General features: G+C 74.6%; 47 protein-coding genes, 1 tRNA gene and 2 pseudogenes (2 of these 50 cut by a window edge). 8 read left to right on the top strand and 42 right to left on the bottom strand.

All coding sequences use genetic code 11. The features are described from left to right. Together ACFY7E_RS11210 and ACFY7E_RS11205 are read right to left on the bottom strand one after the other, a co-directional pair. Window positions 1-1252, bottom strand: the 5' portion of a protein-coding gene (locus tag ACFY7E_RS11210) for an aldehyde dehydrogenase family protein (protein ID WP_389483181.1). The gene continues 206 nt to the left of window position 1, outside the view; 1252 of the gene's 1458 nt are visible here — the first part of the coding sequence; it begins with the start codon at window positions 1250-1252; the stop codon falls past the left edge of the window. An 86-nt stretch (window positions 1253-1338) separates the two neighbouring features. Then, a complete protein-coding gene (locus ACFY7E_RS11205) occupies window positions 1339-2211 on the bottom strand; it encodes a helix-turn-helix domain-containing protein (protein WP_389483179.1) in 873 nt (290 codons plus the stop codon). A gap of 361 nt (window positions 2212-2572) precedes the next feature. Between ACFY7E_RS11205 and ACFY7E_RS11200 the strand changes: the two genes are divergently transcribed. Beyond that, on the top strand, window positions 2573-3070 hold the full coding sequence (locus ACFY7E_RS11200; RefSeq protein ID WP_389483176.1) for an ATP-binding protein: 498 nt from the start codon (window positions 2573-2575) through the stop codon (window positions 3068-3070). A 65-nt stretch (window positions 3071-3135) separates the two neighbouring features. On the opposite strand, the gene ACFY7E_RS11195 is transcribed toward ACFY7E_RS11200, so the two are convergent. From ACFY7E_RS11195 to ACFY7E_RS11180, 4 genes are all read right to left on the bottom strand, one after another. Next, window positions 3136-3348, bottom strand: a complete 213-nt coding sequence (locus tag ACFY7E_RS11195) for a DUF397 domain-containing protein (protein ID WP_030219358.1) — start codon at window positions 3346-3348, stop codon at window positions 3136-3138. Window positions 3349-3486: 138 nt separating this feature from the next. Beyond that, the gene (locus tag ACFY7E_RS11190; RefSeq protein ID WP_389483173.1) at window positions 3487-3933 is read right to left on the bottom strand and encodes a hypothetical protein; all 447 of its coding nucleotides are present in this window, start codon (window positions 3931-3933) and stop codon (window positions 3487-3489) included. Window positions 3934-4049: 116 nt separating this feature from the next. After that, window positions 4050-6113 carry an FUSC family protein gene (locus ACFY7E_RS11185; protein ID WP_389483171.1) on the bottom strand — a complete coding sequence of 688 codons (2064 nt, stop codon included), beginning with the start codon at window positions 6111-6113 and terminating at the stop codon, window positions 4050-4052. Window positions 6114-6196: 83 nt separating this feature from the next. Further along, window positions 6197-7351 carry a DUF2786 domain-containing protein gene (locus ACFY7E_RS11180; protein ID WP_389483168.1) on the bottom strand — a complete coding sequence of 385 codons (1155 nt, stop codon included), beginning with the start codon at window positions 7349-7351 and terminating at the stop codon, window positions 6197-6199. A gap of 167 nt (window positions 7352-7518) precedes the next feature. Between ACFY7E_RS11180 and ACFY7E_RS11175 the strand changes: the two genes are divergently transcribed. Both ACFY7E_RS11175 and ACFY7E_RS11170 read left to right on the top strand, forming a co-directional pair. After that, window positions 7519-8289, top strand: a complete 771-nt coding sequence (locus ACFY7E_RS11175; protein WP_389483166.1) for an ABC transporter ATP-binding protein — start codon at window positions 7519-7521, stop codon at window positions 8287-8289. After that, entirely contained in the window at window positions 8283-10460 is a 2178-nt protein-coding gene (locus ACFY7E_RS11170; protein ID WP_389483164.1) for an FtsX-like permease family protein, read from the top strand. The genes ACFY7E_RS11175 and ACFY7E_RS11170 overlap by 7 nt, the downstream gene beginning before the upstream one ends. Window positions 10461-10649: 189 nt before the next feature. On the opposite strand, the gene ACFY7E_RS11165 is transcribed toward ACFY7E_RS11170, so the two are convergent. Then, a complete protein-coding gene (locus tag ACFY7E_RS11165; protein ID WP_389483162.1) occupies window positions 10650-11228 on the bottom strand; it encodes a GNAT family N-acetyltransferase in 579 nt (192 codons plus the stop codon). An 88-nt stretch (window positions 11229-11316) separates the two neighbouring features. Between ACFY7E_RS11165 and ACFY7E_RS11160 the strand changes: the two genes are divergently transcribed. Then, window positions 11317-13011, top strand: a complete 1695-nt coding sequence (locus tag ACFY7E_RS11160; protein WP_389483160.1) for a bifunctional 3'-5' exonuclease/DNA polymerase — start codon at window positions 11317-11319, stop codon at window positions 13009-13011. 46 nt (window positions 13012-13057) lie between these two features. Here ACFY7E_RS11160 and ACFY7E_RS11155 read toward each other — a convergent pair whose 3' ends face one another. Further along, on the bottom strand, window positions 13058-14350 hold the full coding sequence (locus ACFY7E_RS11155) for a hypothetical protein (protein WP_389483158.1): 1293 nt from the start codon (window positions 14348-14350) through the stop codon (window positions 13058-13060). A 68-nt stretch (window positions 14351-14418) separates the two neighbouring features. Next, window positions 14419-14928 (bottom strand): SigE family RNA polymerase sigma factor, encoded by a 510-nt coding sequence (locus ACFY7E_RS11150; protein ID WP_389483156.1) that lies wholly within the window; start codon window positions 14926-14928, stop codon window positions 14419-14421. 152 nt (window positions 14929-15080) lie between these two features. On the opposite strand from ACFY7E_RS11150, the gene ACFY7E_RS11145 reads away from it, so the two are divergent. Then, window positions 15081-15464 (top strand): DUF6479 family protein, encoded by a 384-nt coding sequence (locus ACFY7E_RS11145; RefSeq protein WP_389483154.1) that lies wholly within the window; start codon window positions 15081-15083, stop codon window positions 15462-15464. Between the two features lie 154 nt (window positions 15465-15618). Further along, window positions 15619-15765 carry a hypothetical protein gene (locus ACFY7E_RS11140; protein WP_389483151.1) on the top strand — a complete coding sequence of 49 codons (147 nt, stop codon included), beginning with the start codon at window positions 15619-15621 and terminating at the stop codon, window positions 15763-15765. Here the strand turns inward: ACFY7E_RS11140 and ACFY7E_RS11135 are convergent. The 15 genes from ACFY7E_RS11135 to ACFY7E_RS11065 form a co-directional block, all read right to left on the bottom strand. Next, the gene (locus ACFY7E_RS11135; protein WP_389483149.1) at window positions 15743-16369 is read right to left on the bottom strand and encodes a 4'-phosphopantetheinyl transferase family protein; all 627 of its coding nucleotides are present in this window, start codon (window positions 16367-16369) and stop codon (window positions 15743-15745) included. The two genes, ACFY7E_RS11140 and ACFY7E_RS11135, sit on opposite strands and share 23 nt — an antisense overlap. A gap of 70 nt (window positions 16370-16439) precedes the next feature. Beyond that, window positions 16440-17783, bottom strand: coding sequence for an MFS transporter (locus ACFY7E_RS11130; protein ID WP_389483146.1), 1344 nt, complete (start codon window positions 17781-17783; stop codon window positions 16440-16442). A 46-nt stretch (window positions 17784-17829) separates the two neighbouring features. Continuing rightward, window positions 17830-18894 (bottom strand): polysaccharide deacetylase family protein, encoded by a 1065-nt coding sequence (locus tag ACFY7E_RS11125; RefSeq protein ID WP_389483144.1) that lies wholly within the window; start codon window positions 18892-18894, stop codon window positions 17830-17832. Beyond that, window positions 18894-20264, bottom strand: coding sequence for a condensation domain-containing protein (locus ACFY7E_RS11120; protein ID WP_389483141.1), 1371 nt, complete (start codon window positions 20262-20264; stop codon window positions 18894-18896). The genes ACFY7E_RS11125 and ACFY7E_RS11120 overlap by 1 nt, the downstream gene beginning before the upstream one ends. A 159-nt stretch (window positions 20265-20423) precedes the next feature. Further along, window positions 20424-21236, bottom strand: a complete 813-nt coding sequence (locus ACFY7E_RS11115) for a hypothetical protein (protein WP_389483139.1) — start codon at window positions 21234-21236, stop codon at window positions 20424-20426. Continuing rightward, complete coding sequence (locus ACFY7E_RS11110; protein ID WP_389483136.1) at window positions 21233-21499, bottom strand: acyl carrier protein; 267 nt, start codon at window positions 21497-21499, stop codon at window positions 21233-21235. The genes ACFY7E_RS11115 and ACFY7E_RS11110 overlap by 4 nt, the downstream gene beginning before the upstream one ends. Continuing rightward, entirely contained in the window at window positions 21496-22473 is a 978-nt protein-coding gene (locus ACFY7E_RS11105; protein ID WP_389483134.1) for a 3-oxoacyl-[acyl-carrier-protein] synthase III C-terminal domain-containing protein, read from the bottom strand. Before ACFY7E_RS11105 ends, ACFY7E_RS11110 begins: the two co-directional genes overlap by 4 nt. Continuing rightward, window positions 22473-23297: a class I SAM-dependent methyltransferase gene (locus ACFY7E_RS11100; protein WP_389483132.1), complete on the bottom strand. Its 825-nt coding sequence runs from the start codon at window positions 23295-23297 to the stop codon at window positions 22473-22475. The genes ACFY7E_RS11105 and ACFY7E_RS11100 overlap by 1 nt, the downstream gene beginning before the upstream one ends. Window positions 23298-23318: 21 nt before the next feature. After that, on the bottom strand, window positions 23319-23552 hold the full coding sequence (locus tag ACFY7E_RS11095; RefSeq protein WP_030219305.1) for a phosphopantetheine-binding protein: 234 nt from the start codon (window positions 23550-23552) through the stop codon (window positions 23319-23321). Between the two features lie 16 nt (window positions 23553-23568). Further along, a complete protein-coding gene (locus ACFY7E_RS11090; RefSeq protein WP_389483129.1) occupies window positions 23569-24018 on the bottom strand; it encodes a holo-ACP synthase in 450 nt (149 codons plus the stop codon). Between the two features lie 17 nt (window positions 24019-24035). Continuing rightward, entirely contained in the window at window positions 24036-24911 is an 876-nt protein-coding gene (locus ACFY7E_RS11085; RefSeq protein WP_389483126.1) for a hypothetical protein, read from the bottom strand. Then, a complete protein-coding gene (locus tag ACFY7E_RS11080; RefSeq protein ID WP_383437402.1) occupies window positions 24908-25780 on the bottom strand; it encodes a diiron oxygenase in 873 nt (290 codons plus the stop codon). Before ACFY7E_RS11080 ends, ACFY7E_RS11085 begins: the two co-directional genes overlap by 4 nt. A gap of 137 nt (window positions 25781-25917) precedes the next feature. Further along, entirely contained in the window at window positions 25918-26568 is a 651-nt protein-coding gene (locus ACFY7E_RS11075) for a pyridoxamine 5'-phosphate oxidase family protein (protein ID WP_389483123.1), read from the bottom strand. A 72-nt stretch (window positions 26569-26640) separates the two neighbouring features. Next, window positions 26641-27669 (bottom strand): LuxR C-terminal-related transcriptional regulator, encoded by a 1029-nt coding sequence (locus ACFY7E_RS11070; RefSeq protein ID WP_389483121.1) that lies wholly within the window; start codon window positions 27667-27669, stop codon window positions 26641-26643. 416 nt (window positions 27670-28085) lie between these two features. Beyond that, window positions 28086-30698: a BTAD domain-containing putative transcriptional regulator gene (locus ACFY7E_RS11065; protein ID WP_389483118.1), complete on the bottom strand. Its 2613-nt coding sequence runs from the start codon at window positions 30696-30698 to the stop codon at window positions 28086-28088. 429 nt (window positions 30699-31127) lie between these two features. On the opposite strand from ACFY7E_RS11065, the gene ACFY7E_RS11060 reads away from it, so the two are divergent. Beyond that, on the top strand, window positions 31128-31370 hold the full coding sequence (locus ACFY7E_RS11060) for a hypothetical protein (protein ID WP_389483115.1): 243 nt from the start codon (window positions 31128-31130) through the stop codon (window positions 31368-31370). 214 nt (window positions 31371-31584) lie between these two features. Here the strand turns inward: ACFY7E_RS11060 and ACFY7E_RS11055 are convergent. From ACFY7E_RS11055 to ACFY7E_RS11005, 11 genes are all read right to left on the bottom strand, one after another. Next, window positions 31585-31658: transfer RNA gene (locus ACFY7E_RS11055), tRNA-Thr, on the bottom strand. A gap of 85 nt (window positions 31659-31743) precedes the next feature. Further along, a complete protein-coding gene (locus tag ACFY7E_RS11050) occupies window positions 31744-33291 on the bottom strand; it encodes an alpha/beta hydrolase (RefSeq protein ID WP_389483112.1) in 1548 nt (515 codons plus the stop codon). Between the two features lie 87 nt (window positions 33292-33378). Beyond that, window positions 33379-34578 carry a DNA polymerase III subunit delta' gene (locus tag ACFY7E_RS11045; RefSeq protein WP_389483110.1) on the bottom strand — a complete coding sequence of 400 codons (1200 nt, stop codon included), beginning with the start codon at window positions 34576-34578 and terminating at the stop codon, window positions 33379-33381. A 163-nt stretch (window positions 34579-34741) separates the two neighbouring features. Beyond that, window positions 34742-38410: a dTMP kinase gene (gene tmk / locus ACFY7E_RS11040; RefSeq protein ID WP_389483108.1), complete on the bottom strand. Its 3669-nt coding sequence runs from the start codon at window positions 38408-38410 to the stop codon at window positions 34742-34744. Between the two features lie 166 nt (window positions 38411-38576). Next, window positions 38577-41435, bottom strand: a complete 2859-nt coding sequence (gene topA / locus ACFY7E_RS11035; protein ID WP_389483105.1) for a type I DNA topoisomerase — start codon at window positions 41433-41435, stop codon at window positions 38577-38579. A 283-nt stretch (window positions 41436-41718) separates the two neighbouring features. Then, window positions 41719-41916, bottom strand: a complete 198-nt coding sequence (locus ACFY7E_RS11030) for a hypothetical protein (protein WP_389483102.1) — start codon at window positions 41914-41916, stop codon at window positions 41719-41721. 199 nt (window positions 41917-42115) lie between these two features. Then, on the bottom strand, window positions 42116-43666 hold the full coding sequence (locus tag ACFY7E_RS11025) for a methyltransferase (protein ID WP_389483100.1): 1551 nt from the start codon (window positions 43664-43666) through the stop codon (window positions 42116-42118). 160 nt (window positions 43667-43826) lie between these two features. After that, window positions 43827-44531, bottom strand: coding sequence for a small secreted protein (locus tag ACFY7E_RS11020; protein ID WP_389483097.1), 705 nt, complete (start codon window positions 44529-44531; stop codon window positions 43827-43829). A 161-nt stretch (window positions 44532-44692) separates the two neighbouring features. Continuing rightward, on the bottom strand, window positions 44693-47029 hold the full coding sequence (locus ACFY7E_RS11015; protein WP_389483095.1) for a sodium-translocating pyrophosphatase: 2337 nt from the start codon (window positions 47027-47029) through the stop codon (window positions 44693-44695). Window positions 47030-47280: 251 nt separating this feature from the next. Next, window positions 47281-47739 carry an ATP-binding protein gene (locus tag ACFY7E_RS11010; protein ID WP_389483092.1) on the bottom strand — a complete coding sequence of 153 codons (459 nt, stop codon included), beginning with the start codon at window positions 47737-47739 and terminating at the stop codon, window positions 47281-47283. A gap of 15 nt (window positions 47740-47754) precedes the next feature. Further along, the gene (locus ACFY7E_RS11005; protein WP_030205962.1) at window positions 47755-48108 is read right to left on the bottom strand and encodes an STAS domain-containing protein; all 354 of its coding nucleotides are present in this window, start codon (window positions 48106-48108) and stop codon (window positions 47755-47757) included. A gap of 80 nt (window positions 48109-48188) precedes the next feature. On the opposite strand from ACFY7E_RS11005, the gene ACFY7E_RS11000 reads away from it, so the two are divergent. After that, complete coding sequence (locus ACFY7E_RS11000; protein WP_389483089.1) at window positions 48189-50990, top strand: DEAD/DEAH box helicase; 2802 nt, start codon at window positions 48189-48191, stop codon at window positions 50988-50990. A gap of 40 nt (window positions 50991-51030) precedes the next feature. Here ACFY7E_RS11000 and ACFY7E_RS10995 read toward each other — a convergent pair. From ACFY7E_RS10995 to ssd, 7 genes and pseudogenes are all read right to left on the bottom strand, one after another. After that, window positions 51031-51264, bottom strand: a pseudogene (locus ACFY7E_RS10995) (Rv3654c family TadE-like protein); the annotation flags it as partial. 290 nt (window positions 51265-51554) lie between these two features. Then, window positions 51555-51995, bottom strand: a pseudogene (locus ACFY7E_RS10990) (TadE family type IV pilus minor pilin); the annotation flags it as partial. Then, entirely contained in the window at window positions 51982-52236 is a 255-nt protein-coding gene (locus ACFY7E_RS10985) for a DUF4244 domain-containing protein (RefSeq protein ID WP_389483087.1), read from the bottom strand. The pseudogene ACFY7E_RS10990 and the gene ACFY7E_RS10985, both read right to left, overlap by 14 nt. Window positions 52237-52299: 63 nt before the next feature. Then, window positions 52300-53073: a type II secretion system F family protein gene (locus ACFY7E_RS10980; RefSeq protein ID WP_389483084.1), complete on the bottom strand. Its 774-nt coding sequence runs from the start codon at window positions 53071-53073 to the stop codon at window positions 52300-52302. Beyond that, window positions 53073-53951 carry a type II secretion system F family protein gene (locus tag ACFY7E_RS10975; RefSeq protein ID WP_389483082.1) on the bottom strand — a complete coding sequence of 293 codons (879 nt, stop codon included), beginning with the start codon at window positions 53949-53951 and terminating at the stop codon, window positions 53073-53075. Before ACFY7E_RS10975 ends, ACFY7E_RS10980 begins: the two co-directional genes overlap by 1 nt. Next, the gene (locus ACFY7E_RS10970; protein WP_389483080.1) at window positions 53948-55123 is read right to left on the bottom strand and encodes a TadA family conjugal transfer-associated ATPase; all 1176 of its coding nucleotides are present in this window, start codon (window positions 55121-55123) and stop codon (window positions 53948-53950) included. Before ACFY7E_RS10970 ends, ACFY7E_RS10975 begins: the two co-directional genes overlap by 4 nt. Next, window positions 55120-55655, bottom strand: partial view of a septum site-determining protein Ssd gene (gene ssd / locus ACFY7E_RS10965; RefSeq protein WP_389483077.1) — the 3' end only. It continues 685 nt past the right edge of the window; 536 of the gene's 1221 nt are visible here — the last part of the coding sequence; the start codon falls outside the window, past its right edge — the gene reads right to left on this strand; the stop codon is at window positions 55120-55122. The genes ACFY7E_RS10970 and ssd overlap by 4 nt, the downstream gene beginning before the upstream one ends.

The raw sequence follows: 55655 nt of genomic DNA, 5'->3' as shown, positions 1-55655 counted from the left end.
CGTCGCCGGTGTGGACGGCGCCGCTGAGCCCGTACGGGGTGTCGTTGGCGATCCGGACGGCCTCCTCCTCGCCGTCGAAGGGGACGATCAGGGCGACCGGGCCGAAGATCTCCTGGCCCAGGACCGGGGAGTCGGCGGCGAGGCCGGTGAGGACGGACGGGGAGACGAGGTTGCCGTCGACCGCGCCGTGCAGCAGGGCGGTGGCGCCGGCGGCGACCGTCTGGTCGACCAGGGAGGAGACGGACTCGGCCTGCTGGGAGTTGATGAGCGGGCCGATGTGGGTGGCCGGGTCGGCCGGGTCGCCGACGCGCAGGGTCTTCACCTTGGCCACGAACTTCTCGGTGAACTCCGCCTCCAGGGAGCGGTCCACCAGGATGCGGTTGGCGGCCATGCAGACCTGGCCCTGGTGCACGAAGCGGCTGAAGACGGCCGCGTCGACCGCGTAGTCGACGTCGGCGTCGTCGAGGACGATCAGGGCGCTGTTGCCGCCGAGTTCGAGGACGGCGTGCTTGAAGTGCTCCGCGCAGACCGTGGCGACGTGCCGGCCGACCTTGTCGGAGCCGGTGAAGGAGATGACCTTCGGGACCGGGTGGGTCAGGAGCACGTCGCCGATCTCGGCGATGTCGGTGACGACGACGTTCAGCAGGCCGGCCGGGAGCCCGGCCTCCTCCAGGACCTTGGCGACGAGGGTGCCGCCGCAGATCGGGGTGTTCTGGTGGGGCTTGAGGACGACGGCGTTGCCGAGCGCGAGGGCGGGCGCGACCGACTTGAGCGAGAGGAGGAAGGGGAAGTTGAAGGGGGAGATGACGCCGACGACGCCGACCGGGACGCGGTAGACGCGGTTCTCCTTGCCGTCGACCGGGGAGGGCAGGATGCGGCCCTCGGGGCGCAGCGCCAGCTGGATCGCCTCGCGCAGGAACTCCTTGGCGAGGTGGAGCTCGAAGGCCGCCTTGAGGCGGGTGCCGCCCAGCTCCGCGACGATCGTCTCCGCTATCTCGTCCTCGCGGTCCTCGACGATCCGCAGCGCGCGCTCGAAGACGAGCCGGCGGGTGTACGGGTTGGTCTCGGCCCACGCGGTCTGGGCGCGCTCGGCGGCGCGGTAGGCGCGGTCCACCTCCCCGACGGTGGCGACGGTGATCGAGGCGAGCTTCTCCCCGGTGTACGGGTTGAAGTCGATGATGTCCCACGAGCCACTGCCCGGCTTCCACTCGCCGTCGATGTACTGGTGGGCCAGGTCGGTGAAGTGCGACATGGTGGAGACCCCTCTACCCGCTACCCGCGCGATGCGACTGATGTACGAATCCCGTACTCCTGATGTGGCGTCATCGTACTGACGCGTCAGGAGAGTTGGAGGAGCCCCCGGAGGATGTCCCGGCTTTCGGCCGGATCCGGTCCGTCCTGCTGGAGCCTCTCCATCACCCGCCGGTACTGGGCGACCTCCTCGCGCTTGTCGAGGTAGAGGGCGCTGGTGAGCTGCTCCAGGTACACGACGTCGGAGAGGTCGGACTCGGGGAAGCTCAGCATCGTGAAGGCGCCGCTCTCGCCGGCGTGCCCGCCGAAGCTGAAGGGCATGACCTGGAGCGTGACGCCGGGATGCTCGGAGACCTCGATCAGGTGCTTCAACTGGCCGCGCATGACGGCCCGGTCGCCGTACGGGCGGCGCAGCGCGGCCTCGTCGAGGACGGCGTGGAGCTGCGGGGCGCGCTCGGAGACGAGGACCTTCTGACGTTCGAGCCGCAGGGCGACCCGGCGGTCGATCTCGGCGCGCGGGGCGTCGGGCATGCCGCGCGTGACGACCGCCTGGGCGTACTCCTCGGTCTGCAACAGGCCGTGGACGAACTGCACTTCGTAGACCCGGATGTGGGAGGCGGCGCCTTCGAGCCCGATGTACGTCTGGAACCAGCCCGGCAGGACGTCGCCGAAGCTGTGCCACCAGCCGGCGACGTTGGCCTCGCGGGCGAGCCCGAGGAGGGCGCCGCGCTCGGCCTCGTCCCCGACCCCGTAGAGCGTGAGCAGATCCTCGACGTCCCTGGCCTTGAAGCTCACCCGTCCCAACTCCATGCGGCTGATCTTGGATTCGGACGCGCGGATCGAGTAACCGGCCGCCTCCCGGGTGATTCCGCGCGACTCGCGCAACCGCCTCAGCTGGGAGCCCAGCAGGATGCGCCGCACCACGCTTCCGCTCGCTCCGCCCGATTCGCCTGCGGTCACGGCCCCAGCCTCCCCTTTACGGTGTCGACCCCCGTCGAATCCCCCGTCGCATCCCCGTCGAGCCCCGGATTCTGCCACCAAACGCTTCAGCGCGTACACATTCGATTACGGAAAGGCGGCGACTTCCGGGCATCCGCGGGCACAGTGCGTGCAGATCCGGGGAAGTTCCCTTCCAGTAACGGTCTTCGCGCCGACGACTTATGCACAGATTAGGCACAGGGAAGGACAGGTCCGGCGCGTGCACGTGCATCTGCCCTTGCATCCGGGGGTCGCATTCGGAACCATGGGGCCCGCGCAGCCGCGTACTCGTTCGTGTTGTCGTGTTGTCGCACCACAGTCGCGATTCCCGGGAGTGCCTCGTATGGGGACCAATGGATCGACCGTGCTCGAGCCGTTACGGCAGGGCCTTCCGCCGATCGATCCCGGAGCCGTCTCCACCTCCGCCTCCTGTGCGCTCCCCGCACGGTACGAAGCCGTGGGCGGGGCCCGGAGGTTCACCAGCGCGACGCTCGACCGCTGGGAGCTCTCGGAGCGCTTCGACGACGTGGCCCTGGTCGTCTCCGAACTCGTCACCAACGCGCTGCGCCACGCGGTGCCCTCGGACGCGTGTCAGGACGACGTCCAGAGCCCGCCGGTCCGCCTGCACCTGATGCGCTGGGCCTCGCGCCTGGTGTGCGCCGTGCGCGACCCCAGTACGGAGAGCCCGGAGGCGCGCGGCGGCGAGGAGGACTTCTCCGCCGAGTCGGGGCGCGGCCTGTTCCTGGTGGACTCGTTCAGCGACAGCTGGGGCTGGCACCCGCTGGCGGGGACGCTCCAGGGCAAGGTGGTGTGGGCGCTGTTCCGGATCGGGCGGGAGTAGACGGCACGCATGCGTGGGGAAGGGCCCGGCGGTCACCGCCGGGCCCTTCCCGTCGCCGTGCGTGCTCACACCAGGTGGTCGAACTCCCCGTCCTTCACGCCGAGCAGGAGCGCCTCTATCTCGGCGGGCGTGTAGACGAGCGCGGGCCCGTCGGGATGACGGGAATTGCGGACGGCAACGTTTCCCCCCGGAAGTTTTGCGAACTCCACGCACGAACCCTGGGAGTTGCTGTGCCTGCTCTTCTGCCACACGACACCGCGCAGCTCGGTGGCCGCCATGCCGTTGTACGCGTGATGCGCAGGATGCACTGGTAGCTCCCGAGTTGCTTGGTGCAGGTGTCAACTTCCTCGGATCATAGCTGTGTTCACTCGGCCACTGCATGAGCAGATGCACGTGCACGGGGGGTCGCGTAGCGGCTACGCGACAGAGCGTGCCACCTGCCGGTATGTGCTTTCCGGGCCCCTCAGCCCGGGAGGGCGGAGAGCCTGTTCCCCGCCCGGTCGTAAGTAGAGCCCCGAGTAGAAGGTGCCCGCCGGGCCGCCCTCGCTCTGGTGGCTGACGCCGGGCTCGGAGCGGTCGATGTTGCCGTCGACGACGCTGCGGAAGTTCTCGAAGCCGTCCGGGTCCGCCCAGTGCCTGCCCTCCTCCGTCAGCCAGACGGTGTAGCCCCGTCCGGCGTCCACGCGCTCGCCGGAACGGACTGTACGGATCCGGGCGGGGGCGGTGGCGGTGGCCCCGGCGGGGGCGGCGGCCGTGGTCGCGGCCGAGGGCCCGGTGGCCGCCCCCACGGCGGTCGGCGCCGCCAGTGCCAGGACGGCCACGGCGGCCACGACGCCGGCCGCGACCGGCAGGTGCTTCTTCATCCGAGTGCTCCCGGGGTCCCGGGGCCGCGACCGTCCGCGACCCTCACCCCTCTCAACTCCGTACGCCCGGGGTACGGGTGACACGGCGACGGAATTCCGTCGGAATCCCGTCGGAATCAGCGGCCCGTCGTGGTCTCCGAGAGGGCCGTGGCGAGTTCGTCCAGGCTCTCCAGGAGCAGGGCGGCGCCCTTGTGGAGCAGGAAGTGGTCCGGCGGTTCGCCGGACCACGTGTCGACCGTCTCCCGCAGGTCGCCCCAGCCCGGCTCCTCGCGCTCCCGGATCTCCTTCGCGCCCCGCTCGGTCGACCGGCGCAGGGACTCGGCGAGGACGGCGGCGTACGGGAGGGGTTCGGCGCCCCGGTCGGGCAGGTGGGCCTCCATGAGCATCGCCACCCGGCCGAACTCCCCGAGCGCGTGCTCGGCCTGCTCCACCGCCGCGTGCGAGAGGCCCCGGTGGCGTACCGGCTCGTGCGCCGCGCGGACCAGCGCCTCCTGCCAGGCGACCCGGGCGGCGCGGGTCCGCAGGAGCGCCTCGCGGACGACGGGGTCGGCCGGACCGGCGGGGTCGGCGTACCCGGCGGCGGCGACGGCCGCGTACCGTCCGACGGCCTCCAGCCAGTCCGCGAGCAGGCCGCGCAGCCTGGGCGTCTCCCAGGCCGGGTAGACGGCGTACGCGAGCATCGCGAGGAGCCCGCCGAGCAGGGTGAGCAGCACCCTCTCCCGTACGGTCTGGCCGACCCCCTCGCCGGCCGTGCCGAGCAGGAAGACGACGTACGCGGAGACGCAGACCTGGCTCGCCGCGTACCCCGTCCGCATCAGCAGGTACATCCCGAAGGCGCACAGCACCGCGAGGCCGGCCGAGAGGTACGCGCCCGGGTGCGCCGAGCGGACGACCGCCGTCGCGAGGCCCACGCCGACCAGGGTGCCGCCGAAACGCGCCACCGAGCGGGCGTACGTCTGCGAGAAGTCCGGGCGCATCACCATGACCGAGGCCATCGGGGCCCAGTAGCCGTGGCCGAGGGGGAGGACCGTGCCGAGGAGGTAGCCGGCGGCGGTGACCACCGAGACGCGGATCGCGTGGCGCAGGACCGGGGACTCGTGGCGCAGCTCGGCGCGGACCTGGGCGAGGACGAGGGGGGCGAGCCGGAGGAGGGTCGGCCGGGAGCGGGACACGCCCGTGCGGATCGGCGTCTCGCCGTGCGGATCGGCGGTCTCCAGGACGTCGCCGAGGAGGGCGGCGAGGCGGACGGCGGCGCGGCGCGGCGGGCCGGTGAGGACGGGGCCGGTGCCGGGGGCGCGGAGGGCGGCGAGGGCGGGGGCGGGCAGGGCGACCGGGTCGCCGTGGCGGATGGCGTGCGCGGCGGCGTCGAGGACGGCGGCGGCGGCGTCGAGCAGCTCGCGCACCCGGTCCCGCTGCGGCCCCTCCCCCGGGACGCCGGCGGCCGGGTCCGCGAGCGAGGCCAGGACGGGGCGGATGCGCTCGGCGAGGCCCCGGGAGCCGTGCAGTTCGGCCGGGCGGCGGCGGGCCTGGCGGGGGGTGACGGCGGCGGCGTTGCGGGCGGTCATGAGCGGGACGGGGTCGAAGGGGGCGACCGGGTCGTGGCGCAGGCGGCGGGCGTAGTCGGCCTCGGCGGCGAGCGCGTCCGCGAGGGCGTCGCGCTGGGCGCCCCAGCGGCGGGCCGGGAGGAGGGCCGCCAGGGCGGCCTGGACGATGCCGCCCGCGAAGATCACGGCGGCATGGCCGGCGGCGGTGGCGACGGAGGTGGGGAGGGTGACCGTGACCAGCATCATCGCCACGTTGGAGGAGGCGATGAGGCCGGCGATGGGGCCGGCGGCCCAGGCGAGCCCCGCCAGGAACGTCCAGAGGAGGAGCAGGGCGAGGAAGAGCCCGTCGTGGGCGCCGACGAGGTAGCCGACGAAGGTCGAGACGGCGAGGCTGGCGCCGGAGGCGAGGGCGAGGGTGGGGCGGGGGCGCCAGGAGCGCTGGAAGGTGGCGATGGCGGCCTGGAAGGCGCCGAAGGCGGAGGAGACGGCGACGGCGGGGCCGAAGAGGGCGAGCGAGAACCCGACGACGAGCGCGAGCCCCAGCGCGCCCCGCGCCGCCCCCCGGGGTTCGAGCCGCCGCCGCTCGACGGCGAACCCGGAGCGGGCGGTTCCTTTCAGCGCCCGGAGCCAGCTCATGCGGGAAGCGTATCCCCGTGATCCGCCACGAAACGGGCATTGACCCCCGCCCCGCCCCTTCCCGAAACCCTGCCGGGGGCGGGTCATGGACCTGCTGGGGTCCCCGGGGGGCGGTCGTCGTTCTTCACCGCTCGGCGGTTCGGGTGGAGGGTCGCCCGGTCGGCGGCCGTCGCGCCGTGGGTCCAGCCCGCTTCGTCCCAGGCGGCGCGGACGCGGGTGGTGCGGGTCTCCGGGAAGAGTTCGTCCGTGCGGGTGGTGACCGCCGCCTCGCGGGAGGCGAGGGCCGGGAGGAGGGTCGGGGCCTCGGCGGTCACCCGGCGGGAGGTGGCCGAGAGCCGGGCGCCCAGCCGGTTCGCGTACGCCAGCAGGAAGGACTGCCGGAAGGACTTCGTGCGCTTGCGCCCGCCCGCCCGCTGCTCCGCCTCCGCCCGCGTCATCGCCGCCGTCCCCTGTACGAGGAGCGAGGTGTAAAGGAGCTCCACCGGGTCCAGGTCCGACTCGAAGCCGACCACCGTCGAGAAGCCGTGCGCCTCGTTCCACACCGCCCGGCAGTGGTTCGCCGTCGCCACCGCGTCCAGCAGGATCGCCTTCGCCTGTTCGTACGGCGGGTCCACCCCGATCCGGATCGCACCCGGCGCCTCCGGGGACGGCGCCCCCGCCGCGAGGCCCGCCTCGTCCAGGCTGTGCCGGGCCATCAGCTCCTGCGCCTTGGCCGTCAGCGCCTCCGCCTCCTCCGGGTACCCGGTCGCCTCCGCCTTCGCCAGCAGCGCCCTGATCCGGCCCAGCATCCGGGGCTCCCCCGCGACCGGCGGCGGCAGCGCCTCCCCCGGCGCCGGACCGACCGCGTCCAGGCGCGGCAGCCGGACGAGCAGCCGGTACAGCTCCAGGACGGCGGTCGCGTACGAGAAGCGGTCCGCCGGGCGGCCGGGCCCCTCGGGCAGCCCGTCCAGCTGCGCCTCCCAGCGGTGCGGCAACCGCCCGTACCCCGCCGTCTCCGTCCTGATCAGGCCCGCGAGGAGCCGTACGTGCTCCTCCCCCAGGTCCCGGCGGGCCGTCCGGACCAGGTCCGCCGGCTGCCAGCCGCGCCCCCACAGCGTCCGTACGAACTCCTCGCCGCGCCGGGCCAGTTCCGCGTCCGCGCCCCGGTCGGCGGCGAGCAGCGACGCCGCCGTGTCGAGCGACCCGTCGTCGCTCGCGTACAGCGCCTCGAAGGCCTTGTCGATGCTGGTGCCGCCCACGCCGTCCTCGCGTCCCGTTCCTCGTCCGTACCGTCCGGACGTCCGTACCCGTCTCCCTCCGATGGTCTCAGTCCGTGCCGCGCGCCCCGCGAGGTAGGCCTGGCCCCACCCTCCGGACGCCCGCCAGTGGTCGTGATCGGCGGCGGCGGAAACGGTTCGCTGGGTCCATGACCGCAACCGACACCCGCGCCACCGTCGCCGTACGGATCCGGGGCCTCGCCCGTCACCACCGGGACGTCCGCGCCCTCGACGGCGTCGACCTCGACTTCCGGACCGGGACCTTCACCGCCGTCATGGGCCCCTCGGGCTCCGGCAAGTCCACGCTCCTCCAGTGCGCCGCCGGGCTCGACCGGCCGACCGCCGGGACCGTGGAGGTCGGCGGGACCCCCCTGGCGGGGCTGAGCGAGCGGCGGCTCACCCTGCTGCGGCGGGACCGGATCGGCTTCGTCTTCCAGTCCTTCAACCTGCTGCCCTCCCTGACCGCCGCGCAGAACACGGCCCTGCCGCTCCGCCTCGCCGGGCGCCGCCCCTCCCGCGCGGAGGTCCGGGAGGCCCTGGCCCGGGTCGGGCTCGCCGGGCGCGAACGGCACCGGCCCGGCGAGCTGTCCGGCGGGCAGCAGCAGCGGGTCGCGCTCGCCCGGGCGCTGATCACCCGTCCCGCCGTCCTCTTCGGCGACGAGCCGACCGGCGCGCTCGACTCGGCGACGGGCCGCGAGGTCCTCGACCTGCTGCGGGAGCTGGTCGACCGGGACGGCCTGACCGTCGTCATGGTCACCCACGACCCGGTGGCGGCGGCCCGCGCCGACCGCGTGGTCTTCCTGGTCGACGGCCGGGTCGCGGACGAGCTGTCCGACCCCGCGGCGGGAACGGTCGCGGCCCGGACGGCCTCCCTGGAGAGCCCGGATCCGGCGGTCCTCACCGGAGGCGCCCCGTGCTGACCGTCGTCCTCGCCGGGCTCCGGGCCCGGCCCGCCGCCCTCCTCGGCGGTTTCGCCGCCCTCGCCCTCGGCGTCGGGCTGCTCGTCACCACGGGCCTCGGCCTCTCCGCCACCTTTCACGCGCCCGAGCGTTCTCCTCAGCGGTTCGCCTCCTCGCCCGTGGTCGTCATGGGCCACGACCGGCTGGTCCTCGACGTGCGGCGCGGGCCCGGCACCGCGTCCGTGGAGCAGCGGCTCGACCGTCCACGGCCTGTGGACGCGGGCCTGCTCCGCGAACTGCGCGCCCGCTGGGCCGTCACCGTCACGGGCGGTTCCGACGCGACCGCTCCCGACGCGGCCGGTCCCGACGCGAGCGGCCGCGTGGCGAGCGGTCCCGACGCCGTCGGGGTCGACGCCCCCGCCGGCCCGGTCCGGGACCTCGTCGGCGACCGTGCCCGGGTCCTCACCGGGGCCGACCGGGTGCGCGCCGACCCCGACCCCGAGCGGGACGCCCGCGCGCTCACCACCCTGAACGCCCTCCTCGGCACCTCCGGCGGCGTCACCGCCTTCGTCTCCGTCTTCGTCGTCGCGTCGACGTTCGCCTTCGCCGTCGCGCTGCGGCGCCGCGAGTTCGGGCTCCTCAGGACCGCCGGGGCCACCCCCGGACAGATCCGGCGCCTCCTCCTCGCCGAGGCCGCCGTGCTCGGCGTGCTCGCCTCCGCCACCGGGTGCGTCCTCGGCGCCACGGGTGCGCCCCTGCTCGCCCGGATCCTCGTGGACGGCGGCCTCGCGCCCGCGTGGTTCACGACCGGCGAGGCCGCCTGGCCCTACCACGCCGCCTTCTGGACGGGCCTGACCGTGGCCCTCGCCGGGGCCTTCGCCGCCTCCCGCCGCGCCGGCGGGACCGGCCCGACGGCCGTCCTCCGCGACGCGGACGTCGACGCCGACGTCCTGCCCCCGGGCCGCGCCCTGGCCGGGGCGGCGCTGCTCCTGACCGGTCTGGGGCTGCTCGTCTGGACCTGCGCGACCGAGCCGTCCGAGCTCCTGAAGCGGAAGACGTACACGACGCTCCCCATGCTCCTGATCGGCGGCACCGCCCTGCTCGCGCCGCTCCTCGTCCGGCCCGCGGCCCGGCTGCTGCGGCTGCCGGGGGCCGTCGGGACGCTCGTACGGGAGAACGCCGCGGCCTCCGTCCGCCGCACCGCCGCCGTCGCCGCGCCCGTCCTGGTGACCGTGGCGCTCGCCGGGAGCCTCCTCGGCTCGGCGTCGGGCGTCACGCGCGCGAAGGGCGTCGAGACGCGGGAGCACACGGCCGCCGCGTACGTCGCGAGCGGGGCGGACCTGCGGCCGGTGACGGCGGTTCCGGCCGGGGCCGTCGTCTCCGCCACCGGCCCGACCTCCGTCTTCGTACGGGACGGAGCGGAGGCCGTCGTGAAGTACGGGGCGCGGGCGGTCGCCGACCCGGCGGCCTTCGCGGAGCTGTCCCGCCTCCCGGTGGTCGCCGGGGACGTGCGGGACCTGGACGACCGGTCGATCGTCGTCAACGAGGAGTTCGAGCGGCGCCGGGTCGGCGGCACGGTGGAGGTGTGGCGGGCGGACGGAAGCGGTCCGGTACGGCTCCGGGTGGCGGCCGTCCTCGCCCTCGGGACCGGCGACAACGGGCCGTACGTCACCCGGGCGAACGCGCCGGGCGCCGCCCTCGACCGGATCGAGGCGCGCGGCGGCGGCCCGGCGACGCTCCAGGCCCTGGAGGCGAGCGGCGGGACCGTCGCGACCGCCGGGGCGTGGGCGGCGGCCGAGCGCCCGGCGAGCGGTCCGCAGACCCGGCTCGGCCTGCTCCTCGTCCTCGGCGTCGCCCTCTTCTACACGGTGATCGGCCTCGTCAACACCCTGCTCATGGCCACCTCCGCGCGGGGTGCGGAACTGGCCTCGCTGCGGTTCGCCGGGGCCACCCGGTTCCAGGTCCTGCGGGTGGTGACGGGCGAGGCGGCGCTCGCCGTCGCGATCGGCACGCTCCTGGGCCTCGTGGTGACGGCCGTCGTCCTCGGCGCCCTGGGCACGGCCCTGGCCGCCCTCTCGGCCCCGGTCGTCCTGGCCCCGCCCTGGGCCGCGATCGGCACGGCGGCGGGCGTGTGCGCGGCGGTCGCGGTCGCCGCCCCGGCCCTTCCCGCGTGGCGCCTGACGCGCGCCTGATCCGTGCCTGATCCGTGCCTGGCCCGTGTATGACCTGCGCCTGGCCCGTGCCTGAAGCGCGCCTGTTCCGTGCCCCCCGCCGGGCTCCTCGCGTGGCGCGCGGCCCGTCGACCGGCCATGGTGGGACGACGGGGCGGTGACCGGGGTCGGAGCCGGGTCACCGCCCCGGTCCCGTCTCCCGTCCCGTCCTCAGCCGGCCGGCCCCGCCGACTCCGCCGACTTCGCCGCCCGCCACTCCGGTGCCAGGACCGACCAGACCTCCTCGTCGTGGCGGCGGCCCCGGTGGGCGTGGCTCTCGCGCAGGACCGCGTCCCTGGTCATGCCGAGGCGGCGGGCCACGGCGATGCTCGGCGCGTTGTCGGAGGAGACGACCCACTCCACCCGGTGGATCCCGCGCACCTCGATCGCCCAGTCGACCAGCGCCCGCGCCGCCCGGGTCACCAGGCCCCGGCCCGTCGCGGCCGGCTCCAGCCAGCAGCCCGCCTCCGCCGTGCCGTGCGCGGTGTCGAACGTCCGGAGGATCACGGCGCCGACCAGGGTCCCGTCGAGCCGGATGCCGTGGATGCGGCCCGTGTCGGCCGCCGCCTTCTCCGCGTACCCTCGGAGGAAGGCCCGGCCGGACTCCAGGTCGGTGACCACGTCCGGGAGACCGTTGCGCGCGCCGATGAACTCCCGCCCCCGGTCCATGTGCGCCAGGAACTCGTCCGCCTGCCACGGTTCGAGCGGCCGCAGCTCCGCCCCGTCGTCCCCCAGGGACATCGCGTACATCGTCCTCCCCCTCCACGTCCGGATCCGGTGTCCGCGCCACAGCGTAGGAGAACCGGTCCTGTCAGTGGCGGCTGCCAGACTCGCCCCCATGAACGAGAGGTGGGCGCTGGCCGCCGAGGAGGAGGGGGACGGAGCGCTGCTCGCGCCCCTCGGCCCGGACGGGGCGCCCGCCGGGCCGGTGCGGCGCGAGCCGGACCTGGTGGCGGCCGTGCGGGACCGGCCGGAGGTGACCCGGTGGGTGTGGCGGTCGACGGCCGGGGTGTATCCGAGGCTGCTCGCCGCCGGGGTCCGGGTCGAGCGGTGCTACGACGTGGAGGGTGCCGAGCAGTTGCTCCTCGGGCACGAGGGGCGGCTCGGCGAGCCCCGTTCGGCGGCGGCGGCCTGGGCGCGCCTGCGGAACGCGCCCGTGCCCCCCGATCCGCCGCCCCGCGCCGCCGAACCCGGCTCGCAGGACTCGCTCTTCGAGCCGCGCCGGGTGGCCCCCGTGCCCTTCGATGGGCTCCTCGCGGTCTACGCGGAGCAGCTGCGCCGTCACGACCGGGCCGGGCACCCGGGCAGGATGCGGCTGCTCACGGCCGCCGAGTCGGCGGGGATGCTGGTGGCCGCCGAGATGCACCGGGCCGGACTGCCGTGGCGGGCCGACGTGCACCGGGAGCTGCTGGACGAACTGCTCGGCGAGCGGTACGCGGGCGGGGGCGAGCCGCGCCGCCTGGCCGCGCTCGCGGACGAGGTGTCGGCCGCCCTCGGCCGCCGCGTCCGGCCCGACCTGCCCGCCGACGTGGTGAAGGCCTTCGGGCAGGCGGGCGTCCGGCTGCGGTCCACGCGCCGCTGGGAGCTGGCGCAGGTCGACCACCCGGCGGTGGAGCCGCTGATCGCGTACAAGAAGCTGTACCGGATCTGGACGGCGCACGGCTGGTCCTGGCTGGCCGACTGGGTGCGGGACGGCCGCTTCCGGCCGGAGTACCTGCCCGGGGGCACGGTCAGCGGGCGTTGGACGACCAACGGCGGCGGGGCCCTCCAGATCCCGAAGGTGATCCGGCGGGCCGTGGTCGCCGACGCGGGCTGGCGGCTCGTCGTGGCCGACGCCGACCAGATGGAGCCGCGCGTCCTCGCCGCGATCTCCCGCGACCCCGGTCTGATGGAGGTCGCCGGCCACCCCGACGACCTGTACACCCGGCTCTCGGCCCGCGCCTTCTCCGGCGACCGCGAGCACGCCAAGCTCGCGCTCCTGGGCGCGATCTACGGACAGACCAGCGGCGACGGCCTGAAGAACCTGGCGGCGCTGCGCCGCCGCTTCCCGCTCGCCGTCGCGTACGTCGACGACGCGGCGAAGGCGGGCGAGGAGGGCCGGCTCGTGCGCACCTGGCTCGGCAGGACCAGCCCGCCCGCGGCCGGCGCGGGCGACGCCGACGAGGCGGGCCTGCCCCAGGAGGGAGGGGACGAACCGGCCGCGGAGGAGGGCGAGTTCACGCCCGGGTACGCCTCGGGGAACACGCGGGCGCGGGGCCGCTTCACCCGCAACTTCGTCGTCCAGGGCAGCGCCGCCGACTGGGCGCTCCTGATGCTGGCGGCCCTGCGGCGCTCCCTCGCCGGGATGCGGGCGGAACTGGTCTTCTTCCAGCACGACGAGGTGATCGTGCACTGTCCGGCGGAGGAGGCGGAGGCGGTCGTGGAGGCGATCCGGGCGGCCGGGGACGAGGCGGGGAGGATCACGTTCGGGGAGACGCCGGTGCGGTTCCCGTTCACGACGGCGGTGGTGGAGCGGTACGCGGACACGAAGTAGGGCGTACAGAGGCGGAGTTCCCTCCGTACGCCTTCCCCCCACAGCCTTACCTGATCAGCTTCCCCCACTTCGGGCTCAGCGCGATCGTCTTCAACTGCTCCACGGTCAGCGCGGGTTCGGCGCGCGTGGCGGGGGCCCGGTGGCCGTCGGAGTTGAGGGTGGTGATCACGACCCGGAAGCCCTCGGGCGTGAGGGTGTCGACGGTCCACGCGACGACGCCTTCGCCGCCCTTCTCCGCGGCCTCCTGGGTGACCCCGACCAGGCGGCCGTCGGGCAGGGTGGTGGCCCCGATGCCGTGGAGGTGGTCGGCGACGTCGTCCATGCCGGTCTGGACGTTGATCTCGACGAAGCTCCGGCCCTTGCCGTCGTCGACGAGGAGGTTGACGTATCCGTAGTCGTCCCGGCCGCCCTTGCCCTCCACCTTCAGGCCCTTGGGGAGGAGGGAGCGCAGGGTGGAGCGGACGGCCTTGCCGGAGGGCGCGTCGGGCACGCCCGGCGGCGCGCTCGGCTGCGACGGCTCGGGCAGCTTCGCGAGCAGCGGCCTCCAGGCGTCGGCCGTGACGAGGGTCTTGAGCTGGGCGAGGGTGAAGGGCGGGTCCTCCCTGCTGATCGGGGCGCCCTTCTCGGCGGCGGCGTTGTACTCGCTCACGTCGACGACGAAGCCGTCCTCGGTGAGCAGGGTCGACCGCCAGCTCTTGGTCTCCTCGCGCCGGTCGGGGTACTCGTACCCCTGGAGGAGCATCAGCCGGCCGACGCCGGGGAGCTTCTCGGTGGTGCACTCGACGTCGGGGGCGTGGGCCTTGTCGGGGCAGGTGACCAGGCCCTCGCCCGCCTCGCCGGGGCCGAAGGAGCGGGAGAGGAAGACGCCGACGGCGGCCTCGCCCTTCCCGTCGTCGTACACGCCGAGGACGCCCTGGCCCAGCCCGTTCTCGTCGTCGATCCGCCACTGCCCGGCCGGGGTGTGGGCCTTGAGGACGGCCGCGATGTCCTTGACGGGGATCCGTGCCATGTCCGGCAGCGGGCCGGCCGGATCGGTGGCGGAGGTGGGCTTCGGCGGCGCCGCCGCCACGGACGCGGTGTCCGCCGGCCCGCCGGGGGTGAAGAGCAGGCCGCCGTACACCCCGCCGACGCACATGGCGGCGAGCGCGAGGGCGCTGCCGGTCACGGCGAGCCTCCGGCGCACCAGGCGGCGCCGGCCGCGCCGGAGGCCGCCCTCGACGAGCTCGCGCCGGTCGTCGGCGGCGAAGCCGTCGCCGGTGCGGCGCAGGACCGCGCCGAGCTCCTCCTCGAAGCCGTCGTGCGGGGGGTTCTCGTGCCGGGGGCCTTCGTTTCGGGGCATGCGGGATCACCGTCTCGGGTTCGTGGCGGAAGGGGTGGGGAGCGGGGGTCGGGGTCGGGCGGGGCGGGTCAGCGGACGGCGAACTCCGCGAGGCTGCCGCCGAGCCGTTCCCGCAGCTTGGCGAGGGCCCGTACGGACCGGGTGCGGACCGCCGCGGAGCTGACGTGCAGGGCCTCGGCGGTCTCCTCGACGCTGCGGTCCTCCCAGTAGCGCAGCACCACGACCGCCCGGTCCTTGGGCGCGAGCCCGGCGAGGGCGTCGAGGAGCGCGATCCGGAGCGCCGGGTCCCCGTCGGTCCCGGAGACGCGGTCCGGCAGCTCGCCGAGCGGGCGCTCGGTGGCCGAGCGGCGCCGCTGGTGGCTGAGGAAGGTGCGGACGAGCACGGTCTGGGCGTACGCGGCGGGGTTGCCGATCCGCGTCACGCGGCCCCACAGGGCGTACATCCGGCCCAGCGTCTCCTGGGTGAGGTCCTCGGCCAGATGGGTGTCCCCGCTGGTCAGCAGGCATGCCGAGCGGAACAGGGGGCCCGTGCGCGCGGAGGCGAACTCCAGGAACTCGGTCGCCCGGGACTTTCTCATGCCCCTCCTCGTCTCGGTCGCGCCGTCTCGGTCACGGCGTGCGGTCGCCGTACACCTCATTGACGCGACGGGAGCCGCCCTGTGTTTCAGATAAATCCGAAGAGATGTCCTCCCGGCGCATCCAAAGAAGCGGAATCGGGTAATCCGTAGACATGAACACTCTCAGCGCAGCAGAGAACCTGGCGGCTGGGGTTTGGCAGTCAGGCCTGGCACAGGTTCTCGGCGGACTGGTCGTCGTCGCCGTACTCCTCAGCGCCTTCTGGTTCGGCTTCCGGGTCCGCAACCGCGAATCGGCTCCGCCGAAGCCCGAGGAGCAGCCGCACCGGCCGGACGACGGCGCCCTGCCCGGCGAGTCGTCGGAGTACCGCCGGGCGGCCGAGATGCCGCAGACCGACGCCGAGCACCGGCTCATGCCGTACCAGCTCAACAACTCCGGCACGGAGACCTCGCCCGAGCCCCCGGACGAGGAGAAGCGCAAGTGGGGCGGCATCTCCAGCGGCGGCTTCGGCAGCGGAGGCACCGGCCACGGCGACTGACCGGACGCGCGGGAACGGAATCCGGCGGCGGGGCACGGCCCCGCCGCCGCTTCCGCCCGTTCGCGTGCGGGGCCTCGGAACGAGCCGCCGTACGGACCGCGTCCGGCCGCTGTCGTACGGGCTCCGGGCGCCGGCCAGCGCCCATGCCCAAGGCGTGACGCGCGCGGGCCCCTCTCCCGGAAACGGGACGGCCTGTGCGTTCCGGATCGTCAGGAACCCCATCGCCTACCGGATCGGGGCCGACGCCGACCGCGTCTTCCTCCTGGACGGCACCGCCCTCACGGCCCTCCCGGTCTTCTGACCCGCTCCGGCACCGGTGCCGGCGGTACGGTCCAGGCGCAGGCGACCGGCACGCGGTCGTCGTCGCGGGGCGCGGACCAGCGGACGCGGTTCCAGGCGCCCGTCCGCGCGCCGAGGGGGACGGGGACGGTCCAGGGGCGGCCGGAGAGGCCCTTCCCCACGGCCTTCACGCAGGCCTCCTGGACGGCGAAGACCCGGGCGAACCCGAGCCGGCGCGCGTCCCCGGGCAGGGCGGCCAGGGCGTCGGCGTCCCCGGGAAGGCAGCAGAGCCGCAGCAGGCGGTCGCCGACGGCGGCCGGGACCTGCACGTCGACGCCGACGTCCCGGCCCCGGCCGACGGCCGCCGCGACCCAGCCCGGGGAGTGCGAGAGGCTCACCCCCAGACCGGGCCGGCCGGGCAGGTACGGGCGCCCGCCCGGGAGCGCGGCGACCGGCCCGCCCCCGGCGTCCTCGCCGACCTCCCGCAGCAGGAACCGCAGCAGGGTCCGCGAGGCGAGGTGCTCCGCGGCCCGCCACGGCGGCAGCCCCGCCGCGACCGTCCGGTCCGCGGCGGCGACGGGCAACGCGCCGAGCACCTCCTCGCTCCGGGCGGCCAGGTGGTGCACGCCGTCGACGGGCGTGCGGATCCGGCGACCGGGCAGGGGCGTACGGGCCCGGCCCGGCGCACCCGTCCCCTCAGGCCCGGTCCGGGACACGGCGCAGGGTGCGGATCGGGCGGGTCGCCAGGAGGGCGGTGGCGGTGAGGAAGGAGACCACCACGCCGACCACGAGGACCGTGTCGGTGCCGAACGCGCCGACGGCGGGCCCGGCCAGCGCGCTGCCGATCGGGTACATGCCGACGGACCCGGCGACCTCGTAGGCGTGGACCCGGTTGAGGACCTCGCCCGGCACCTGGGTCTGCACGCTGGTGGCCCACATGACGCCCCAGACGCCGATGCCGGCGCCGACCAGGACCTGGGCGGCGATGAGCAGCCAGACCGGCCAGCCGAGCACGATGCCGAGCGGGTAGAGCGGGTACGCCATCATCGCCACGGCCCCGGCGGCGAGCGGCCGTTGGGGCTTGTAGCGGATCGCGAGGAGCCCGCCGGCCACGGTGCCGGCGCCGAGCGCGGCGTTGATCAGGCCGAAGGCGCTCGCGCCGTGCTCGGGCACGATGACGCCGGCGGCCACCGAGAGCTGCGGCCCCCAGGACAGCACCGCGTAGAACATCCAGATCAGGATGACGCCCCAGAGCCAGCTGCGGGAGCGGAACTCGTGCCAGCCGACGGCCAGGTTGCGCCACAGGCTCTCGCCGGCCGGCGGGGCGGGCACCACGCCGAGCCGGAGGACGAACAGGCAGATCGCGCTGGTGCCGTAGGCGACGGCGGAGATCACCATGACCCAGCCGGTGGACCCGAAGCCGACCAGGGCGCCGGCCAGGGCCGGGCCGCCGAGGCCGGTGATCGCCTCGGAGGTGCGGAGCACGCCGTTGGCGCCCTGGACGTCGCGGGAGACCAGGGGGACGGTCGAGGAGGCGCCCGGCTGGAACAGGGCGTTGGCGGTGCCGGCGACGACGAGCAGCGCGTACAGCTGCCAGAGGTGGTCGATGCCGTGGAGGAAGAGGAGGGCGAGCAGGATGTGGGCGGTGAGGTTGGCCAGGTCCGCGATGATCATCATCCGGCGGGCGGTGAACCGGTCGGCCAGCACCCCGCCGAACAGCACCAGGCCGGCGAACGGGGCGACCAGGAAGGCCATCGAGTACCCGGCGGTGTCCAGGCCGTACCCGCCGCTGAGCAGGCCGGCCGCGACCGCGACCGGCAGCATGGCCCAGCTGAGCAGGCCGGCGCTGCGGGCGGTGAAGTAGTACCGGAAGTTCCGGGACCAGATCGCCGGCTCGTCGGGGGACGGCCCCGACGCGCGCGCGCCGGGTCCGCCCGGCGGCGGCCCGTCGTCCTTCGCGGGCGGGGGCGTCTCCGGCCTCCCCGGCTCTCCCGGCGGGGGCGCCGCCGTGCGGGCGGGCTCTGCCAAGCGTTCTTCCATGACCCTTCAGTCCTCCGGTCGTCGGTCGGGTTTCGCGGGGGGGGGCTCAGGCGCCTTCGGGGCCCGTGCGGGGCGGCGGGGCGAGTTCGTCCAGGGCGACCGGTTCCAGGCCGCGTGCGAGCAGGCCCTCGACGATCGCCGGGAGGGCCGCCACGGTCTGGCTCCGGTCCCCGGCGCCCTCGTGCATCAGGACCACCGAGCCGGGGCCGACCCCCTCCAGGACGGTCTCGGCGATCCGCTCGGGCCCCGGCCGCGACCAGTCGCGGGCGTCCACGTCCCACATCGTCAGGACGGCCGGGTGCTCGGCCAGGGCGTCGAGCACCTCGGGGCTCAGCGCCCCGTACGGCGGCCGGAACCAGGCCGGGGCCCCGCCGGTCACCCGGTCCAGCTCCTCCGTCGTCCGGTCGATCTGCTCGTGCAGCTGCTCCGGCGTCAGGTCGAACAGGAAGGGGTGCGACCAGGAGTGGTTGCCGAGGCCGTGGCCGCCCGCGACGATCCGGCGCACCTCGTCGGGCAGCGCGGCGACGTGGTGGCCGACGCAGAAGAAGGTCGCCCGGACCCCGTAGCGGTCCAGGACGTCCAGGACCTGCCGGGTGAAGACCGGGTCGGGGCCGTCGTCGAAGGTGAGCGCCACCTTCGGGACGTCCCGGCGGCCGTGCTCGAAGCAGCGCCCGGCCGCCGTCAGGGCCTTCAGCGCGGGCTCCCCGCGCCGTACGCCCTCGAAGTACTCCTCGGCGCGACCGGTCAGGGTGCCGCCCTCGGCGGTCACCCGGGCCAGGTCGCCGGGCGCGGCCAGGGCCAGCTCGGCGAGCTGCCGGGCCGTGACGGAACCGAAGCCCGTGCGGGACGGCAGCAGCCAGGGGTCCGCGCGGTGGACCTCCAGGCCGGCGGCGGTCATGGGGCCGTCGAGCAGGCCGTTGGTGCTGTCCAGGACCACGGCCGGGGCCGGCCCGCCGTCGAGGTCCCGGAGCCAGGCGATGAGTTCGGCGACCCGGGCGGCGCCCCAGTCGCGCGGCTCCGCCACCCGGCTTCCGGCGGCGTCCAGGACCTCGACCCGGTAGCCCGCGTCGGTCCAGGCGATCCCCGCGTACTTCTTCGTCGTCGGTGTCATCAGTCCCCCAGCGCGATCGCCTCGGCGACGATCAGCCGCTCGACCCCGCGCAGGAAGCGCTCCATGCCCGCGTGGTCGAGGACGGCCGGGTCGGCGGTCATGGCGAGGTCCAGGGCGCCCGGGGCGGTCAGCACGTCCACCGCCGCCGAGACGTTCCTGCGGGCCGGGAACTCCGTCGGCCGGCTCAGCTCGGTCCGGCCGATCAGCTCGCTCAGCGGCGCCTTCGGCCGCTCGACGTCGTCGAAGGGCCCGACGCCGGGGTCGCGGGTGTCGTTCCACCAGTACGAGTGGTCGGCCGCCTCCCCCTTCTCCACGAGGAGCGCCACCTCGCGGTCGAGCGCCCACTTGTCGTACGCGGCGTGGCGGAAGGCGCTGAACGCGGCGGACCGGGTCCGGCGCACCGCGTCCTCGAAGTCCCGGTCCGCGTCGGTGAGGCGGAAGAGGGCCTCCTGCGCCACCGTGCTGACGGACGCGGCGGCGGCCGGCTGGAAGCGGTTGCCCACCACGACCTGGAAGAGCACGTCGGAGCTTCCGGACATGCGGGCGAGCTGGTGGGAGGCCGCCCCCAGGAGCACGGCGGCGTCGCTGACCTCCAGTTCCGCCGCGACCCGCCCGACGGCGACCGCGAGGGCGGGCGAGCGCAGCAGCATGTTGGGGAACCTGCGGTCCGGCACGTCCGCGAGCTCCGGCGCCGCCGGCTCCCGGAAGATCCGCCGGGGGCCCGCCGCGAGCTGTTCGATCCAGTGGCGGCGGGCCGCCTCGTCCCGGCGGCGGCCGAGCGGGGAGGCCTGGACCTCGGCGGCCTCCAGGGGCTGGAGGGCGGGGCGCGACGCGCGCAGCGACGCGGCGGTCTCACCGGCCTGGACGGCCTCCAGGTCGCGGAGGAGCCGGCCGAGGCCCCAGTAGTCCATGCCGGTGTGCGCGCCGGCCAGGACGAGCCGGTGGACCAGGCCGCCGGACTCGATCAGGCCGACCCTGAGGGGCCACTCCCGGGTGTGGTCGAAGGGGCGTCCGGCCAGTTCGCCGAGGAGGGCGGCGCCGTCCCCGGCGGAGCGCTCCGCCGGGCCCGTGCGGATCTCCACCGGGAGTTCGCCGCTGCCGTCCACGACCTGTTCGAGCCCGTCCTCGCCGTCCGGCAGGAACCGGGTGTGCAGGCTGTCGTGGAGCAGGAGCAGCTCGGTCAGGTCCGCGAGGACGCGGTCCACCGGGCGGGGCGGGGAGACGGGGAGGTGGACCGGCAGGTTGTACCGGGGGGCGTCGTCGCCGAGCCGGGTGACGACGCCCCAGATGGCCCGCTGGCCCCAGGTCGCCGGGCCCCTCCCGGCCCGTGCGGAGTCCAGCCTGACGGTCCGCCGCTCAGCCGTGGTCATGGTGTTCCTGCCTTCCCTTCGGATGCCTCGTCGGGTGTCTGTGAGAGCCGGTGGGCAGCGGCCGCGGGGGCCGTCGCGCCTCCGGCGGGGCGGTCTCCGGGCGGGCCGCCGCGCCTCCGGTGGGGACGGGAGCGCGACGGCCCTCCGGACCGAGGGGGGTTACCCCTCGCCGCCGGCGAAGAGCGCCACGTGGGTGCGGCCGGAGCGCGGGTCCGTGTCGCACAGCACGATCCGCCGGTGGTCGCGCCCCCACTCCCGCCAGTGGCCGGCGAGGTCGAGCCAGACACTGGTGCAGTAGCTGCCCGGGACCACCCGGTGCACCGGGCCGTCATGAGCGGGGAGGTCCTTGGTGACCCAGGGTCCGAGCACGAGGAGCGTGCCGTCGTCCCCGGGCTCCCGGCCGAGCGCGTCCGCCGCCGAACCGGCCGAGTGGGCGCGGACGAACCGGGGGCCGTCCCCCTCCCCGGTGGCGGTGCCGAGGACGAGCGCGGCGGCCGAGTCGACCAGCGGGGTGTCGTGGACCAGCGGGAAGGGCGTCGGCAGGGTGGTCTGTTCGAGGACCGCGACCACGACCTCCGCCGCCCGTCCCGCCCTCGCGTACGCCGAGGCGATCCGCAGCGCGGTGAAGGGCGCGGCCAGGCCCTGCTGGGCGATCGCGAAGTTGGCCGCCCGGCCGCCGAGCCGTGCGGTGAGGTACGGCGCGACGGCGGTGAACGGCACCACGTCCGGGAGGGCGTGGGTGACGATCAGGAGCTCGGGCCTGCTGCCGCCGACGCCCTCGTCGGCGACGAGCAGGTCCGCGAGGTCCCGGTGCCGGACGTGCCGGCCGCCGGCGAACAGCTCCTCGTCCGGCTTCTCCCCGAAGGGGGCGAGCAGGTCGCGGAAGTAGCCGAGCGCGGCGGCCCGGTCGTCCGGTTCCCGGCCCTCGGGCGCGCGGACCGCGGCGGCGGCCCGGACGGCGAGTCCGCTCATGGCGTCCCCTCCTCTTCGCGGAGCGCGGCCTCGACGTAGTCGGCGAAGGAGCCCACGGTCCGCAGGTGGTCGATGTCGAGCGCCTCCGGGTCGACCGAGATCCCGGTCGCCTCCTCGACGGTCATGAGGAGTCCCAGGACGGCGAGGGAGGTGAGCTGGAGCTCGTCGAAGAGGGCGGTCTCCTCGGTGAGACCGGTGACCGGCCGCTCCAGGACCTCGCCGAGCGCCTTCTCGATGGTGAGGAGCAGTTCCTGACGGCTCATCGGGCGCCGCCCCCCGCCCGGTGGGTGATGACCATGGCGCCGAAGGTGGCGCCCAGGCCGACGGAGACGAGGAGGTAGGGGGCGCCGTCCACCAGGCGGCCCTCGTCGCGCAGGGTGGTGTAGTTGACGAAGACGTCGGAGGCGAAGGTGTGGCTGTAGCGGGGGACGTTGTCCAGGAAGACCTTCTCCGGCTCCACCCCCAGCTCCTTGATCGTCTGCCGCCAGGCCAGCTTGTTGACGTTGTGCGGGATCACCAGCTCGATGTCGTCGAGGGTCAGCCCGGCCTCCTCCACCGCCCGGTGGATGACCTCGGCGATCCGGCTGCCGTACTGCTCCCCGAACTCGGTGTTCTGCTCGGGGGTCAGCTCCAGCCACTGGGCGTACTCGCCCAGGGTCCGGGTGGCGAAGGAGCGGACCACGTCCCCCTCGCCGTCCAGGGTGATCAGGCAGGAGGCGGCGGCGTCGGCCATGATCGAGGTGTTGGGGACGTGCTGGACGACCGGCGAGTACGCCTGTTCGCCGGTGACCATCAGGGCGTACGCGCCCTCGCCGCCCTCCGCGCGGAGCAGTTCGCCGAGGACCTCGATGGCGCCGAGGCTGCTGACGCAGGCCTGGTGGCTGAGGCCGAAGGCCTCCGTGTCGGCGAGCCCGAGGTCGTCGCCGACCAGCCGCGCCACGTCCACGTCGGCGGGGGCGACCGCCTGGGTGACGTGGGCGTACGCCAGGTAGTCCACCCGGCCGCCCTCCGGGAGGGCGGCCAGGGCGCCGCGCGCGGCGGGCCGCAGCAGGTCGAGGAGCGGGAGTCCGGGGTCGTACCGCAGCCGGTCCAGGCCGTAGAACTTGCGGAACACGCCGAGCTGCGCCCGGTGCAGTCCGAGCCGTTCGCCCAGCTCCTCGATCCGTACGCTGCGCTCGGGCAGGTACGACTCGATCCGCTCCAGGGTGATCAGGCGGTCGGTGGTCAACCGGCTCATCAGGGCTTCACGACCTCGGCGCGGATCAGCCAGAGCCGGTTGGCGCCGCGGCGGTCCCTCGGCTGCACCTCGTACGGCCAGCGGCCCTCGCCGGCGCCGGGCTGGCCCGGCTCGCGCAGGTCGGTGGTCTTCCAGCCGTTCGCGGTCAGGAACTCCTCGGGCTCGTCGGTGCCGAAGATCCACGGCGTGCCGTCGGCGGCGAGGGTGTCCAGGAAGCGCTTCGAGAACGGGCTGCGCAGCAGGGCGCGGCCGAGGATGTCGAAGGCCAGGTGGCTGCCGGGCGCCGAGGCGGAGGCGAGCAGCCGCAGCAGCCCGGCGGCCTGCTCCTCGGTGAGGAAGAAGGTCAGCGCCTCGGCGACCCACAGGGTCGGGCGGTCGCGGTCGAAGCCGGCGGCCTCCAGGGCGGGCAGCCACTCCCGGGTGAGGTCGGCGGAGACCTCGCGCCGGTCGACGCGCGGCTCGGCCCCGAGGGCTTCGAGCCGACGGCGCTTCTCGGCGATCAGGAGGGCGTGGTCGACCTCGTACAGCTCGACGCCGTCCGGCCAGTCGAGCCGGAAGGCGCGGGTGTCCATGCCGGCGGCGATCAGCACCACCTGCTGGATCCCGCCCCCGGCGAGGACGTCCTTGATCGCGTCGTCCAGGAACCGGGTCCGGATGGAGATGAAGGGCAGCAGACCGCCGCCGGCGTAGCGCTCGACCAGCTCGAAGCCCCGGGGCGCGGCCAGGTCGCGGGCGAACGGGTCGACGAACAGCGCGTCCTCGCGCTCGGACTCCTCGGCGCGGGCGGCGGCCATCCACTGTGCGGTGTACGAGACTGCGTCCATGATGAAGACCCCTCCTCGGGATCAGGCGAAGAACGCCTTCTCGATGGTGGCGAGGGTCTGGAAGTCCTCGATGTCGATGTTGTCGAAGTCGATCTCGACGCCCGCGGCGTCCTCGATCGTGTAGACGAGCTCGACGAAGGCGAGCGAGTCGACGAGCCGGCTCTCGATGAGGTCGACGTCGGAGGCGAGCTCGGTGCGCTCGGGGTGACGGCCGAGGATCCAGTCCCGGACCTTGTCGATACCTGCGGAACTCATGGCATTCCCTTCAGAGTCACTGATCCAGCGGAACGGGTCGGTCTGGTACGGGGCGGTCCGGTACGGGGCGGTCCGGTACGGAGGCGGTGGCGGCCGCGACGGCGATCGCGAAGCCGGCGTCGTGGCTGATGCTCACGTCGATCGGCCCGATCCCGGCGGTACGGGCCAGCTCGGCGGCCCGGCCGGAGAGCCGGACCCCGGGCCGGCCGCCGGGGCCGCGCAGGACCTCGATGCCCTGCCAGGGGACGGGCTTCCCGACGGAGCCGAGGAGCTTGAAGACGGCCTCCTTGGCGGCGAGGCGCCCGGCGATCCCCGAGGGGTCGGGCACGCCGTCGGGCGTCCGGGAGGCGACCAGCTCGGCGGCGGAGAGGAGCCGGGCGAGGAGCGTTCCGGTCCCGGGTTCGGTGCCGGTGCCGGGGTCGGGGGCGAGGAGAGCGCGGACCCGGGAGAGGGGGACGAGGTCCACGCCCACGAGGGGCCGGGTCACGGCGCCGCGACGGCGGCGGTATCCGCGGCGGGGGCGGCCGTGACCGCGGCGGCCCCGCGCACCGCGTCGAGCGCGGCGTCGAGGTCCTCCTCGAAGTGCTCGGTCAGGACGGCGAGCCAGCGCTCCAGGCCGAAGGCCACGCAGGAGGTGTAGGCGTGCTCGCCGGACTCCAGGCGGATCCCGCAGCGCTCGCCGAAGAAGTTGCGGTGGGTGTTGACGGAGGCGATGGCCAGGTCGCCGTACTGGAACTCGTACTTCACCGGGCTGAGCTTCTGCATCAGGGCGCGGCCGTCGTCGTTCCGGAAGAACGGGTCGCCCGCCGCCTCCCTGCCCAGCTCGATCCCGAGCGCGGCGGCGAAGGCCTGGATGCGCCCGGTGAAGCGGGCGAGGACCCGCTGGGTGTGCTCGAAGCCGCCGAGCGCGACGATCTCGCGCATCTGGAAGCTGGCGAGGCGGCGCAGACCGCCGTAGTGGTCCTCGTTGCGGAAGCAGCGGTTGACCAGGGTCACCAGGGCGTCGTCGGCGACCTGTCCGCCCTCGTGGAAGAGGTAGGCGCCGTAGCAGGTGGCGTGCGGGAGCCCGTACCGCGCCTCGGTCACCGCGCCGGGCCCGAACCTCCCCTCCACCGGCTTGAACCGGTCGTCGGTCAGGTCGAGCGAACCGGCGACCCAGGCGAGGTGGGGGAAGTTGGTGTAGACGTCGAACTTCTCCAGGTCGGTCACCGGGAAGAGCGGCGGGGCGCTGATCTCCTCGGCGCCGTCCGCGAGCCCCCAGCCGGCGAAGATCCCGTCGAGCTCCCTGACGAGCCGGGTGGCCCCGGGCCCGAGGATGGCGAGGGCGGGTACGCCGTCGCTCCCGGTCAGGCGGTTCATCGGACGATTCCCGTCTTCTCGAGGTACTTGGCGGTCTTGCGGAAGGTCCGCAGCTCGGCCTCGGCGCGGGCCGGGGAGTCGAGGAGGGCCCGGCGCAGCTCGTGCGGGCGCTCCAGGCCGGCGTCGCGGTAGACCTGGGGGTGGTAGAGGGACTCGAAGCTGTGCTTCATGTAGCGGCGCAGATAGGTGGAGACCTGGTCCAGCTCCTCCTCGGAGGCGGTCTGCTTCAGGTCCAGGTAGAGCAGGTTGACCAGTTCGCGGCCGAAGGCGATGTGCCGGGACTCGTCCTGGTGGTGGATGCGGTTGATGCCGCGGATCGTCTCGTGCAGCCGCGCGTCCTCGGCCATCGCCGAGTTGAAGTGGTCGACCAGCTCCTCGAAGATCAGGATGCGGGCGAAGACCAGCAGGCTCTGGATCTTGTCGGACGGGACGGCCGCCTCCGCGCCGCCGGCCGGCTGCCGGTAGATCTTCCCGCCGTAGCGGAGGCAGAATTCGGCGAAGAACCACATGTGCTCGTTCTCCTCACCGATGAAGTGGTGGAAGAACTCCGACGGCGTCTCGAAACCGGCGGTGTGGATCCGGTTGACCACTTCGATGAGCAGTTCCCGGATGCCGTGCACATTGAGGCTGTAGAAATTGATGCTCTCGTGCTTGGAAAGCGTGTGGAGCTGCTGCGGAGTGAGCTTCTCGGCCCATTCCGTACCGTACGTGGTGGTGAGCTCGGGGCTCATCCACCACATGTCCTCGGGGAGCCGGTCCGGCCACTCGAACAGCCGGTACGGGTTGTAGTAGTCGTCGATCGACTTGGTGGCGAGCCGGTCCAGAATTCCCCGGAACCGGTCGTTGCGGTCGATCACGTCGCTGACCATCGCGCGATTTCTCCGTTCGCTTCGAGGGTTCTTCGCTGTTTCCAGACTGGGCCCCGGGGAGGGGGCCCATCAATGCCCGGAACCGGCTGCCGAATCCGGTCAGTGGACGGACCGGCGAACGCCGCGGCCGGCGGGCCTCAGGGGGAGGGCGGGCCGTCGTCCCCCCGCAGCGCGGCGAGTTCCGCGCGCAGGGCGGCGTTCTCGTCCTCCAGGGCCGCGAGGCGCCCGCGGACCGGCGCCAGGGCGTCGGAGAGCTCCTCCTGGCTGAAGCGGGGGGTGATGTGGTTGGGGCAGTTCCAGGCGAAGGCCTCGACCCGGATCGTGACGAGCTGTTCGACCGTTCCGTCGGTACGCGTCGAGTCCAGGCGCTCGGCGAGCGCGGGGTCCGCGCCGGGCGGTACGACGGTGGCGCGGCCGAACAGCTTGAGTCGGGTCCGGCGGGCGTGGTCGATGAAGAAGAGCGCGACCCGGTCGTCGCCGCGCACGTTGCCGGTGGTGATGTACTGCCGGTTGCCCCGGACGTCCAGGTAGCCGAGGGTGTGCGCGTCCAGGACGTGGACGAACCCCGGCGGCCCGCCCCGGAACTGGATGTACGGCCAGCCGGTCTCGCCCACGCTGGCGAAGAGGAAGCCGTCGAGGCCGCCGATGAAGCCGGCCTCGGCGCCGGTGAGCGGCTCGGGCCCCCCGTCCGGCGCCCGCAGCCGCCGCCCGGCCGCCGTGGCGCTGCCCATCTCCTCCTGGGCCCGGAGCACGGACGGGGTGTACGCGATGCGGTCGTAGCGGCTCATGCGGCACTCCCTGGGATCGGGCGGTCGTAATGGCTCACGCGGCGCTCCCCGGACTCGGGCGGTCGTGACGGCTCACGCGGCGCTCCCCGAGGTCAGGTCGACCAGGCCGGCCCGGGCGGCGAGGACGCCGGCCTGGAAGCGGCTGCCGGCCGACAACTCCTGCATGATCGCGGCCACATGGCGGCGGAGGGTCCGCTCGGACATGCCCACCCGGCGGGCGATGGCCTCGTCCTTGGCGCCGGAGGCCAGCAGGTCGAGCAGGGTGGCCTTCAGGTCGCCCATGGTCCCGGCGTACCCGGACGCCCCGGAGTCGAAGTCGAAGGCGGACTCCCAGACCCGGGCGTGGAGGTCGGCGAGGAAGGACGCGACCGCGCCGTCGTAGACGACGGCGATGGCGTCGCCCTCGCCGGCCGGGATGAAGGCCGTCTTCCGGTCGAAGACCAGGAAGCGGTCGCGCACCTCCTTGGTGGTGCGCACCCGCCCGCCCGCGGGCAGGATCTCGCCGAGGTGCGCGCGGGTGTCGGAGTCGCCGCGGGCGGTGTGGGGGTAGAGGATCCGCCCCTGCGCGCCGCGCCGCAGCAGGTCGAGGACGAGGGGTCGGGCGAGCCGCAGCTCGGGGGTCTCGCGGGCCACGCAGGGCTGCATCACCAGGACCTCGGTGGTGCAGGCCTGGGCGGCTTCGAGGAGGCGCAGCTCGATCTCCTCCCGGTCGTCGGTGATCACCACCGCCTCGGCGCGGGCCCTGGACTGCTTCTCGAACGCCGTCACGAAGGAGCTGAGCTGCCCCTTGAACCCGGCGAGGCGGCGGCGCCCGTCGAGGATCTCCCGCTCCAGGGGGACGAGCAGTTCCATCTGGGCGGCCTCCGGGCTGACCGCGACCAGCCGGCCCGTGCCGTCCTCGGCCGGCTTGACCAGGCGCAGTTCGCGCAGCACTCCGATCGCGTGCTCGGCCCGGTGGCGCGGGACGGCCAGCTCCTCGGCGATCCCGGCGGGGGTGAAGTCGGCGCGCCCGACGGCCCGCTCGTAGAACGTGACCACGAACTCGTCCACGGGGGCCGCCCTCCGGGCTTCCTGGCGTGGGATCTGTGTCGCGGTTTCCATCGTCACCTCGTTCTGGTCGCACGGATGTGGTCGGCAGGGGAACGGTGCGGGAACGGTGCGGGAGCGCGTCCGGGGACGGCTCCGAAAAACTGCGGAATCACTTCCGGATGGCTCCGGATCGCTCTGGATCGCTTCGGATCTCTTCGGATCGCTTCGGGCAACGGCTTTGCGGTGCGGCCACACCGTATGGCCCCCGGCTGGGCGGCCCCCTACAGCCGGACCAGAGGAGCGGCGGCCTCCGGAGGCCCGCCCGGGAGCGGGCACACCGGCGCCGACCTGTGGTTCCGGCGCCCGCCGGCGGTATGCCCGTGGCAACCGGCAGAACTCTGGCAACTGCCGGAGTACTTGTCCTTCCGCACGTTCAACTTCTGGCAACAAACCAATAGTTGGCCGAAAACATACTCACCGTCCGACCGTCACCTGGTCAGGCCGAGGCCCTCGGCGGCGTCGGTGTCGGCACCGGCCCCGCACCGGGCGAGTTCGCGGGCCCGGGAGAGGTAGCCGGAGGCGAGGCGCGCGGAGCCGTTCTCCTGGTGCGCGGCGCCGATGCGGCGCAGGGCGAGGACCTGCCCCTCGGTCCAGTCGGCCTGCCGCGCGAGGTCCAGGGCGCTGCCGAACAGCTCCAGGGCCTGCGCGTCGTTCCCCAGCGCCCGGTGGCACTCGGCGCGCCGCAGCTGGGCGGAGGCCTGGGCCCGCGGCTCGCCGTCGGCGACGGCGGCGAACAGACTGGCGGTCGCGACCTTGAGGCAGTCGCCCGTGTACATCCTCGTCGAGAGGTGGGGGTGCAGGCTTTCGGCCAGGCGCCAGGCGACGGTGGTGAAGCCGGTCGCGGACGCCTGGAGGACGGCGCCGGCCAGGTTCTCCCGCTCGCCCTCCAGCCACTCCGAGGCCTCGCCGTGGTCCGCGAAGACCGGCGGGGCCGGGGGCGCGGCCGACGCGGCGGACGGGACCGTCTCCGCCGGGTGGAGCAGCCGGGCCGCCGCGTCGGCGTGGCGGAGGTACCAGTCGAAGAGCCGCTGCCGGGCGGCGTGCGCCTCGTCCCGGCCGGCCAGCTCGCGGGCGTACGAGCGCAGCAGGTCGTGGAGTCCGAACCGGCCGGCGGCCCGTTCCCGTACCAGGTGGGCGTCGGTCAGGGCCGCGAGGAGCCCGGCCGCCTCGGCCGGGGTCGTGTCCGCGAGGGCCGCGGCGCCGTGCGCGGTGAGGGCGGGTCCCGGCATCAGGCCGAGCAGCCGGAACATGTGCCGGCCCGCCGCCGGGAGCGCGCGGTACGAGAGGTCGAAGGCGGCCCGTACCGTCGAGCGCCGGTCGCCCTCGACGCGCAGCCGGCTGAGCATGTCGTCACCGGGTAAGGCGGCGCAGTGGTCGGCGACGCGGGAGTCGCGGGCGAGCAGGTTGGCCCCGGCGATCCGGATGGCGAGGGGCAGGCCGCCGCAGGCCCGCACGAGTCTGCGGGCCGCCTCCTCCTCGGCCGCGACCCGGCTCTCGCCGATGGTGGCGGCGAGCAGCCCGCGGCCCTCCTCCGGGTCGAGGACGTCCAGGACGAGCTGGTGGGCGCCGTCGCTGGCGACGAGGCCCGCGAGCCGGCTGCGGCTGGTGATCACCACGGCGCAGCCCCGGGCGCCGGGGATGAGCGGCCTGACCTGTTCGGCGTCGCGCGCGTTGTCGAGGACGATCAGCGTCCGCCGGTCGGCGAGCAGCGTGCGGTACAGCGCGGCGGCCTCGTCCTCGTCGGCGGGCAGCCGGCCGGGCGGGGCGCCCAGGGCGCGGAGGAACTGCGCGAGGACGTCGCCGGGGCGCAGTGTCGGGAGCGGGGAGTGGCCGCGCAGGTCGACGAAGAGCTGCCCGTCCTCGAAGTGTCCGCGCCGGGCGTGCGCCCAGTGCTTGGCGAGGGCGGTCTTGCCGACGCCGGGCGCGCCGACCACCGCCATCACGTGCGCGCGGGCCGCCGGGTCGGGCGAGACGAGGGCGTCCAGCTCCCGCATCTGCCGCCGCCGCCCGACGTAGGGACCGGCCGTGGCGGGCAGTTGGGCGGGGAGGGGCCCGGCGGAGGCGGTGCGCTCGGAGGGTGCGGGGCGGCCGGGGCGCGGGGCGAGGGGCAGTTGCTGGCGCAGCACCCGCAGATGGGCGTCGCGGACCTCGGCGCTGGGCGCGATGCCGAGTTCGTCGTCGAGGCGGTCGCGCAGCCGGTTGAAGACGCCGAGCGCGGCGGCCTGTTCGCCGCAGCTGGCGAGGGCGAGGATCAGCCGGGCGTGCAGGCCCTCGTGGAGGGGTTCGGCGTTGACCATGTCCCAGAGCACCGGGACGGCGTCCTCGGGCCGGCGCAGCAGCAGCGCGGTGTCGGCGTGGAGCAGTACGGCCTTGACCCGCCGCTCGTTGGCGACCACCGCGGCGGGGTGCTGGCGCAGCACCGGGTCGGCGTCCGCGAGGACCGGGCCCCGCCACCACCGCAGGGCCTGCGTCAGCGCCTCGTGGGCGGAGGCCGGGTCGGGCGTGCGGTGCAGGCGCTCGGCCTGGTCGAGGAGTTCGTCGAAGTGGCCGAGGTCGATCTGGTTCCGGGGCGCTTCGAGGAGGTAGCCGACGGGGGTCCGGACGACGCCGGGCGACGGGCCGCCCTGTTCGAGGAGCCGCCGCACCTGACTGACGTAGGTGTGCACGAGGCTCTGATGGGAGCTGGGCGGCCCGGACGGCCAGAGGACGTCGGTGATCTCCTGCTGGGTGGCGGGCTCGGGGTGCTTGAGCGCGAGCAGCCCGAGCAGGCGGCGCAGCATCGGGCTGGTGACGGGGACGGGGGTCCGGCCGCGCCGGAGGGAGAACGGGCCGAGGACGAGGAGCCGCGGCCGGCCGGCGCCGCGCGGCGCCCCGCTGCGGGCGGCGGCCAGCAGGCCCGCCAGCTCGTCGCCGGTGAGCCCGAGCGCCTCGGCGAGCCGCTGGAGGGTACGCGTCTGGGGCCGCAGGACCCGCCCGCACTCGATGTCGCGCAGCGCCCGGGTGCTGATCCCGGCCCGCGAGGCGGCCGTCTCCTGACTCATCCCGGCCCGCCCCCGGAACGCCCGGAGCCGCGCCCCGAACGACCCCGGCCCGTCGTCCGGATCACCCCCGGGAACTCCCGTGGCCGACGCCCGCTCCGACATGGCATCCCCCTCATCCGATGACCGCGTCCTGTCGATCATGACCGGCGGCGGCCTGACGGGCCGTGCACGGCCGACTCTGCAGAGGCTTCGTCGATGATCAGTTTGGACTAGACCAATGCCTCCGGCAAGGGCCAGCACCTTCCGCGCGCGTGCGCGCGTGCGCGCGAGCCGGGGCAGGATTCCCCTCGACCACGCACCGACACGGAACGGGAACACCGCACCGAGCGACCCACCCCGCACCCCACCCCTACACCACTTCCCTCGACAAAAGCCCCTCTCCGGACAAACGTGAGCATCAAGTACCACGCCCGTGGAATCGAGCACATCATGACCGGAACCACGAAGACCAAGAGGATCGGTGCCGCGCTCGCCGCCACGGCGGCGGCCTTCGCGCCGAGTCTCGGTGGGGCCTCGATCGCGGAGACGAAGATCCAACCGTTGGACATCCCCTGTACCAACAACGCGGGCCACGAACCCGGCGGCCGGCAGCCCTCCTGCGAGGGAAGCTCACCGACCCAGGAGTCCGGGAACCAGAACCCCGCCGGCCACGCCCCCCGCGGCCAGAACTGACGCCTCCCACAACCCCCGACGGCCCCTTCGAGCGCGCCGCCGAGCGCGGAGAAGGGGCCGAATCAGACCCGGAACGCCCGCGCGGCACCACCGACTCGCCGCCCACACCCCCGCCGGCGCCCCTCAGCAAGCCCTCCCGGGCCGAGCCCTCACTGCGGCACCAGACAAAAAGAAAAACCCCAGGTCACGGCGAGTGAGTCCTGGGGTGATTCCGAGCCGCCTTCGGGATTCGAACCCGAGACCTACGCATTACGAGTGCGTTGCTCTGGCCAACTGAGCTAAGGCGGCAAGCCGTGCGGTCCCATGGTGGGTGCAGCGGCGACGCCAAGTCTACACAGTTTCCGGGGGTGGTCCGACCACCCCCGGGGAGGGCCTACGAGCAGCGCTTTTCGGCGGACGGAGGGGTGCCTTCGAGGAGGTAGGTGTTGATCGCCGTGTCGACGCAGTCGCTGCCCCGGCCGTACGCGGTGTGGCCGTCGCCCTCGTAGGTCAGGAGGGTGCCGGAGGAGAGCTGGCCGGCGAGGGACTCGGCCCACTTGTAGGGGGTGGCCGGGTCGCGGGTGGTGCCGACGACCAGGATCGGGGCGGCGCCCTCGGCGGTGATGCGGTGGGGGCGGCCGGTGGCCGGGGACGGCCAGTAGGTGCAGTTGAGGGCCGCCCAGGCGAGGCCCGCGCCGAAGACCGGGGATGCCTTCTCGAAGGACGGGACGGCCTTCGCGGCGTCGGCCGGGCCGCGGTGGGCGGCCGGCAGGTCGAGGCAGTTCACGGCGGCGTTGGCCGCCATGAGGTTGGCGTACTCGCCGTTCGGCTCGCGCTCGTAGTAGCTGTCCGCGAGCGCCAGGAGGCCCGCGCCCCGGCCGCCCTTCGCCTGGGTGAGGGCCTCGCGGAGCTGGGGCCAGGCCCCCTCGTCGTACATCGCCGCGATCACGCCCGTGGTGGCGAGGGACTCGCCCAGCTTCCGGCTCTCCCCCGTGGGCAGCGGCTCGGCGTCCACGTCGCGGAAGAACTTCTTCAGCGCCTCCCCCGCCGCCGGGACCGACTCCGTGCCCAGCGGGCAGTCCGGCTCGGTCACGCAGTCGGCGGCGAAGGCGCGGAAGGCGGTCTCGAAGCCGGCGGTCTGGTCGCGGTTGAGGTCGAGCGCCGGGAGCGACGGGTCCATCGCCCCGTCCAGGACGAGCCGGCCGACCCGGTCGGGGAAGAGCTCGGCGTAGGTGGCGCCGAGGAAGGTGCCGTACGACGCCCCCACGTAGGTGAGCTTCTCGTCGCCGAGGACCGCCCGCAGGACGTCCATGTCACGGGCCGTCTCGACGGTGGAGACGTGCGGCAGGATCTTCTCCGAGCGCTTCGCGCAGCCGGCCGCGAAGTCCTTGAAGGCGGCGGTGAGCGCCTCGGTCTCGGCGGCGTCGTCGGGGGTCTGGTCGACCTGGGTGTACGCGTCCATCCGCGGGCCCGTCAGGCACTCGACCGGCTCGCTGCGGGCGACCCCGCGCGGGTCGACGGCCACCATGTCGTAGCGGGCGCGGACGGGCGCCGGGTAGCCGACGCCCGCGTACCCCTGGAGGTAGCCGACGGCCGAGCCGCCGGGTCCGCCGGGGTTGACCAGGAGCGAGCCGAGCCGCTTCCCCGGACCCGTGGCCCGCACCCGGGAGACCGCGAGATCGATCTCCCCTGCCGCCGGCTTCGCGTAGTCGAGCGGGGCCTTCAGGGTCGCGCACTGGAAGCCCGTCACTCCGCAGTCGCGCCACTTCAGCTTCTGGGCGTAGAACTTCTTCAGCGCCTCGGGCGCGGCGGAGGGCGCCGACCGGCCCTGGGCCGTCCCGCGGGGCGCGGCGGCGTCGCTCCCGCCCGAGCAGCCGGAGAGGATGAGCCCGGCCGCGGCGAGGGCCACGGCGGACGTACGAAGCAAGCGCCTGGAGTCCATTCCCGGAGCGTATCCGGACCGGCACGGACCGTGTCCAATCGTGACGAGTCGCATACGGGCCGTCCCCGGGAGCCCTCCGCGCCCCCGCTACCGCAGCGCCATCGTCATCGCCTCCACCGCGAGCAGCGGCGCCACGTTCCGGTCGAGGGCCTCGCGGCAGGCGAGGACGGCCTCGATGCGGCGGAGGGTCAGCTCCGGGGTGCTGTCGCGGGCGACGGTCTCCAGGGCGTCCCGCACGTCCTCGTTCGTCAGGGGCGTGCGGGAGCGGAGCTGGAGGGCGAGCACGTCCCGGTAGAAGCCGGTCAGGTCGGTGAGGGCCAGGTCCAGGGTGTCGAGCTGGGTCCGGCGGCCGCGCCGCTTCTGCTTGTCCTCCAGCTCCTTCATCATCCCGGCCGTGCCGCGCGGCATCCGCCCGCCCTGCACGGCCCCGAGCGCCGCCTTCAGCTCCTCGGTCTCCTTGGTGTCGATCTCCTCCGCGACCTGCTTCGCGTCCTCGGCCGCCGTGTCGATCAGCTCCTGGGCCGCCTTGAAGCAGCCGCCGATGTCCGCGACCCGCATCGGCAGCTTGAGGACGACGGCGCGGCGCGCGCGGGCCCGCTCGTCCGTGGCGAGCCGGCGGGCCCGCTCGACGTGCCCCTGCCCGGCGCGGGCGGCGGCCAGGGCGATCCCGGGCTCGATGCCGTCGCGCCGCACCAGCACGTCGGCCACGGCCTCCACCGACGGGGTCCGCAGGCTCAGGTGGCGGCAGCGGGAGCGGATCGTGGGCAGGACGTCGTCCAGGGAGGGGGAGCAGAGCATCCAGACGGTGCGGGGGGCGGGCTCCTCCACGGCCTTCAGGACCGCGTTGCCCGAGCGCTCGTTGAGCCGCTCCGCGTCGGTGACCAGGATGATCTGCCAGCGGCCGTTGGCCGGTGCGGTGAAGGACTTGCGGACGGTGTCGCGCATGTCGCGGACGAGGATCTCCGTACCGACGGCGGAGACCGTCGTGAGGTCGGCGTGGGTGCCGATCATCGTCGTGTGGCAGCCGGTGCAGAACCCGCAGCCCGGCGTCCCGCCGAGGGCGCGGTCGGGGCTCACGCACTGGAGGGCCGCCGCGAAGACCCGGGCGGCGTCGACCCGGCCGGCCCCCGGCGGACCGGTGAAGAGCCAGGCGTGGGTCATCTTCGAGGCCTCGGGGACGGGCCCGCCGGTCTCATGGGCGGTCACGAACGCGTCGGCGTCGCGCGCGGCGGCGGCGAGCTGCTCCTCGACCCGGGTCTGTCCGACCAGGTCGTCCCATACGGCCATGTCTGCCCCTCCTCAGGTACGCCCTCCATTGTGGGGCAGCCCTCTGACAGCCCCCGCACGGCGGAAGGGCGCGGCGGGCACGGAGGAGGCGCGGGGGTACGGAGGTACGCAACGGCCTCCGGCCGGGGACCCGTGGGTTCCCGGCCGGAGGGGCCGTGCGGTGTCAGCGGCGGCGCCGGGGCTCCCCGCCCTCGTCCTCGTGCGGGCCGAACAGCTCGTCCGCCAGCGTCGGCACGTCGTCGAGCGGGGTCTCCTCGGCCCAGTCGGAGCGGCGCGGCCGGCCGTTCTCGTCGAGCTGGGGCAGCTCCCTGGTGCGGTCGTTCGCGCCGTCCGGCTCCGCCCGGGTCGCGCCGGCGGGTCCTCCCGCCCGCTCGTCGCGGAAGAAGTCCTTCGGCAGCCGGTCGGCGGCGGTGGAACCGGACGTACGGGGGGTGCGGGGGCTCTGGGGCCTCCGGGGGTCCCGTACGGGAGGCAGCACGGCGGTCTCGTCGGCGCCCCGGTCCTCCCGGACCTTCGGCAGCACGGCCGTCTCGTCCGCCCCCCGGTCCTCCCGGACCTTGGGCAGCACGGCCGTCTCCTCCTCCGGACGGGCCTCCGCCCCCGGACGAGGCTCCGTATTCGGGCGGGGGGCCGCCTTCGAGCGGGGGTCCGCCCCCGAGCGGGTCCGAGTCTCCCGACGAGGCTCCGTCTTCGGGCGAGGCTCCGCCTCCGGGCGGGCCTCCGCCCCCGGCCGCACGATCGGCGTGGCCACGGTGATCTCGTCGGGCGAGACGGTCGGGGCGTCCTGCCCCGAAGGGCGGTCCCCGTCCGGCTTCACGACCGACGTGGGCACGGTGACCTCGTTCGCCGACACCTCGTCGGCGCGGGCGGCACGCTCGGCGGCGGCCCTCGCCGCGGCCTCGGCCTTCTTCCGCTCCGCCGCCTCCGCCGCCTCCGCGGCCTTCGCGCGGGCCTCGCGCTCCGCCGCCGCCCGGGCCTCGGCCGCCGCCTGCTCCGCCGCGGCACGCTCGCGGGCCTCCTGCTCGCGGGCGGCCCGCTCCCGGGCCTCCTTCGCCTCGGCGGCCCGCTGGGCGGCCGCCTGCTCCGCCGCGGCGCGCTCGGCGGCGGCACGTTCGGCCGCGGCCTTCGCGGCGGCCTCGGCCGCGAGCCGCTCCGCCGCCGCCTTCGCCTCGGCCTCCTCGGCCGCCTTCGCGGCGGCGGCTGCCTCGGCGGCACGGCGGGCCTCCTCGGCGCGGAGCAGCGCCTCCTCGGCCTTGCGCTGCTTCTCCAGACGGCGCGCCTCGGCCTCGGCCCGCAGCCGGGCCTCCTCCTCGGCCTCCTTGCGGAGCCGCTCCTCCTCTTCCTCGCGGGCCTTCTCCTCGGCCGCGAGACGCTTGCGCTCCTCCTCGGCGGCGCGCTCGGCGGCGATCCGCTCCTCCTCGGCCTTCCGCCGGGCCTCCTCCGCCTTCCGTTCGGCCTCCAGGCGGCGCGCCTCTTCCTCCTCGCGCCGCTTGCGCTCCTCCTCCTCGGCGCGCAGCTTGGCGAGCTGTGCCTGGCGCTCGCGCTCCAGGCGCTCCTCCTCGGCCTTGCGGGCGGCCTCCTCCTCGGCCCTGCGCCGCGCCTCCTCCTCCGCCTTGCGGCGAGCCTCCTCGGCGGCCTTCACCTCGGCCTCGGAGAGCGGCAGCATCCGGTCGAGCCGGTGGCGCACGACGGTGGTGACGGCCTCCGGCTCCTGGCCGGCGTCGACGACGAGATAACGGCTGGGGTCGGCGGCGGCGAGGGCGAGGAAACCGGCCCGCACGCGCGCGTGGAACTCCGGCGGCTCGGACTCCAGCCGGTCGGGCGCCTCGGTGAACCGTTCCCTCGCGGTCTCCGGGGAGACGTCGAGCACGACGGTCAGGTGCGGGACGAGGCCGTCGGTCGCCCAGCGGGAGATGCGGGCGATCTCGGTCGGGGAGAGGTCGCGGCCCGCGCCCTGGTAGGCGACGGACGAGTCGATGTACCGGTCGGAGAGGACGATCGCGCCCCGCTCCAGGGCCGGCCGGACCAGGGAGTCGACGTGTTCGGCGCGGTCGGCCGCGTACAGCAGGGCCTCGGCCCGGTTCGAGAGCCCCGCCGACGACACGTCGAGGAGGATCGAGCGGAGCCGCTTGCCGATCGGGGTGGCGCCGGGCTCGCGGGTGACGACGACCTCGTGGCCCTTGGCGCGGATCCAGTCGGCGAGCACCTGGACCTGGGTGGACTTCCCGGCGCCGTCGCCGCCCTCCAGGGCGATGAAGAAGCCGGTCGGGGACGGTGCCTGGGCCGGGTCGGAGCCGCGCAGCGCGTCGCGCAGGTCGCGCCGGAGCGGTACGCCCGCCCGGTCGTCGGCCTTGGCGAGGACGAGCGCGGCGACCGGGAGCAGCAGGGCGCCGATGAGGGCGAGCGTGAAGGCGGCGCCGCCGTGCGCGAGGACGGAACTGCCGGAGCCGATCCGGTGCGGTCCGATCGCGGCGGCGAGCAGCGGGGCGGCGAGAGCGCCGATGCCCATCGCGAAGCGGGCGGAGGCCTGGAGGTGGTCGGTGGTCCGGGCCCGGCGGGGCTCCTCGGTCTCCTGGTCGATCAGGACGTGGCCGGTGTTCGCGGCGACTCCGGCCGCGTATCCGGCGAGGACGGCGAGGAACAGGACGGTCGCCGTGTCCGGGACCAGGCCCGCGGCGATCAGAGCGACCCCGGTGACGGTGATCGCGAGGGCGAGCAGCCGGCGCCGGGACAGGACGGGCAGCACGGAACCGGCGGTGCGGATGCCGACGGCGGTGGCGCCGCTGAGGGCCAGGATCAGGAGGGCGTACGTGACGGGGCCGCCGCCCAGGTCGTCCGCGTGGAGCACGGCGACGGACGCGGCCGAGGCCACGGCCCCGGCGACGGTGGCGCAGGCCAGGACGAGGAGGGGCAGGATCCCGGTACGGCCCCGGCCCGCGTCGGCGCCCTTCGGGGAGGCGCCGCCCTTCCCGGCGGCACCGTCCTTGGCACCCTTCGTCGCGGACGGCCGGCGCAGGCCCTCCAGGGGCGAGCGGGGCCGCGGCGTCTCCCCGCCGGGCAGCGCCATCGCGTACAGGACGGTGACGGAGGCGGCGAACAGGCCGGCCGCGACGTACGAGCCGAGGGCGGCCCGGTGCAGCGAGAACCAGTCGAACCCGACGCCGAGCAGTTCGCCGATCAGAGTGGAGACGAGCAGGACGACGGCGGCGGCCGGGACGGCGAGGAAGCCGGTCCGCTGGGACAGCCGGCGCAGCGCGCCGAGGTGGTCGGGCAGCGGCCGTACGGCGGCGCCCTCCAGGGGCGGCGCGGGCAGCAGCGCGGGCGCGGCACCCTCGCGGCTGATCGTCCAGAGCCGTTCGGCCGCGCCGGTGACGAAGACGGTGCCGAGCAGGTACCAGAGGGCGCTGCCGGGGGTCCAGTCGATCCACAGGGGCGCGATGACGAGGAGCGCGATCCGCACGCCGTCGGCGCCGATCATGGTCCAGCGCCGGTCGAGCGCCCCGCCGGGTCCGGTGAGCGCGATCAGCGGTCCGAGGAGGACGGCCCCGAAGAGGACCGAGGCGAGGAGGCGCGCGCCGACGACGGCGGCCACGGCGAACGCGGCCCCCCGGTAGCCGCCCCCGAGCGCGTCCTCCGTCACGGCCGCCTGGAAACCGAGGAGGACCAGGACGAGGAGGGCGAGGGCGTCGCCGGTACTGCCGAGCAGGTGGGCGCTCCACAGCCGGCGCAGCGGCTGGTGGCGCAAGAGGGCGCGTACTGCGCGCTCCCGGGAATCCGCGACGAGGGCGGCGTCGGAATCGCCGAGACGGTCTGGCTGCTCTGCTCGCGTCATCCGTCCACCCTATCCGGACGTCCTTCCTCCTCGCGGCCCCCGCCCGAACATCCGGACGAGGCTGTGACGAGGGGGTGAAGGAGGGACGGGAAGGGGGCGGAGACCACCGGTCTCCGCCCCCTTCCCGCCGTCACGTCGCCGACACGGCGTCGTCACACGGCGCCCACTACTCCGCCTTCTCCGCCGCCGAAGCCGCCGTCTTCTTCGCGGCCGCGGCCTTCGTGGCCGCGGTCTTCGACGTCGTCGCCGTCTTGGCCGCCGTCGTCTTCTTCGCGGCCGTCTTCTTCGCCACCGCCTTCTTGGCGGTGGTGGCCTTCTTCGCGGCGGTCTTCTTCGCCGGGGCCTTCTTGGCCGTCTTCTTCGCCGGCCCCTTGGCCCGCTTCTCGGCGAGCAGCTCGTAGCCGCGCTCGGGCGTGATCGTCTCCACGCTGTCGTCGGTCCGCAGCGTCGCGTTCGTCTCGCCGTCCGTCACGTACGGGCCGAACCGCCCGTCCTTGACGACCACGGGCTTCTCGCTGACCGGGTCGGTGCCCAGCTCCTTCAGCGGCGGCTTGGCCGCGGCCCGGCCCCGCTGCTTCGGCTGGGCGTAGATCGCGAGGGCCTCGTCGAGCGTGATCGTGAAGAGCTGCTCCTCGTCGGTGAGCGACCGCGAGTCCGTGCCCTTCTTCAGGTACGGGCCGTAGCGGCCGTTCTGCGCGGTGATCTCCACGCCCTCGGCGTCCGTGCCGACTGTCCGGGGCAGGGACATCAGCCTGAGCGCGTCCTCCAGGGTCACCGTGTCGAGGGCCATCGACTTGAAGAGCGAGGCCGTGCGCGGCTTCACCGCGTTCTTGCCGGTCTTCGGGGTGCCCTCGGGCAGGATCTCGGTGACGTACGGGCCGTAGCGGCCGTCCTTCGCGACGATCTGGTGGCCGCTGGCCGGGTCGGTGCCCAGCTCGAAGTCGCCGCTCGGCTTGGCGAGCAGCTCCTCGGCGAGCTCGACGGTCAGCTCGTCGGGCGCGAGGTCGTCGGGGACGTCGGCGCGCTGGTGGCCCTCGGCGTCCTTCTCGCCGCGCTCGACGTACGGGCCGTAGCGGCCGACGCGGAGCACGATGCCGTTGCCGACGGGGAAGGAGGAGATCTCCCGCGCGTCGATGGCGCCGAGGTCGGTGACGAGTTCCTTGAGACCGCCGAGGTGGTCGCCGTCGCCGTTCCCGGCGTCCGCCGCGCCGCCCTCTCCGGAGGTCGCGCCCTCGCCGAAGTAGAAGCGCTTCAGCCACGGCACGGACTGGGCCTCGCCGCGCGCGATGCGGTCGAGGTCGTCCTCCATCCGTGCGGTGAAGTCGTAGTCGACGAGCCGCCCGAAGTGCTTCTCCAGGAGGTTGACGACGGCGAAGCTCAGGAAGGACGGCACGAGTGCCGTGCCCTTCTTGAAGACGTAGCCGCGGTCGAGGATGGTGCCGATGATCGAGGCGTACGTCGACGGGCGGCCGATCTCGCGCTCTTCCAGCTCCTTGACGAGCGAGGCCTCGGTGTAGCGGGCCGGCGGCTTGGTCGCGTGGCCGTCCGCCGTGATCTCCTCGGCGGTCAGCGCGTCGCCCTCGGCGACCTGCGGCAGGCGCCGCTCGCGGTCGTCGAGCTCGGCGTTCGGGTCGTCGGCCCCCTCCACGTACGCCTTCATGAAGCCGTGGAAGGTGATGGTCTTGCCGGAGGCGCTGAACTCGGCGTCGCGGCCGTCGGAGGACCGGCCGCCGATCCTGACGGTGACCGAGTTCCCGGTCGCGTCCTTCATCTGGGAGGCGACGGTCCGCTTCCAGATCAGCTCGTACAGCTTGAACTGGTCGCCGGTCAGACCGGTCTCCGCCGGGGTGCGGAAACGATCACCCGAAGGCCGGATCGCCTCGTGCGCCTCCTGCGCGTTCTTGACCTTGCCGGCGTAGACGCGCGGCTTCTCCGGCAGGTAGTCGGCGCCGTACAGGTGCGTGACCTGCGCACGGGCCGCCTTGACGGCGGTGTCGGAGAGGATCGTGGAGTCCGTACGCATGTAGGTGATGAAGCCGTTCTCGTACAGCTTCTGCGCCACCTGCATGGTCGCCTTCGCGCCGAAGCCCAGCTTGCGGCTCGCCTCCTGCTGGAGGGTGGTGGTCCGGAAGGGGGCGTACGGGGAGCGGCGGTACGGCTTCGACTCGACCGAGCGGACGGAGAACGCCGTGTCGGCGAGCGCGGCGGCGAGCGCCCGGGCGTTCGCCTCGTCCAGGTGGAGCACGTTCGCGGTCTTCAGCCGCCCGTCGGCGCCGAAGTCGCGGCCCTGCGCGACGCGCCGGCCGTCGACCGAGGCGAGCCGCGCGACCAGCGAGGACGGGTCGGAGGCGTCACCGGTGCGGCCGGTGCCGAAGGTGCCGGTGAGGTCCCAGTACTCGGCGGAGCGGAAGGCGATGCGCTCGCGCTCGCGCTCGACGACGAGCCGGGTGGCGACGGACTGCACGCGGCCGGCGGAGAGCCGGGGCATGACCTTCTTCCACAGGACCGGCGAGACCTCGTAGCCGTAGAGGCGGTCGAGGATGCGGCGGGTCTCCTGGGCGTCGACCATCCGCTGGTTGAGCTCGCGCGGATTGGCGACGGCCTCGCGGATCGCGTCCTTGGTGATCTCGTGGAAGACCATCCGGTGGACCGGGACCTTGGGCTTCAGGACTTCCCGGAGGTGCCACGCGATGGCCTCGCCCTCGCGGTCCTCATCGGTGGCGAGGTAGAGCTCGTCGGACTCGGCGAGCAGCTCCTTGAGCTTCCTGACCTGTGCCTTCTTGTCGGCGTTGACGACGTAGACGGGCTGGAAGTCGTGCTCGACGTCGACCCCGAGGCGGCGCACCTCGCCGGTGTACTTCTCGGGCACCTCGGCGGCGCCGCTGGGGAGGTCGCGGATGTGCCCGACGCTCGCCTCGACGACGTAGCCGGGGCCGAGGTAGCCCTTGATCGTCTTCGCCTTGGCAGGCGACTCGACGATGACGAGTCGGCGGCCGCCGTGTGCGGTCTCGCTGGTCGGGGACAACTTCGCTCTTCTCTCCGGTTCGGCACTCTCTGGGCACGTACGGGGCACGTACGGAGCACGTACGGGGCGCATACGGCACCGGCACGCACGGCAGCGGCACGGACGGTGACGCTCCCGTCGCTGCGGAGTGTGACGGTACAACCCGCCCCCGTGTCAAACGGCGAAAGCCCGCAACGGCCACTCGAACGGTAACCCGAGTCCTGGCATTCCTGCCGCCCGGACTCCCGGACCGGTGGGGCGAGGGGTGTGCGCCGAAGATCGGCGGCGGTACCGGAGAGAGCGGTCAGAGGCGGCCGAAGCACCAGACGCCGAGGGTGAGGAAGGCGGCGCCGGAGAGACTCGTCAGCGCGACCGCGGCGCGCGGGGGGACGCCGAGCGCGACGGGCTGCCGGTGCAGCGCGCGCACGCCGGTCCACAGCAGCAGCACGCCTCCGAACAGCGTGAACGCCGCTCCCGCGAAGATCGCCGGCCCGCTCTCCATGCCCGTACCCCGTTCCGTTCGCGTGCGGTGTTCGTCTCCCGGAGGGGAGGCTCGCACCCCCGGAAGACGCGGGCGCGAACTCCCGGTGAACGCCGTGGGCCGCCCGGCCGGGTTTCACGAAGATGGCCGGTAGTGACCCGCCCCTCGCTCCTCCTTCGACCTGCTGTTCCTCCGCCTGCCCCCTCGCCTGTCACTCATGTCACTCCTCCCCTTCCGCCGCGGCCCCTTCGCCGACGGGCAGCAGGAAGCCCTCCTCGACGAGGAGACGGATCGCCTGCGGGGTGCGGTCCCGCAGCAGGACCGGGTCCTCGCCCATCAACCGGCCGATGGCGTCGAGGATGCGGCCCGCGCTGAGGGTGCCGTCGCAGACGCCGGCGAACCCGGCACCGACGTGGTCGACGCGGGTCGCGCGGCGCATCCCCCGGTTCTGCCGGAGCACGACGTGCTCCGGGTCCTCGGCGCCGGGCAGGCCGACCTGCTCCTGGACCACCTCGGGCGCGAGCGTGAACCGGTCGGCGAGGAGGGCCGCGTCGTCGTGGGTCCGCAGGTAGTCCTGGCGTTCGAAGTGGGCGCGGACGGCGGGCCCGAGGGGCTGCTCGACCGGGTGCGGCCACTCCTCGATCACGATCGAGGGCTCGACCGCGCCGGAGGCCACCGCTCCGTTCCGCCGGATCGTGATCCAGCCGAAGCCGACCGCGCGCGTCCCGCGGACCTCGAACTCGTCGAGCCAGCGGGCGTACGCGGCCCGGTAGGCGGCCGGGTCGCCCCGGTGGTCGCCGCTGTCCCGCAGCCACAGCTCGGTGTACTGGGTGACGTCCTGGACCTCCCGCTGCACGATCCAGGCGTCGCAGCCGCGCGGCACCCAGGCCCGCAGCCGCTCCTGCCACTCCTCGCCGTCCACGTGCTGCCAGTTGGCGAGGAACTGGGCGTACCCGCCGTCGTTGAGCCGCTCGCCCGCCTGTTGCACGAGCGTGCGGCACAGGTCGTCGCCGCCCATCCCGCCGTCCCGGTAGGTGAGTCCGGCGCCGGGGGAGATCACGAACGGCGGGTTGGAGACGATCAGGTCGTACGTGTCGTCCCCGACCGGCTCGAAGAGCGAGCCCGCGACCAGCTCGGCCTCCTGGGCCCCGGAGAGGGCGAGGGTGAGCCGGGTGAAGTCCAGGGCGCGCGGGTTGAGGTCGGTGGCGGTGACCCGGGTGGCGTGCCGGGCGGCGTGCAGCGCCTGGATGCCGGAGCCGGTGCCGAGGTCGAGCGCGGCGGAGACCGGCGTGCGGACGGTGATGCCGGCGAGGGTGGTGGAGGCCCCGCCGACGCCGAGGACGACCTCCTCGTCCTTCTTCCCGATGCCCCCGGCGCCGCCGACCGCGCAGCCCAGGTCGGAGACGATGAACCAGTCCTCGCCGTCGGGCCCGCCGTACGGCCGGACGTCGACGGTGGCGCGCACGGTGTCGTCCTCGCGGACCACCCAGCCGTCGGCGGCGGCCTCGTCCAGCGGGAGCGCGGCGGCGGCCCGGGCGTGCTCGACGGGCTCCTGGAGCAGGAAGAGCCGGACGAGGGTCTCCAGCGGCCCGTCGCCACCGGTGGCGCGCAGGGCGGGCACGGTCTCGCTGCGGGCGAGCGCCGCGTAGGCGGGGGCGCCGAGCAGGTCGAGCAGACCGTCGGCGGTGAAGTCGGCGGCGAGCAGCGCCTCGCGCAGACGGGCGGCGTGCGCGGGCACCGGGAGGCGGGAAGTCAGGCTGGTCGTACTCACCCGCCCATTGTGACGGCCGCCACCGACATCGGCCGCCACCGACATCGGAACGGCCGATCCGCCGACATCGGGACGGCCGATCCGCCGACGCGCGCCCGACGGCTTCCTGACGGTCTCTCGGTGGCTTTCCCGGTGCAGGGGCCCAGGACGGCCGAGAGGCCTACTCCTCGCTCTTGGTGGCCGTGGCCTTCCCGCTCGGCTTCGCGGACGCCTTCCCGTCCGGCGCCGCGGACGCCTTCCCGGTGGGTTCGGCCGCGCCGCCCGCGTCCGCGGTGGAACCGGCGGGCGGCGAGGCGGGACCCGAGGGCTTCGGCGAGGTCGAGGCGGTGGGCTTCTGGCACCCGGGCTGCTTGGCCATCGCCTTCCCGATCTCGCCCTCCTCCAGCTTGGCCAGGGCGTTCTGGTCCATCTTCTCGATCCGGGTCAGCCCGTTGGCGACGTTCTGGAGGCCGTCCGCGAACTTCTGCTGGTTCGACGGGTCCAGCGCGTCGACCTGCTTCTTGAGCCCCTCGTAGGCCACCGCGGTGTCGTTGAGCTCCTTGACCGCGTCCTGCTTGACCTTCTCGCCGTTCTCCACGGGCGGGGCGCCGGCGGTCTCGACGGCCTTGGCGAGGGCGCGGTCGGCGTCGGCGATGTCCTGGAACGCCTTCGAGTCCGCGGCCTGGATCTCGGCGGGCTTGCTGTCGGCCGCCGTCGAGATGATGATCTGGTGGGCGTCGGCCCGCTTCTGGATCTGGGGCTCGGCCTGGTCGCAGAACGTCTTCGCCCAGGCCTCCACCTTGTTGCCCTCGTCTTCGCTGCAACCCGACAGCGCGAGCACCAGTACCGCGCCGCCGGACAGTGCGGCCGCAAGCTTCTTGTTCACCGGATCGGTCCCTTCCAAGGCTCTCGGCCCCGGAACATACACGCCGAACGGGCTACTTCCACCTTTCGTACGACTGATTCATCCCGCATTGAAGCCTTTTGAACCAAGGGAGAGACCGCTCACGTGCCTCCGTCGTCTCCGGGAATGAGACGGACGCCACGTCAGGCGGCCTGCACGGCGCGCCTCTTGGAGAGGAGCACGGCGACGGCGACGACGAGCAGCGCGACCACGGCGACGGCCCCCCGTACCCAGGCGTTCGCGTCGTCCCCGTGACCGAACCGCACGACCGCCGGGGCGATGAGGAGCGCGACCAGGTTCATCACCTTCAGGAGGGGGTTGATCGCCGGTCCCGCCGTGTCCTTGAACGGGTCGCCGACGGTGTCCCCGATGACGGTCGCCGCGTGCGCCTCGCTGCCCTTGCCGCCGTGGTTCCCGTCCTCGACCAGCTTCTTCGCGTTGTCCCAGGCGCCACCGGAGTTGGCGAGGAAGACCGCCATCAGCGCCCCCGTGCCGATCGCCCCGGCGAGGTACGCGCCGAGCGGTCCGACCCCGAGCGCGAAGCCCACCGCGATCGGGGCCGTCACGGCGAGCAGTCCGGGCGTGGCGAGTTCGCGCAGCGCGTCCTTGGTGCAGATGTCGACGACCCGCCCGTACTCCGGCTTCTCGGTGCGGCCCATGATCCCGGGGTGCTCGCGGAACTGCCGCCGCACCTCGTACACCACCGATCCCGCCGACCGGGACACGGCGTTGATCGCGAGCCCCGAGAAGAGGAAGACGACCGAGGAGCCGAGGATCAGGCCGAAGAGGTTGTTCGGCTGCGAGATGTCCATGGAGAGGGTGAGCGCGTCCGCCCGCGCGCCCACGTCCGCGACCGCGGTGGCGATGGCGTCCCGGTACGAGCCGAAGAGGGCGGCGGCGGCCAGGACGGCGGTGGCGATGGCGATGCCCTTGGTGACGGCCTTGGTCGTGTTGCCGATCGCGTCCAGGTCGGTCAGGACCCGCGCGCCCGCGCCCTCGACGTCCCCGGACATCTCCGCGATGCCCTGGGCGTTGTCCGCGACCGGTCCGAAGGTGTCCATGGCGACGATCACGCCGACGGTGGTGAGCAGGCCCGTCCCGGCCAGCGCGACCGCGAAGAGCGCCAGCACGATCGAGGTCCCGCCGAGCAGGAACGCCCCGTAGACGGTGAGCCCGATCAGGAGCGCCGTGTAGACGGCGGACTCCATGCCGAGGGCCACGCCCGCGAGGACGACGGTCGCGGGGCCGGTGAGCGAGGACCTGCCGATGTCCCGCACGGGCCGCCGTCCCGTCTCGGTGAAGTAGCCGGTGAGCTGCTGGATCAGCGCGGCGAGGACGATGCCGAGGGCGACGGCGACCAGGGCGAGGACGCGCGGATCGCCCCCGTGCGCGCGGAGGCCGGGCTCGGTGACGCCCTCCAGTCCGGCGTAGGAGGACGGCAGGTACGTGAAGGCGGCGACGGCGACGAGCGCGAGCGAGATCACCGCCGAGACGAGGAAGCCGCGGTTGATCGCGCTCATTCCGCCGCGGTCGGTCCGCCGGGGCGAGACGGCGAGGATGCCGATCACGGCGGTGACCACGCCGATCGCCGGCACGATCAGGGGGAAGGCGAGGCCGTGGTCGCCGAAGGCGGCCTTGCCGAGGATGAGCGCGGCGACCAGGGTCACGGCGTACGACTCGAACAGGTCGGCCGCCATGCCGGCGCAGTCGCCGACGTTGTCCCCCACGTTGTCGGCGATGGTGGCGGCGTTGCGCGGGTCGTCCTCGGGGATGCCCTGCTCGACCTTGCCGACCAGGTCGGCGCCGACGTCGGCGGCCTTGGTGAAGATGCCGCCGCCCACGCGCATGAACATGGCGATGAGGGCCGCGCCGAGTCCGAACCCCTCCAGGACCTTGGGCGCGTCGGCGGCGTAGACGAGGACGACGCAGGCGACGCCGAGGAGCCCGAGGCCGACGGTGCACATGCCGACGACCCCGCCCGTGCGGAAGGCGATCCGCATGGCCCGGTGCGTGACCTCGGCCGGGTCGCGCTCCGGTTCGCCCGGCGCGGGGGCGGCGTCCCTGGCCGCCGCGGCGACCCGGACGTTCGCCCGTACGGCGAGCCGCATGCCGATGTAGCCGGTGAGCGTCGAGAACAGCGCCCCGACCAGGAAGAACAGCGAGCGTCCGGCACGCTGCGCCCAGGTGTCGGCGGGCAGCGCGAGGAGCAGGAGGAACACGGCGGCGGCGAAGACGGCGAGGGTCCGCAGCTGCCGCGCGAGGTAGGCGTTGGCCCCTTCCTGCACGGCCGCGGCGATCTCCCGCATCCGCTCGGTGCCCTCGCCGGCCGCGAGCACCCGGCGGGCGAAGAACCACGCGACGACCAGCGCGGCGAGGGCGACGGCCGCCACGACGACCACGATCGTCCGGTTCCCGCTCGTGAGCACCGCCGCGGCGAGGGAGACGGAGGAAGGAGGGTCCATGGGGACGGATCGGTCCATGGGGACGGATCATAGGGAGGCGAACCGGCCCGTACGGGGACCCGGAAGCCCCCCGCGCGGATGCACCAATCACGGTGCTTCGGAACGTCCCTCTCGGAGGTACGCGAAGAAGCCCCGCAGCGGTACGAGAAGAGGCCCCACAGCAGGAGAAGAGGCCCCGCGCGATGCGGGGCCTCTTCTCGTACTGCTGATTCCCGTACTGCTGACGCTCCTCCTGCCGCCGCTTCCGCGTCCCGCGGGACCGGAGCGGCTCAGGACAGGACGTCCGCCGGGCTCACCGGCCAGGTCATACGGAGGGTGCCGCCGTCCGCGCCGGCGCTCACCTCGACGTCGTCCACGAGCCCGCGGATCACCGCGAGGCCCATCTCGTCCTCGCCGTCGGCGTCGTCGAAGTCCTCGACCGGGGCCGCGGCCCGCGCGCCGGGCACCCCGACCGCATCGGCCGCCGCCACCCCCGCGCCCGGCACCTCGTCACCGACCTCGATGGAGAACGACTTCTCCTCCTCGGTCAGGACGACCCGGATGGGGGTCGTGACGTCGTTGCTGCGGTGCAGCCCGACGGCACGGGAACACGCCTCGCCGACGGCGAGACGCACCTCGTCGAGGACCGCCTCGCCCACCCCCGCCCGGCGCGCCACCGCGGCCGCCACCAGGCGGGCCGTCCGGACGTGCTCGGGCTGGGCGCTGAAGCGGAGTTCAACGGTGGCCATGCGAACCCCCCGGGCTCAGTCGACGGCGTTGACGGCCTCGTCGACCGAGGTGTGGATCGGGAACACCTTGGTGAGGCCCGTGATCCGGAAAATCTTGAGAATGCGCTCCTGGTTGCAGACGAGACGCAGCGAGCCCTCATGGGCACGGACGCGCTTCAGGCCGCCGACGAGCACACCGAGGCCGGTGGAGTCGAGGAAGTCCACGCTCTCCATATCGACGACCAGGTGGTAACTGCCGTCGTTCACCAACTCGACCAACTGCTCGCGCAGCTTGGGCGCGGTATACACATCAATCTCGCCACCGACCTCGACGACCGTACGGTCACCACCAGCGCCGGTCACATTGCGAGTCGACAGGGACAGGTCCACGGATCCTCCAGCACCTTGCTATCGGGCGATCGTTCTCTCGGGTCTCCCGGACGGGGCCGAGGAACGGATCGCCAGCCGCGATGGCATTCAATCACTTACCCACAGCCATGCACGACGCCTTGGAAGCATTGTCCGTCATGGCAGTGACACACTCGATGCCGATGGCCAAGAATCACCGCCCCAGTCGTCCCGCCGGGGACAGGGGCAGCCGCCCCTCTCCCGGCATGGTCCTGGACCGGCTCTCCTCGGGCGAGAGCCGGGCCGCGCGCATCACTCATACGGAGCACATGCCCGCCCGGGCGGGTCGTCATGCGGTCTGGCCGCACCGCATCCGTCCGGAGGTGATCGCGGCGATCCAGGAAGCCGGAATCGAGCATCCGTGGGCCCACCAGGCGGAGGCCGCCGAGCACGCCCTCGACGGCGAGTCCGTGGTGATCGCCACCGGCACAGCCTCGGGCAAGTCGCTCGCCTACCTCGCCCCGGTCCTCACCACCCTCCTGGACGGCTCCGAGGCCCCCAACGGGCGCGGGGCCACCGCCCTCTACCTCGCGCCCACCAAGGCCCTCGCCGCCGACCAGCGGCGCGCCGTACGGGAGCTGGCCGCCCCGCTCGGCAACCGGATCCGCCCCGCCCTCTACGACGGCGACACGCCGGTCGAGGAGCGCGAGTGGGTCCGCCAGTACGCGAACCTCGTCCTGACCAACCCCGACATGCTGCACCGGGGCATCCTCCCCTCCCACCCCAGGTGGTCCTCCTTCCTGCGCGCCCTGCGCTACGTCGTGATCGACGAGTGCCACACCTACCGGGGCGTCTTCGGCTCCCACGTCGCCCAGGTGCTGCGGCGCCTGCGCCGGATCTGCGCCCGGTACGGCTCCGAGCCGGTCTTCCTCCTCGCCTCGGCCACCTCCGCCGACCCCGCCCGGGCCGCCGGCCGCCTCACCGGCCTGCCGGTCACCGAGGTCTCCGACGACGCCTCCCCGCGCGGCGAACTGGTCTTCGCCCTGTGGGAGCCGCCGCTGACCGAGCTGAGCGGCGAGCGCGGCGCGCCCGTGCGCCGCACCGCCACCGCCGAGACCGCCGACCTGCTGACCGACCTGACCAGGCAGGGCGTCCGCTCGGTCGCCTTCGTACGGTCCCGGCGCGGCGCCGAGCTGATCTCGGTGATCGCCCAGGAGCGGCTCGCCGAGACCGACCACGCCCTGGCCCGCCGCGTCGCCGCCTACCGAGGCGGCTACCTGCCCGAGGAGCGCCGCGCCCTGGAACGGTCCCTGCACTCCGGGGAGCTCCTGGGCCTGGCCGCCACGACCGCCCTGGAGCTGGGCGTGGACGTCTCCGGCCTGGACGCCGTCCTGATCGCCGGATACCCGGGCACCCGGGCCTCCCTGTGGCAGCAGGCGGGCCGCGCCGGCCGCTCGGGCGAGGGCGCCCTCGCGATCATGATCGCCCGGGACGACCCGCTGGACACCTTCCTGGTCCACCACCCGGAGGCGATCTTCGAACAGCCGGTCGAATCGACCGTCCTGGACCCCGACAACCCCTACGTCCTCGCCCCCCATCTGTGCGCCGCGGCGGCGGAGCTGCCGCTGACCGAACCGGACCTGGCCCTCTTCGGCCCGGCCGTCCCCGGCCTGCTCCCCCAGCTGGAGACCGCCGGCCTGCTGCGCCGCCGCTCCACCGGCTGGTACTGGACCCGCCGCGAGCGGGCCGCCGACCTCGCCGACATCCGGGGCGGCGGCGGCAGCCCCGTCCGGATCGTGGAGGCCGGCACCGGCCGGCTCCTCGGCACGGTCGACGAGGCGGCCTCCCACGCCTCCGTCCACGAAGGCGCCGTCCACCTCCACCAGGGCCGCACCTACCTGGTGCGGGAGCTCGACCTCGAGGACTCCGTGGCCCTCGTGGAGGAGGCCGCCCCGCCGTACTCCACCACCGCCCGCGACACCACCTCCGTCTCCGTCCTCGACACCGACACCGAGATCCCCTGGGGAGCCGGCCGCCTCTGCTACGGCTCCGTCGAGGTCACCAACCAGGTCGTCTCCTTCCTCCGCCGCCGTCTCATCACCGGCGAGGTGCTCGGCGAGACCAAGCTCGACCTGCCGCCCCGCACCCTGCGCACCCGCGCCGTGTGGTGGACGGTCACCGAGGACCAGCTCGACGCCGCCCGGATCAACCCGGAGATCCTCGGCGGCGCCCTGCACGCCGCCGAGCACGCCTCCATCGGCATGCTGCCGCTCTTCGCCACCTGCGACCGCTGGGACATCGGCGGCGTCTCCGTGCCGCTCCACCCCGACACCCTGCTGCCCACCGTCTTCGTGTACGACGGGCACCCGGGCGGCGCGGGCTTCGCCGAACGGGCCTTCCACACGGCCCGCGCCTGGCTGACGGCCACCCGGGAGGCCATCGCCTCCTGCGAGTGCGAGGCGGGCTGCCCCTCCTGCATCCAGTCCCCGAAGTGCGGCAACGGCAACGACCCCCTCCACAAACGCGGCGCGGTCCGCCTCCTCACGGAACTCCTCCGCGAGGCTCCGGAGGACCGGGAGGCCGCCCCGGAGGACCAAGAGGCTGCCCTGAAGGGGCAAGGTGCGCCTGAGGACCGGGAGGCGGCCCTGGAAGACCGGCGGGTGCCGGAAGACCGGGAGGCGGCTCAGCGGGACCCCCGGGTGCCGGGAGGTCAGGAAGCGGCTCCGCGAGTTCTCCAGGTTCCGGAAGGTCAGGAGGCGGCTCCGCAGGACCTCCAGGTGCCCGGAGGCCAGGAAGCGGCTCCGCAGGACCTCCAGGTGCCCGGAGGCCAGGAAGCGGCTCCGCAGGACCTCCAGGTGTCGGAAGACCGGGAGGCGGCTCCGGCGGATCCGGCCGGGGCTCCTGAGGCCCCGCCCGGGACCTGACCTCCGGCCGGTACGGGCCGCGCACCACCCGCGCGGTCACCTCGGCGAGCTCGCCCCGCACCGCGCACCGCACCAGCTCGACGCCCTGCACGCCGGCCACCCGCGAGGCGGCGGCGCACGCCTCGGCCTCGCCCCACAGGGCCCGGTCGGCGGCGGCGAGGACCGCCAGGTCGGCGGCCCCGCCGGCCCGGTGCCGGGCCACCACTGCCTGGCCTAGCGCGAGCAACGCCCCGAACACCACACACAGCGCGCAGGCTGCGAACGCCGTCCACACGGTCGCCGCACCCCGGTCCCCCTGGCGACCCGACCGACGACAACCGGCCCTCACGGCGGATCCCCGGGCCCCGAGGCCCCAGATCCTGAGGCGCCCGCCTCCGAAGTCCCAGGTACCGGGGTGCCCGCCTCCAAGAACCCAGGTCCCGGGGCGTCGGCCCCCGGTACCCCGAACTCCGGGCCCCCGAACTCCGGGCCCCCGGGCGCGGAGTCCCCGGGCCCGAAATCCTCGAGCCCGAAATCTCCGACCCCCGAGGCCACGGTCGCCGTGCCGCCCTCCGCGAGGAACCCGGTGTCCTCCGCGAGGGCCGCCGCGTCCGCCCGCAGGGTGAGGCCCAGTCCCCGGGGCCCGGGGGCCGCCGCCTCCACCGTCACCCGCCACAGCTCTCCCGAGCGCGCCACCGTCACCCGGGCGCCCTCGGGCGCCGCGGACCGCGCGGCCGTCTCCGCGGCGGCCACCGGTTCCGAACGGGCCGCCGCCCGCGCCCCTGCCCGGGCCGCGTCCACGCACCTGATCTGCGCGGCGGCCGCGGCCAGCGCCCAGAGCATGGTCACCGTGAACAGCGCCAGGACGGGCAGAACCATCGCCGCCTCCACGGTCGCGAAGCCCCGGTCGGAACGACGTGTCCCGGAACGACGTGTCCCGGAACAACGCGCCTCTGAACAACGTGCCTCTGAACGGCGCGTCTCGAAACGACGCGTCACGGAACGACGCGTCTCAGAACGACGCATCGAGCGCCTTCCCGATCATCGACTCCAGCGCTCCCGAGACCGTCCCGCTGGTCACGACCTTGTAGAGCACCGCGGCGAACGCCGCCGCCGCGATCGTCCCCACCGCGTACTCGGCCGTACTCATCCCCGTGTCACGACGCGCGGCCTCCCGCCGCGTCCGCCACCATCCGCCGACCCGCTCCCGGGCCGCCGTCACCACAGTCGCCGCCGCTGCCGCCGTCATCGCCACTGCCCCTGCCATGTCGTTCTCCTCGTCCTGTTCCACTTGTCGTGCTGTTCCGCTTGTCGTGTCTCGTCGTCGTTCTCATCCGTTCAGCAGGCCCACCGCGAGGCCGATCACCACCGGGGCCACCCCCACCGCCAGGAAGGCCGGCAGGAAGCAGAGCCCCACGGGCGCGCTGATCAGGACCTGCGCCCGGCGCGCACGGGCCGCCGCCGTACGGGCGCGGTCCGCCCGCAGCGCCGTCGCGTACCGGGCCACGGCCTCCGCCGAGGGCGCCCCCGAGGACCCGGCCCGTTCCAGGCAGCGGGCGAGCCCCGCGGCCCCCGGTATCGCGCCGAACCTCCCCCACACCTCGGCCGGTTCACCGCCGAGGCGCAGCTCGGCCGCCGTGCGGGTGAGGCGTTCGCCGAGCGGGCCGCCCAGCGACCGGCCCACCGCCTCCGCCGCCTCTCCGGGCCCGGCCCCCGAGGCGGCACAGGCCGCCAACAGGTCGGCCGCGAGCGGCAGGTGCCGTACCGCTTCCTCGTCGCCGTCCGGATCGGCCGACTCCCCGCGTCCGGGGAGCCGTCCCCGTACCCCGCAGGCCACCAGGGCTCCGACGCCCAGGCCGGCGATCCCGCCGAAGAGCGCCCAGCCGAGCCCGACCGCCACGACCGGCACCGCCCAGACCCCCACCCACGGCGGCAGCCCCGCCCTGGTCTTCCGGGGCGGCGGGGCCGGCGCCCCGAGGAGGTCCCGCGTCCGCCTCCGCGTGCGGCGCGCCCCCAGCTCGCGCAGCACCTCGCGGACGCCTTGTGCGCACAGGCACACCGCCGCCGTCAGGAGCGCCCCCGTCTGAAGAACGTCCACCGGCATCACGCCCGCTCCCCTCCTCGTACGATCCGTGCGGCCCACCACAGGCCGGCCGCCTCCAGGGCCCCGCCGACGGCCAGGCAGCCCAGGCCGGCCGGGGTGTGGAGCAGCACCCGCAGCGGGTCGGCCCCGAGCGCCGTGCCGAGGGCGAGTCCCGCCGCCGGGAGCAGCGCGAGGACGGTCACCGTGGCCCAGGCACCGGCCAGTTCGGCCCGCAGTCGCTCCCGCTGCTCGTACTGGTCCCGCAGGGACGCCTCCAGCCGGTCGAGCCCGGCGGCCAGGCCCGCGCCCCCGTCGACGGCCACCTGCCAGCAGGCCGCCATGCCCGCGAGGCCGTCGGCGCCGTCCTGCCGGGACGCCCTCCGCAGGACCTCCGGCACGTCCCCGCCGAACCGGGCCGCCGCGAGCACCCGCGCCTCCTCGCCGCCCAGGGCGCCGGTCTCCCGGGCCGCGAAGGACAGCGCCTGCGCGGGCTGCCAGCCGGCCCGCAGCTCCCCGACGACCGCCCCGCACAGGGCCACGACCCGTTCGGCCCGCGCCTCCCGTTCCCTCCGCCGTCCGGCGGCCCGCAGCCGCCGCCCGACCAGGGGCACCGCGAGCGCCCCCGCCACCAGCGGCAACGGCGACTCCCCGAGCAGTGCGAGGACCCCCGCCACCGGCAGGCACAGCCACGCGCGCCTGCCCCGCAGCAGGGCCCACCCGTGCGCGACCGCCACCGGCCACGCCCCCGGGCCGGATCCCCCGGGCACACCGCCCGCGAGCACCGCCCGCGCCCGGCCGGCCCCGCGTCGCCGCTCGACCGCCCACCACAGGGCGAGCCCCGCGCAGAGCACCGCCACGCCCTGCGCCGCACCCCGTACCGCTTCCGGCTCGGCCGTCACCACATTCCTCCTCCGATCAGCGTCCTCAGCCGCTCCCAGCCCTGCTCCCGCTCGAACCCGGACGCGCCCCACCGCAGGGCGGGAACCGTCCGGACCAGCCCCTCCCGGTCGCGCTCCAGGACGTGGATCTCGGCGATCCGCCGCCGCCCGTCCCGGTCCCGCACGAGGTGGAGCACGACCGAGAGCCCGGCACCCAACTGGCTGTGCAGGGCGGCCCGGTCGAGCCCGGCCGCCGTCCCCAGGGCTTCGAGCCGCGCCGGTACGTCCGCCGCCGTGTTGGCGTGGACCGTTCCACAGCCCCCTTCGTGGCCCGTGTTGAGGGCCGCGAGGAGATCCACGGCCTCCCCGCCGCGCACTTCGCCGACCACCAGCCGGTCGGGCCGCATCCGCAACGCCTGCCGGACCAGGTCCCGCAGGGTGACGAGCCCGGCGCCCTCCTGGTTGGCGGGCCGCGCCTCCAGTCGCACCACGTGCGGATGGTCGGGCCGCAGCTCCGCCGAGTCCTCGGCGAGCACGATCCGCTCCCGCTCCCCCACCAGGCCGAGCAGGGAGGCGAGGAGCGTGGTCTTCCCCGTGCCCGTCCCACCGCTGACGAGGTACGAGACCCGGGCGTCGATCAGGGCCCGCAGGACCGGGGCGCCGCCGGGCGGCACCGTGCCCGCCGCGGCCAGCTCCTCCAGGGAGAAGGCCCGCGGGCGCACCACCCGCAGCGAGAGGCAGGTCGAGCCGACCGCCACCGGCGGCAGCACCGCGTGCATGCGGGTGCCGTCGGGGAGCCGGGCGTCCACCCAGGGGCGGGCGTCGTCGAGTCTGCGTCCGGCGACGGCCGCGAGCCGCTGCGCGAGTCTGCGGACGGCCGCCGCGTCGGGGAAGGCCACCGGGGCCCGTTCGAGTCCGGCGCCCCGGTCCACCCACACCCGGTCGGGGGCGGAGACCAGGACGTCGGTGACGGCCGGGTCGGCGAGCAGTGGTTCGAGCGGCCCGGTGCCGATCAGTTCGCACCGCAGCTCCTCGGCGGCGCCCAGCACTTCCGCGTCGCCGAGCAGCCGCCCCTGGGCCCGTAGCGCCGCCGCGACCCGGGCCGGGGTGGGCTCGGCCCCACTCACCGCGAGCCGCTGCCGCACGGCGTCGAGCAGTCCCGTGCCACCGCCTTCGCCCCGGTTTCCGGTCATGCCGCACCGCCGGGCGTGAGCGCGCGCTCCCAGAAGGCGGCGCAGAAGCGGCCGAGTGGTCCCCGGGGCTCGGCGCCCGGCGGAAGGCCCGCGTCCTGGTCGGGCACGATCCCCGGGTCGTAGGGGAGTTCGCCGACGAGCGGCAGTCGCAGCGCGTCGGCGACCCAGCGCTCGTCGAGCCCCGTCGCGTACGGCCCGCGCACCACGGCCCGCAGGTCGCGCACGGCTGCCCCGAGGGTCGAGGCCACCCGGTGGGCCGCCGCGACGGCCCTCAGCTCCCCCGGCACGACGAGCAGTCCGAGGTCGAGCTGGGCCAGTGCCTCGGTGGTCGGCCCGTCGCCTCCGCGCGGCAGGTCGACCACGACGATTCCGCCCCGGCGGCGCGCGGCGGCGAGAACGGACCGCACGGCCTCGGGCGGCACCGGCAGCGCGGGCTCCCTGCCCCAGCTGAGCACCCGGACGCCCCGCACCGACGGCAGGGACTCCTCCAGGGCCCCGCCCGCGAGCCGGCCCTTCGAGGCCGCGAAGTCGG

Origin of the sequence: Streptomyces sp. NPDC012825 (genome assembly GCF_042900925.1) — a bacterium.
GTDB lineage: Bacteria > Actinomycetota > Actinomycetes > Streptomycetales > Streptomycetaceae > Streptomyces.
Note: the sequence above shows the minus strand (reverse complement) of the source record. Positions and strands in the feature narration are given on the sequence as shown.

Excerpts from the sequence above, each read along its gene's own strand:
- ACFY7E_RS11200 (WP_389483176.1), top strand. The coding sequence starts at position 2,573 with ATGGGGACCAATGGATCGACCGTGCTCGAGCCGTTACGGCAGGGCCTT.
- ACFY7E_RS11195 (WP_030219358.1), bottom strand. The coding sequence starts at position 3,348 with ATGGCGGCCACCGAGCTGCGCGGTGTCGTGTGGCAGAAGAGCAGGCAC.
- ACFY7E_RS11190 (WP_389483173.1), bottom strand. The coding sequence starts at position 3,933 with ATGAAGAAGCACCTGCCGGTCGCGGCCGGCGTCGTGGCCGCCGTGGCC.
- ACFY7E_RS11185 (WP_389483171.1), bottom strand. The coding sequence starts at position 6,113 with ATGAGCTGGCTCCGGGCGCTGAAAGGAACCGCCCGCTCCGGGTTCGCC.
- ACFY7E_RS11175 (WP_389483166.1), top strand. The coding sequence starts at position 7,519 with ATGACCGCAACCGACACCCGCGCCACCGTCGCCGTACGGATCCGGGGC.
- ACFY7E_RS11165 (WP_389483162.1), bottom strand. The coding sequence starts at position 11,228 with ATGTACGCGATGTCCCTGGGGGACGACGGGGCGGAGCTGCGGCCGCTC.
- ACFY7E_RS11160 (WP_389483160.1), top strand. The coding sequence starts at position 11,317 with ATGAACGAGAGGTGGGCGCTGGCCGCCGAGGAGGAGGGGGACGGAGCG.
- ACFY7E_RS11155 (WP_389483158.1), bottom strand. The coding sequence starts at position 14,350 with ATGCCCCGAAACGAAGGCCCCCGGCACGAGAACCCCCCGCACGACGGC.
- ACFY7E_RS11150 (WP_389483156.1), bottom strand. The coding sequence starts at position 14,928 with ATGAGAAAGTCCCGGGCGACCGAGTTCCTGGAGTTCGCCTCCGCGCGC.
- ACFY7E_RS11145 (WP_389483154.1), top strand. The coding sequence starts at position 15,081 with ATGAACACTCTCAGCGCAGCAGAGAACCTGGCGGCTGGGGTTTGGCAG.
- ACFY7E_RS11130 (WP_389483146.1), bottom strand. The coding sequence starts at position 17,783 with ATGGAAGAACGCTTGGCAGAGCCCGCCCGCACGGCGGCGCCCCCGCCG.
- ACFY7E_RS11125 (WP_389483144.1), bottom strand. The coding sequence starts at position 18,894 with ATGACACCGACGACGAAGAAGTACGCGGGGATCGCCTGGACCGACGCG.
- ACFY7E_RS11120 (WP_389483141.1), bottom strand. The coding sequence starts at position 20,264 with ATGACCACGGCTGAGCGGCGGACCGTCAGGCTGGACTCCGCACGGGCC.
- ACFY7E_RS11115 (WP_389483139.1), bottom strand. The coding sequence starts at position 21,236 with ATGAGCGGACTCGCCGTCCGGGCCGCCGCCGCGGTCCGCGCGCCCGAG.
- ACFY7E_RS11110 (WP_389483136.1), bottom strand. The coding sequence starts at position 21,499 with ATGAGCCGTCAGGAACTGCTCCTCACCATCGAGAAGGCGCTCGGCGAG.
- ACFY7E_RS11105 (WP_389483134.1), bottom strand. The coding sequence starts at position 22,473 with ATGAGCCGGTTGACCACCGACCGCCTGATCACCCTGGAGCGGATCGAG.
- ACFY7E_RS11100 (WP_389483132.1), bottom strand. The coding sequence starts at position 23,297 with ATGGACGCAGTCTCGTACACCGCACAGTGGATGGCCGCCGCCCGCGCC.
- ACFY7E_RS11095 (WP_030219305.1), bottom strand. The coding sequence starts at position 23,552 with ATGAGTTCCGCAGGTATCGACAAGGTCCGGGACTGGATCCTCGGCCGT.
- ACFY7E_RS11085 (WP_389483126.1), bottom strand. The coding sequence starts at position 24,911 with ATGAACCGCCTGACCGGGAGCGACGGCGTACCCGCCCTCGCCATCCTC.
- ACFY7E_RS11080 (WP_383437402.1), bottom strand. The coding sequence starts at position 25,780 with ATGGTCAGCGACGTGATCGACCGCAACGACCGGTTCCGGGGAATTCTG.
- ACFY7E_RS11075 (WP_389483123.1), bottom strand. The coding sequence starts at position 26,568 with ATGAGCCGCTACGACCGCATCGCGTACACCCCGTCCGTGCTCCGGGCC.
- ACFY7E_RS11070 (WP_389483121.1), bottom strand. The coding sequence starts at position 27,669 with ATGGAAACCGCGACACAGATCCCACGCCAGGAAGCCCGGAGGGCGGCC.
- ACFY7E_RS11065 (WP_389483118.1), bottom strand. The coding sequence starts at position 30,698 with ATGAGTCAGGAGACGGCCGCCTCGCGGGCCGGGATCAGCACCCGGGCG.
- ACFY7E_RS11060 (WP_389483115.1), top strand. The coding sequence starts at position 31,128 with ATGACCGGAACCACGAAGACCAAGAGGATCGGTGCCGCGCTCGCCGCC.
- ACFY7E_RS11050 (WP_389483112.1), bottom strand. The coding sequence starts at position 33,291 with ATGGACTCCAGGCGCTTGCTTCGTACGTCCGCCGTGGCCCTCGCCGCG.
- ACFY7E_RS11045 (WP_389483110.1), bottom strand. The coding sequence starts at position 34,578 with ATGGCCGTATGGGACGACCTGGTCGGACAGACCCGGGTCGAGGAGCAG.
- tmk (WP_389483108.1), bottom strand. The coding sequence starts at position 38,410 with ATGACGCGAGCAGAGCAGCCAGACCGTCTCGGCGATTCCGACGCCGCC.
- ACFY7E_RS11030 (WP_389483102.1), bottom strand. The coding sequence starts at position 41,916 with ATGGAGAGCGGGCCGGCGATCTTCGCGGGAGCGGCGTTCACGCTGTTC.
- ACFY7E_RS11015 (WP_389483095.1), bottom strand. The coding sequence starts at position 47,029 with ATGGACCGATCCGTCCCCATGGACCCTCCTTCCTCCGTCTCCCTCGCC.
- ACFY7E_RS11010 (WP_389483092.1), bottom strand. The coding sequence starts at position 47,739 with ATGGCCACCGTTGAACTCCGCTTCAGCGCCCAGCCCGAGCACGTCCGG.
- ACFY7E_RS11000 (WP_389483089.1), top strand. The coding sequence starts at position 48,189 with ATGGCATTCAATCACTTACCCACAGCCATGCACGACGCCTTGGAAGCA.
- ACFY7E_RS10985 (WP_389483087.1), bottom strand. The coding sequence starts at position 52,236 with ATGGCAGGGGCAGTGGCGATGACGGCGGCAGCGGCGGCGACTGTGGTG.
- ACFY7E_RS10980 (WP_389483084.1), bottom strand. The coding sequence starts at position 53,073 with ATGCCGGTGGACGTTCTTCAGACGGGGGCGCTCCTGACGGCGGCGGTG.
- ACFY7E_RS10970 (WP_389483080.1), bottom strand. The coding sequence starts at position 55,123 with ATGACCGGAAACCGGGGCGAAGGCGGTGGCACGGGACTGCTCGACGCC.